The organism is Allohahella marinimesophila (assembly GCF_039538005.1).
GTDB lineage: Bacteria > Pseudomonadota > Gammaproteobacteria > Pseudomonadales > Oleiphilaceae > Allohahella > Allohahella marinimesophila.
Window position 1 is genome coordinate 230,685 of the sequence record NZ_BAABBO010000018.1, and the last position, 53,794, is coordinate 284,478.

A 53,794-nucleotide genomic window follows, 5' to 3' on the forward strand; every position below is an offset into this window, starting at 1 on the left:
GTCCCTTGTTGTCGCGCGTCAAGGGCGCATGGGCCGGCCAGCGTCATGGTCTGTCGACTTCACTGGTGCTCGAGCCAGGTGGAGTCTTTGTCGAAGCAGCAATGATCCAGCCAAAGGGCTACACCCCGTTCTTCACCCGGGCCTATGCAGGGCGCTGGACACTCGAACGCAATCTGCTCGTGTTCAAGGTCACCTTCGAGGACAAGGCTGCCCGGCGGCTGCCTCCGCCGGAATCGGCGATCGTGGCCAATGCTGGCAATGGCCGGCTCGAACTCATCTGGGACAGACGACAGGACCCGCACGTTTACACCAGAACCTACGGGGCCCGTCCCTCTGCGCCCGAGCCCTTGCGTTAGCCTTACGCGTTGGGCTCTCCCACTTTGAATCAACGGAAGCAGACACTATGAGTATTGGTCTTATCATTCGTATGGTCGTGTTCGGTGTCGTGCTGTTCGCGCTGGCGAAGTGCGCCGCGAATGTGGCCAGCCCTGTCGCGAAAGATCGCGCAGACGAAAAGGACATGATGCAGCGGATGGCAGACAGGGATGATCCCTACCAGGCAGTCGTGGCGCAGCTTGAAACGCTCAATCTGCTGGACCAGAAGTTGCGCGACTGCATTGTGGAGCAACTGCGCATGTACGAAGGCAAGATTATCGCCGGCAACATGTCGTCGCCCACTGAAATGACACGGCTGATCTGCTGGAATAAAGGCATTGTTTCTCTGGAAGGTCTGGAGCATTTCACGGCGCTGAAAACGGTCGATCTCAGTCGCAACAAGATTGTCGACATCAAACCACTAGGCAGGCTGCAGGCGCTGGAGACACTCAATCTGGGCCAGAACCGGATCGAATCGCTCTGGACCATGTTCCCCTTGCCCAAGCTGAAAAAGCTAGACCTTCGCGAGAATCCGATCAGGGACATCGATGCCCTGCATCAGAACCCCTCACTCGAAACGGTCGAGTATGTTTTCGGCGGAACTGAAGCATGCGCCAGTCTCGATCAATTTTTCGATGCCCGGAATGGTCGGAATTTTTTCCTGCGTCCGCCGCGCAACTGCGTCGATGCGCACGGAGACAAGGTCACTTACTAGACTTCAAGCACCCAGGCGCTCTTCTACGGCATCCAGAAATCCGGCCATATCGACGAGCTTTTCGTGCTCGGGTTTTGTTGTCTTACCTTTGAGATCGGCGGTAATAATACCGTCTGCCACGGTGGCTTCAAGGGCGACCTTGAGGCTTTTGGCATAGTCGGTCAGGGCTTCATTCTGCTCCCGGTCGCCGAGCGTTTCGAGGGCGTTTGCCAGCGCATACAGCAGCGCTGAAGAATTAAAATGGGCGACTTTGCCATCACTTTCCTTGTACTTCAGGAACAGATCGTGCGCCGTACCGTGAGGCGCTTCAAAGAGCATCGTGCCGTCCTTGCTCTCGATGATCGAGCTTGCGGTCGCCAGGCTGCCGCCCAGGGCTGCGGAGATATCGGAGAAAATATCGCCATCGAGGTTTTGAGCCGGGTACAGGGCGTTTCTAGGCGGATCAGTGATCATCTTGATCAGCTGGCTCGAGGGCCGCATGATCATGAAGGATGGCGGTGAGGTGCGATCCTTGGTCAGTTCCATGCGGACATCGTTGATGACCGTGCTGAATACATCGTCATAGTCCATATACTCGCGCTTCAGGCCGAAATAGACTTCCTTGCCCTTGCGCGAGGCATCGCGGAACACCTGCAGAATCCAGTCCTTGATCGCTTCGCGGTCGTTGGACATCAGCAGCATCGGATCGCCCTGCTTGACCCGGCGAGCATGTTTCTCGACACCATCCACCACGACCTTGAGAATGCCATCGTGCTGGGCAGGCATATTGAAGCTGCCGTACTGATCACCACCACCTGCGCTCATTCTCGATATGGAGACGTGGGATTCGCGCTTGGGAATGCCATAGCATTTCAGCTGCTCAACCAGCTTGTAGAGTTTGCGGCCGGTGGTGTTGTCTGGCACGCCCCAGAGCGCTCGCTCGGGTGGGTTGGCGACAATACGGGCGGCCTGGGCGTCGACGAGTTCGTAATGGTATTCAAGGCCAGCCGCGTCGAATTGTTCCTTGTACTCGGTCTTGAAGATTCCCTCTATTGCGGCACGCATCACGCCGTCATAACCGGCGATAACCGTGTCTTTCAAGCCAAGATATACGTCGCGCTTTTCATCCAGTGCACGTTGAAAAAACTGATGAGCCCAGGTCCGAACGTCTGCAATGTCATTGGTTGCTACCAACCAGGGATCACCCTTGTTCAGCTCGCGTCGGTGCAGTTCGACCGGGTCGCCGCTTTTGCCGACGAACAGCAATTTCAGCACACCGGTAGCCGGAGACAGTTCGTTATAACTGTCCTTGATGCCACCGTTCTCCATCGTATCGACCACGATGTCGCGATCGATCCATTTGGGCGCAATGACTCGAAGATTGCGGAACTGGATATCTTCCCTGGTGATATTCCCGCCGATGCCTTTGCGGATTGCACCGTTCGGGGACTTGGTGGCGAGTGGATCGAGCTTGTGCTTTTCGAGTTCAGGGTGCGCCTGCAGCATCTCCTCCAGCTGATCACGATTGACCGTCATCCCGGCATTCTTGACGCCGACGCCGTAGCGCTTGAGCGCATCAATGGCTTCAAAGATGACCTGTCCATTGGTCAACAGCCGGTTCTCGGCAGAGAGATCAATCTCAACGAGCTCGATTGCCAGGCGCGCATTCACAAATCTTTCCAGTATCTGTTCGAACGCCACTTGCGCCATCTCATCGCCGTGCAATACGACGAGCGGGGCTTTGACCTGGATCTTGTTGCTCATTGTTGTCTCCAATTGTAGCTGGGTGTCGGGGGCCGTTGTGCGGCTTATAGGGATACTCTACGTGTTTGAGCGGGCTTTCAGCTAGGCTTGTTCGCAGATCCAATCCCTGAACTGCTGATCCTCGAAATCCCAGACGCCCTGCTCGATTCTTGTGATGTACACGCCTCGCATACGATTGACCGCATTCTGGATACCGTATTTCGTGACATCCTCAAGCGGCAGGCCAAGGTAGTCTGCGATAAATACTCTGGCTTCATCACTGTAAAGCCCCCTACCTGTCGTGAGAAGCCGCACAAGGATGGCTCGATCAATGGGCTTCAAGGTGTCCCACGCCTCCTCATAGCCAGCAGTGTCTATGCTGTCGGATAGATATGATTCAGTCACTTTGGCGATATCAGAAATGCCTGCGCGAAGCATGATATCGATGATCTGGCGGAACTCGAATGGCACTTTCTTCACCGATCTGAACGCACTGAGGGCTTCGTTGAGTTGCACCTGTCTGCCCGATGCTTCTGTGAAAGCTGTCAGAATATGCTGCACGAAGCTTGCGCCCAACTCAGGAAGATCGATTTGTGAGGACGACTGAAACAGAGGGGCTTTCCTGCGACGAAACAATCTTTGCAGACCATCTCGTGAAGATCCGGTGTAAACGACTTTCAACTGTTCACGGTGACGATCAATGATCGTCCGGAGGAAGTACACGAGTGGTTCGAACGTGGTATCCGTCGCAAGATGCTGAACTTCATCCAGGCAGAGCAGAATCGGTTTGTTCACAGTCAGGAGCTGATTGAAAGAGTCGCGCAAGGCCGCTAACTGATTGTCGTCTGGCGTTTTCAACGTCGAGGCGCTGGGCAATTCTACTGAGGCACTCAGCCCCGCACCGGCCAGCTTAAAGTTTTTCGGCGAAAACTCGATCGTTCGTAACTTCTGCGCCCAGTTCAGATCTCGTTGCGCCTGTGAGAGGCCCGCCTGAAGACATCGCACTGGATCGTTCCGATGCTCCCAGAAGCTGACGTAGACCGGCAAAAACCCACGCTCGTTGGCCACCGGAATCAGGTCATAGAGAATGAATTCGGTCTTTCCCATCCGTCGTGGCGCAAACAGCGTAAGTGTGCTGGTGCTAGCTGCGGTAAAGGTGCTGAGAAAGACATCTGTGAGATCACTGCGTCGGTAGTGCCATTGAATTGCCATGAGTTTTTTTCGATTAGTAAAGAGTAGTAGAGAAAGCCACTACTGTAGTAGAATTTTCTACTACTTTCTACTACTTTGGTTTGGCTTGCCCGGAAATGTGCTCACCATCTGAACATCGGCAAGGGCTTGAGCGGGTGTTTTACAAAGTCGTGGGCAGAGAGTTGGGCGAGACGCTTGTGGAAACCGTGCGTCGGGAACACCTCGTACAGGGCGCGGATGGTAAGTCTGTCGATTCCGAAGCTCCGCATGCCCATAGTGACGTCTATCCAGTCGGCCTGACGAAACTTTTCGACGAGATCGGAGCCACTACTACTCGTCACTTTGTGATGCTCGCTGATCATCTGCGACACTTCATCCGACCAGCCCGGTTTTCCAATCTTTTCGAGGTAGGCCTGAGCCAGGTCCACTGAAGGATCGATATAGTCGAAGGTGTTATCGGTCCAAATGCCGAGGTCGTGAAAGGCGCAAGCAATTGAGAGCTTTTCGCCTGTGTCCGCTTGGGGATCGGTCATGAGCAACGCCAGGTTGAAAACTCGATAACAATGGTTCGTGTAGGCCCGCAGATCCGCTCCGAGCTGGCTGCTGTGCTCGGCGAGAAGCTGGTCGAGAAGCGCGTCCTGAGTAATGAAGTTCATGGCTTGCTGTTATCCTGCTGACAAGTTCCGCCGATTGGGCGGCACGGCGCAGCCTTCCGGCTTGAAGACCCGTTGAGTAGAGGCCGGGGATTTGTCGAGCTTCGCTGCTGGTCGCCGAGGCCGCTTAACTAGTTCGCCGCTGCAGTTTGGACATTTGCCAAGCAGCACATCGTCGCAGCAGTTCGCGCAGAAGGTGCACTCGAATGAGCAGATTCTGGCATCTTCCGTATCTGGTGGAAGATCTCTGTTGCAGCACTCGCAGTTTGGGCGGAGTTCCAGCATAGGCGTTGTCCTTTGAATTCTTCAGTACCGGGCGGCCGGTCAGTTGCAGCGTATTCCGGTGATGCCGCTCCTACCCTTTGCCCTGGCTCAATAGATAGAGTACACCCGCGGCGCCAAGAGCGACGACAGCCACAATGTCGGCAATGACCACCCGCCGCAATGCCTCATTGTACCCGCCTACAGACAATGCAATGGCTATGTAAGGGCCTCCCAGAAGGACGGCGACACAGAGACAGTATCGGTCGAATCATCGTTCTTAACGTGCAGATAAGTGGCGATGATGTCATTAGCGTGTAGAGCATCCACTAGACGGTCTCCTTGGCATGAGGTCGGCCCGTCCTCCGAATACCTGCCCTACTTCGCCAGAGGATCGCCAGAGTTCAGCACCCGGCTACGGTCGTGTGCGTATAGCCTAAGCGACCGTCTCAAACTTTCGCAAGCAATGTTGTGAGACTTAAGGGGCGTGATTCAACTCCAGGCAAGGGACGAACAAGCTATGAGCAGCAAAATTGCAATCGTCACCGGCGGCAGCCGCGGTCTTGGCCGCAACACAGTGCAACACCTCGCTCAACGCGGGGCAGATGTCATTCTCACGTACCACAGCGAGCAGAAAGAGGCCGATGAGGCAGTGGCGGAAGTGGAGAAACTCGGCGGCAAGGCGCTCGCTTTTCAGCTCGATACCGGTGATAGCAGTAGTTTCGAGGCATTCGCAGATCAGGTACGTCTGGCCTTGCAGCAACATTGGCAGCGGCACCACTTCGACTTTCTGGTCAACAACGCCGGCATGGGCATGAGCGCGAAATTTGTAGAGACCACTGAACAACAGGTCGACGCGCTCTTCAACGTCCACTTCAAAGGCGTCTTCTTTCTTACGCAGAAGCTGCTGCCATTAATGGTCGACGGTGGACGCATCATCAATCTCTCGAGTGGCCTCGCACGCTTTTCGCTGCCGGGGAATGCTGCCTATGGCGCCATGAAGGGCGCTATCGATGTGCTGACGAGATACATGGCGCTCGAACTGGGCCCTCGACGGATAACGGTAAATTCTGTCGCGCCTGGCGCTATCGAAACCGACTTCGGGGGTGGCAGGGTTCGAGACAACGCTGAGATCAATGAGCAAATTGCCAGCCAGACCGCCCTGGGTCGCGTGGGTATGCCCGACGATATCGGCGCGCTGATCGCTACGATGCTCGGTAATGAGCATGGCTGGATCAACGGTCAGCGTATAGAGGCGTCTGGTGGGATCATGCTCTGAGGCAAGTTACTCCAACAGAGACTCACCAGCCGAGAGCACCCAGCAGCGGTCGTTATGGGTATACCCAATGCGCCCGTAATAATCCTTCGCCAGCGGCGCTGCGAGCAGAATAATCGAGCAGCGCGGCCCCAGCTGCTGCTGTGTCAGTACCTGAAGCCGCTTGCCGATGCCGGAGGTTTGATAGTCCTCGTCGACAGCAAGATCGGACAGGTAACAGGCGTAGTGAAAGTCCGTGACGCTTCGGGCGATCCCGACAAGCCGGGGACCATCCCAGGCGCTGATCATCAGGTTTGAATGACTGATCATGCCATCGATGCAATCACGATCATCCAGCGGTCGGCGCACGCCAAGTGATGTTTTCTGCAGTAGATCGATGAAATGCTCAGCTGTTATCGGATGGTTGATTTTGTACTCGATGGTCATGGATATCTCCTGCCTCTTTGCGGCCCATTAAAGTCCGAGTTGCATTTTTATGGCTTCTTTCGCCGAGCTTCTAGGTCTATGATATTGAAAGCATTATGGATTTCCAATCAGCCAGGGAGGCAGTATGATAATCGAACAGCTAAAAGCGTTAGCCATTGCGGCACAAGGACGAAGCGGTCTGCCAGGGGCCGTATGTGACTATCCAGCCTACAGGGCCCTGCATATCACTGCGGGCAACTTCCTTGGAATAGAGCGCCTTGAACAGAATCTGGCTCACTTTCTTGAGCAGCGCGAGTCACGACTGGACCGCATCACGACCTTCGTTCGTGCTTGTGATCTCGATCCTGCACCAGCCCTGGCGGCAGGTCACGATCCACTACCGTTTCTGGAAGGCCTCGACAGCTGGGTGACCGAGCACTGGTCCACCGGGCGTATCCCAAAGCAGCGACTCTCTCGCCAGTTCTGGGCGGAGCATTGCGATGATGGCAGCACACCATTGTACGGCTTTCTGTCAGACCTTGGCCTGTTGATGGGCGAGATCCTGATTGCACAGCGGCCAGAGTGTCGGTGGAGCTTTGATGTGATGGCCAGGAACCGTGAGCATTCCAGCTTTGTGAATCGGCTGGTCGTGGCCGGACTAGCCGTGCCGGCGGATGTGACCCTACCAAGTTATTACGATCCAGGGTTGTCTGCCTTCTTTGCAATGAGGACCATTCGATACCACCCCGACCCCGGCCAACATGATCTTACCTGGAACATCAGGGCAAGGTTGTCGTACTATCCGGCGCTGGAAGTGGCTCCTTCCGCAGCGGACCCGGTTATCGAACGATCAACGCATGTCGAACCAGAGAGAACACTGGTAACAGAAGAATGATCAAACTGTATCAATTCCCAATCTCGCATTACTGTGAAAAGGCGCGATGGGCACTCGATTTCAAAGGCGTGCCCTACCAGGTCGTCAATCTGATCCCCGGCCTACACGTCCCCGTGATGAAGCGGCTGACTGGCCGGACCAGCGTCCCTGTCTTAGCCGATGGTGACACCCTCATTGCCGGATCGGACCGTATTCTCGACTATCTCGATCAGGCCTATCCACAGCCATCTCTGATGCCTGCCGACGCCGAGCAGCAGCAGGCCGTGCGCGAATGGGAGGCCTTTGCCGACAAGGACATTGGCCCACATGTCAGGCGCTACTGCTACCACACGCTGCTCAACCATCCCGACATCGTCAAGCCCTTCTTCACGACCGGTGGCCCCTGGTACGGTGGGCTGTTTCTGCGTGCGGCGTTTCCCGCACTGCGGATCGGCATGCGCAAGGCAATGAATATCAACGAGGCTGGCGCGAAGCGTTCGCTCGACAAAATCGTGACTGCCGTCGCCCTGCTCGCGCCGCTCTGCCGGCCAGAGGGTTACGGACTCGACTGGCCGGAAGAGCTTCCCGAGCCGCTGGCGAGCACGACCAGTCAGCTTGCACCGAAGCTGGCTTGGGTACTGCGGGTGTACGACACATACCGCCGGAACGACGAAGCAGAGCCCGGTGCAGATCTGGCCTATTCCTGATGCGTGTGCCGCTGAGCGAGCATTCAGAGATAGTCTTCTATCGGCAACAGTGAAATCATCCAGGCCTTTGTGCGCAGCCACCAGTCGGTGTCCGGTTCGCTGGACAGCGTCTGTGTTTGGCCCTGCCACTGCAGGTCACCATCCTCATCGAGTTCGACCTGCCAACTGTTCGCCCGTGTCATGCCTGTTTCGATGGATGCTGCCACTTCGGCGGCAAGCTCCGGACTGCGGATCAGGAGTACGGTTTCGCCATTCAGATACATGGCGCGCAAGTTGGCGTTAAAAGATCCGACATATAACACCTTGCGATCGAACACCGCCGTCTTTGAATGCAGGCCAATGTCACCGTCTGCGCAGAACTCTTCGTACGCGACCCAGACGGTGCAGGCTTCGGCGTCCGGACGTAATTCAAAGAGTTCGAAGCCGTGCTCCAGCACCTCGGGTCGCCACCGGGCGTAGCCCGCATGATTGGGCACCACATCGTTCGAAGCCAGTGAGTTGGTGAGCACTGCGATTCGTAGCGGGTCGGCATTCAGTTCCCGGATGTTCGCAAGCGCCGCCTCGTCCAGAATGAAGTAGGCCGACTCTATCAGGACCTCCGATTCAGATGCTCTAACGGCATCGGCGAGCGCCTTTGCGGCGGCGGTGAGCTCTTCAGGGAATTCATCAGGATCTGTAAAGGGCGGCTCAAATATGAAATCGGCCTCAGCCCAGACGAGCTTGTCGATTCTTTCGGCCAAAATTTCAAGCCCAGCGTCCTGACCCATTGGCAGAGCGAGCTTCAGGCCGGCTGTGTCTGAGGCTTGAGCGCGAGCTTCGGCTACTCGACTGGCATACTCGGCTTCGCTGGCAGCTTCCGAGGCCAGCTCGGCTACTGGTCGAGACCACTCGCTCTCCCAGAAGGCTTCGAAGTTTGCAGAGAAGCCGTCGACGATCGGGCCCACTGCCATGACATCACGATCGCGGAAATTCAGCGTGGCATGCTCATCGAAGTACTCATCGCCAATATTGCGCCCGCCGATGATGCCGATCGCGCCATCCACGATGAAGCTCTTGTTGTGCATGCGTCTGTTCAGGCGGTCGAAGTCGCCCAGAAATGACAGCCACTTGCCAAAGCCGTCTCGCACCGGCGCCGGGTTGTAGACCCTGATATCAATATTGGGATGCGCTGCGAAGAGTGCGAGCACATCGTCACGTCCGCCCAGATTGATATCGTCCAGTACGACGCGCACCTGCACGCCACGGTCAGCCGCCAGTAGCAGCCGGCGGGCCAGATAGACGCCAGAGGTGTCGCTGTTCCAGATGTAGTACTGGGCATCGATGGTCGACTGGGCCGCGTCTATCATGGCGGCTCGGTATAGGAAGGCCTCCTGGCCGGTGTCGAGAATGTGAAAGCCGGATTGGTCTGGGTGAGATTTGGCGGCTGTGCTGGCTGTGGTGGCTAGCTCGGCCGCTGCCGTGGCGGCGTATGCATTAGCGAGCAGGAAACAAAGCATAAAACGGGCAAGTAGATTGATCACGTTGTGGGCCGGTAGCAAGTGTTGTGTAGATCGTAGCAGAGAGGGACTTTCCTCGCTTCAATTGCACTTTTACATGCCCATGACTAAAACCTGCCCTGCAAAAAATCAATCAGCGCCGTGACCTTCGGCGCCACATGCTTCCTCGTTGGATACATCGCATAAATCCCAAGCTTTTCCGCGCGATACTCAGGCAGTAGCTCGATCAACCTACCCTCTGCAAGATCAGGCCCCACCAGAAAGTCCGGCTGCAAGGTAATGCCCTGCCCCGCCAGCGCCAGGGCTCGGCAGGTGTCGCCGTTGTTGGAGCTCATGGCTGGGCGGGTGGTCACGCTGACTGGTCCTTCGGGGCCGTCGAACCGCCAATCGTGGCCTTTGGCCGAATAGCTGTAAGCGATGATGCGGTGACTGGTGAGATCGGCTGGCGTGTGAGGTTCGCCGAAAGCTGCCAGATAGGCGGGTGAAGCGCAGAGCACGATACGGGTGCTGGCGAAGCGGCGGCTGATCAGGGTGGAATTGGACAGCGCGGCGATGCGGATGGCGAGGTCGTAACCCTCCTCCACGAGATCGACCATGCGGTCTGACAGGGTGATATCGATGCTGATCTTGGGGTTTTGCTCAAGGAAGTCGCCCCACAGCGGCGCGAGGTGGCTGATGCCGAAAGTCAGTGGTGCGTTCACCCTCAGGAGTCCGCTGGCCTCGGCTCGACGGCTGCTCAGTTCGGTCTCTGCGGCCTCCAGGCCTGCGAGCAGCTCGCGGCAGCGGTAGTAGAAGACGTCGCCCTCCTCGGTGAGCGACAGTCGTCGAGTAGTCCTGTGCAGAAGACGCAGACCCAGCCTGGTCTCGAGATCTGCGATGTAGCGCGAGACCGCCGCCTTCGACATGCCAAGGCTGTCAGCTGCGCCAACAAAGCTGCCGGCATCGACGACGGCGGTAAAGGTTTGCATCTCGAGGAACTTGTCCATCTGTGATTATCTCATTATCTGCAACAGTAAATGTCATTTAGGCATGTTTATCCCGATCATGCCAGTCTCTACAGTGAACATATCATTCACCAAGACAGGTAGATCGACATGAGCACACTTCAGAACAAGGTATTCGGCAGCAACGCAGGCTGGGGCGCACTGGCACTCCGCATCCCGGTCGGCATCATCTTCATGGCCCACGGCGCGCAGAAGCTCTTCGGCTGGTTCGGCGGCTACGGACTCGAAGCCACCGGGCAATGGATGGACTCGATCGGCATGAGCCCCGGATACCTGATGGCACTACTGGCGGGCTCGGCCGAGTTCTTCGGTGGATTGGCGCTGATCGTGGGTCTGCTGGTACGTCCGGCGGGTTTCGTACTGGCCATCACCATGCTGGTCGCCATCTTCAGCGTACACATCAGCCATGGACTGTTCATGAGTAACAACGGCTATGAATTCGCGCTGGCCTTGCTATCCGCTACAGTCGCGCTGGCAATTATGGGCGCAGGACGGGCATCGGTCGATACTGTCATCGCCAGGAGATAATCGTTATGAAAATGCCAAGTCTTTTCGTCTCGCACGGCTCCCCGACATTCGCACTTGAGCCGGGGGTAGCCGGCGCCAGGCTTCGAGAACTCGGCGAGCGGCTGCCTAGACCGAAGTCGATACTGGTGCTGTCACCGCACTGGCAAACTGTAGTGTCGAGAGTGACCACAGCCACCAGGCTTGCAACCATTCATGACTTCGGTGGCTTCCCGAAAGCGTTGTATGAAATGAGGTATGATCCGGCTGGCCATCCTGAACTGGCTCAGCGCGTGATCGACCTGCTCCGGTCGGATGGCTGGCAGGCCGAGGCGGACGCAGACCGTGGCCTGGATCATGGCGCATGGGTGCCGCTGATGCACCTGTATCCAGCGGCAGATATTCCGGTGGTTCAGGTGTCGATGCCGCGAACGCTGACACCGGAGTCAGCCCTCGCGATGGGAAGAGCGCTGGCATCGTTGGCAGATGACGGTGTGTTGATCATTGGCTCAGGCAGCCTTACGCACAACCTGGCTGATGTCCGGATGGGGCATGAGAAGCCGGATGAGCGTGCGGTGGCGTTTCGGGATCATATTCGGGAGGGCTTGGTGTCAGGGGACGAAGTGTGCTTGCTGACTGCGCTGGAGAAGGCGCCTTATGCGAGTTGGGCGCACCCTACGAGCGAACATTATTTGCCACTTTTGTTTGCGTTATGCGCTTCGTCTGGCAATGCGCAGCCGGAGTTGATCGAGGCTGGCGTAGTGCATGGGGTGTTGAGCATGGATTCGGTGATGTTTGCCTGAAATCCGTGTAGTGGCTCTGATCTTCTTTGCTTTTTGTAGCCGGCAAGTTATTCAGGCGCCACAGCCAACTATCGATATTTACGGAATGTACTCGCTTTACGATAGCTACTGGGCGTAACGCCTGTCCACTGTTTGAATGCCCGGGAAAAAGTGGCGGTTTCTGTGAAGCCAACCTTGAAACCTATTTCAGCAATGGTGAGGTTGCGCTGCTGAAGCAGGTTGATTGCCACGTCGCGCCGAGCATTGTCTTTCAATTGCTGGAAACGACTGCCTTCGCTGGTGAGTTTTCGCCGCAGCGTTCTGGAAGTGACATTCAGCCGTTCGGCCACTCGTTCAATATCGGAGTCTTCCTCCAGTAGCGCCATCACGTCCGCAGTCCACACGCCATGGAAGGACTGCTTCCGGAACCACTGCAATGGTATCTGCTGCAGGTAGTCTGCCAGCTCGTCAGCATTTCGCACCACAGGTAAATTCAACTCTTCTGCATTGAACAGCAGTGCATTGTGATGACTGTCGAACTCGCACGGGCTTGGAAACATCAGGCGATATTCCTGATGATGATCGGGCCTGGGGTATTGCAGGCACACCTTCACCAGAGGGATAACGTGGCCTGTCAGCCAGCTCAGAAAGCGGTGAAAAATGAGCAGCAGCAACTCGATCAAGAGGCTATGAGCCACCGAATTGTGCCCGGCCGATTTGAAGTCAGGCGTTATACTGCACGCGAGCACGTCGTCCGTACGATCCAATCGAACCCCTAATTGATCACCGGTCAGGCCATAAAATCTGACGATGTATCCGAGCACCTCTGCCAAGTCCTTGCAGGTAATGAGGTGTTCGGCTAACAGCCTGAACATGCCAAGGTTCATTTTCTGCCTGGTAAATCCCAGCAGTTCATCGCGACTGAAGCCCCAGCAGTTATTAACGATACCGGCCAGCTGAGTGGCCAGTATTCTCGCTTTCGGGTGGGCCAGCTGAGCCAGGGTCAGTCCGGTGTCACGCAGTATCTCTTCTTCTCGCGCCCCCATCGACAGGCCGTTCGCCAGGTGAGTTCTGGCAAAGTAGCTGGCAATGGTCAGCCGGTCAGACAGTCGATACTCAGCACTCATCTTCCACTTCTCAGACTCCCGACGATATTGTGTAAATCCGCTATTCTAAAGTATCCAGGCAACAGAAGAATCAACAGCAATGGTTCACAGTGCATTTCACCAGTCATGGGGCGGTTCATGAGTAGTATGGGCGATTTCATTCGCTGGACAGAACAATTCGCTGCCGTCGATCCAGAGCGCCCGCATACTCGCGACGTTCGTCGACATCCAGCACTAGCTTCGGTACTCATGGCCTTCATTGGTTACCATGTCCCGTACTCCTTGGCAGCCATTGCCATGATCATGGGCTTCAAACCTTTCGGGGTTGCGCCACTGGCTTATCTGTACCTGTTCATTGTGATTATCAATATTCTGGCTTACACCCTGATTCTTCGAGTCAGGCGAATCAGTCAGCGCTTCATTTACTGGCAAACAGTCTTTCAACTGGCCGCATGGCTGGTCATGTTTACACTCTACACACTATTGATGGCCGAGCATCGGGCGGTGGCGCTTGTATGTGCTCTGATGACCTGCGCCTTCGTCGCGCTCATCGGGAATTGGAAAGAGGGACTCATACTCTGTGTGAGTGCATCACTCAGCTACCTCCTTGCCATCGCAGTGGCTTACACCTGGTTCGACCAGCCCATCGATGTCGTGAGCGAAACCCTGTTTCTTGGCGCGTTTATCTTCGTGAGCCTATATCTCACCATGATGGGCAGTACGATGCGTCTAAGTCGGGACAAAGCCAGGCAAACCAAGCTCAGCCTGCAAAAGACCCAGGCCGAACTGAGCGAGGTGATGTCGCAACTGGAACGCCGAGCCCGCACAGACGAGCTGACAGGTCTACACAATCGACGACACGGTCGTGAGGTTCTCGGTGCTTTGCAGCTGGCCCTGGAGACACAATCTTCTGCAGCAACTGTCATGCTTCTGGACATCGACAATTTCAAAGCGATCAACGACAACTACGGTCACGACACTGGTGATGCCGTACTGAAGACGGTGGCGAAGACGCTGGCCACTTTGAAACGGGACGATGACCTACTGGCCCGGTGGGGCGGTGAAGAGTTCTTGATCGCCTGGCCACGTACGGCGCTTCCAGCGGCGGCAATCATTGCGGACCGATTGCGTCAAGCGGTCGAGGAACTGGCAATCGATGCTGACTCAGCTCGGATTCATATTACTTTCAGTGCAGGACTCGCCGAATTGAAGCCAGGGGCAAGTCTCAACGACATTATCAAAAAAGCTGACGACCGGCTGTATGAAGCCAAGAGAACTGGCCGGAATCGAGTGTGCTATCAGTCGTGAGGTCCGAAAGCTGAGCTGGCCGGATCAGCTTTCACGCGAGCCTCCGCAGCCATTCTCCGATCACTGCTTGGTATGTCCGCTTTCGCTAATAAGTTTTGAACAACGTCGATTGTAGCGAAAAAAACGCGGATAGCGCCGCTCAATATGTCCGAATATGCCTACTTATGACTGAATCCATCATTGTTTCAATTGCGCCATGACGCAATACTCCGACTCATTATTAGACTGATAGCGAGAAATGTATGACCGAATCCAGAAGTGTCGACTCCGAAGAAATCCAGATGTTCAGAGACATGGTGCTGCGCTTTCTGGAGCAGGAAGTACTGCCCCACTACGAGAGTTGGGAAAAGAACCATGAGATGCCCAGGGCCATGTGGAACACCATGGGCAACGCCGGCCTGTTACTGGTCGATTTTCCGGAACAGTACGGTGCAGCAGAAGCCAGTTTCGATGTGTGCCAGATGATTCAGGAAGAAATGTGCCGCCTGAACCTGCATGCCCTGGCCACTGGTTACAACATTCACGCCAATATCGTGGCCCCCTACATACTTCACATTGGCACCGAAGCCCAACGCGAGCGCTGGCTGCCACCCATGGTGACCGGCGAAGTCGTGACTGCGCTGGCCATGACTGAACCCGGCGCGGGTAGCGACCTGGCGGGCATGCGTACCATTGCCGTGAAAGACGGCGATCACTACATTCTCAACGGTTCGAAGACCTTCATAACGAACGGTAATATGGCCGACATGATCATTGTCTGCGCCAAGACAGATAGCAAAGCCGGTGCGAAGGGTATTTCGCTGTTCCTGGTCGATACCAGCCTCGAGGGCTTTTCGACGGGCAAGCCGATACACAAGATTGGCCAGCACTCCAGCGACACCGCCGAGCTGTTTTTCGAGGATATGGCTATTCCGGCAGATGCTTTGCTGGGCGAGGAAGGCAAAGGCTTTGCCTATCTAATGCAGGAGCTGCCAAGAGAGCGTCTGGGCTGCGCAGTACAGGCGATAGGCCATGCGCAAGGGGCTTTGGATATCACCTGCGAGTACGTCAAAGAGCGCAAAGCCTTTGGTGGCACGGTGGCGCAGTTTCAGAACACCCGGTTCAAGCTGGCAGAGTGTCAGACCGAGCTGGAAATGTGCCGGGCGCTGCTGGAGAAACACATGCTGAAATACCAGGCAGGTACCATGACGGTGCAGGATGCGGCCATGCTCAAGCTGGCCGCCACGGAAATGCAGGTGACCATGGTCAATGAATGCCTGCAGCTATTCGGCGGCTATGGCTATACCGACGAATACCCCATCTCGCGCTTTTACCGCGATGCCAGAGTCCAGACCATTTATGCAGGTTCATCAGAGATCATGAAAGAAGTGGTCGCTCGTGGCATTCTGGGCCGATGAGCGCTGTTGTCATTCGCCTGTTCTTACTTGTGAGATCGTTATGACTTTACCCGTTCAGTTCAAAGACCGATTACGGCTGCCTCTAATTGTATCCCCAATGTTCATAGCCAGTAACCCGGCGCTTGTGGTCGAATCCTGCAAAGCCGGCGCAGTGGGGACCTTCCCTGCGCTGAACCAGCGCACCAGCGAGGGCTTCGAAAACTGGGTCGTGGACATCAAGACACGTTTGTCGGACTGGGAAGCCGAAACCGGGAGAAAGTCAGCGCCGTTCGGTGTCAACCTGATTGTCCACAAGAGCAACCCCCGCTGGCAGGCGGATCTGGCGATTTGTGTGAAACACAAAGTCCCCCTGGTCATTACCTCGCTGGGCGCCGTCGCTGACCTTGTCGAAGCGGTGCATGGATACGGCGGCATCGTCTTTCATGATGTCGTCAACACGCGCCATGCCAGGAAAGCAGCCGACGCTGGCGTAGATGGCCTGATTGCCGTCTGCAACGGCGCCGGTGGACATGCTGGCACCACCAGCCCGTTTGCACTAATCGCCGAAATCAGACAGTTCTTTACGAAGACCCTGTTGCTGGCAGGCAGTCTCTCCAATGGTCGAGATATCGCAGCCGCCGAAATGATGGGCGCCGACCTGGCGTACATGGGGACCCGATTTCTGGCCACCACAGAAGCCAATGTCACAGACGACTACAAACAGATGCTGATCGACAGCCAGTCCGCAGACATTGTCTATACGCCGAAGATATCCGGGGTGAACGCCAACTTCATGCGTCAGAGCATTGAAGACGCGGGTATCGATCCGGCCGACCTCAGCCCCAAAGCCGAGCTGGATTTCGGCAGCGAGCTCGACATGGATACCAGCGAGAAAGGCGCAGAGAAGAAAGCCTGGCGTGATATCTGGTCCGCCGGCCAGGGCGTGGGCTCCATTGAACAGGTGCAAGGCGCTGGCGAGCTCGTCGATAAGCTGGTTGCGGAATATCATCAGGCGATCGACAAACAGCACAAACGCAGTGCCGAGCAGTTTCCACTGACCGAACGCCATAACAAATAAGAGGCTACGCCATGCAATACAAGACGCTGGAATACAAGGTAGAGGAAAAGATCCTGACGCTGAGCCTGAACCGCCCGGAGCAGATGAATGCCTTTACGGTAGACATGGCCGGTGAGCTGGTCGACGCCTTCAACCGGGCCAGTGATGACGATGACGTGAGCGTGATCGTTGTCACCGGCAAGGGACGCGCGTTCTGTGCCGGCATGGACCTGACACGCGAAGGCAATGTGTTTGGTCTTGACGAAAGCCAGCAGCCCAGCGTCGAAGACATGCAGAATACCTTCAACATTCCGGGCGTCAGCGACACTGGCGGCATGGTCAATCTGAGCATCTACGAGTGCAAGAAACCAGTTATTGCTGCGATTAATGGCGCCGCCGTCGGTGTGGGCGCCACCATGCTGGCCGCTATGGATATTCGCCTGGCCTCGCAGAAAGCCAGGATCGGCTTTGTGTTCGAGAAAATCGGTATCACGCCTGAGGCCTGTTCCAGCTGGTTTCTGCCTCGAATAGTTGGTCTCAGCCAGGCTCTGGAATGGGTGTATACAGGCGACATCATCGATGCTGATACGGCCAAGGAAGCTGGTTTCGTGCGCTCCGTGCACGCCCCTGAAGATCTACTCGAAGCGGCCTACGAACTGGCGCGAAAAATCACCGGGAAGTCCCAGGTCGCCATTACGCTCGCCAGACAGATGATGCTGAGACTGTCGGCTGCGCCACACCCGCGAGATGCCCATAATGTCGACTCACTGGCCATTTTCTACACCAGCCAGGTGGATGGTAAGGAAGGCGTGAAGTCGTTTCTTGAAAAGCGGGATCCGGAGTTCACATCGAAGTCCTCCACGGATATGCCGAGCTTCTATCCCTGGTGGAAATAAGGCGTTAACGCCACCAGCCCGTACTCATTGCTGAAGGTGACTTCGCCGTCCTGGATGGTCACCTGAAAATTCATGGCGCGCTGGGCAAGACCGGCTAGCTGCTCAGTAGACTCCGGATCCAGGTTGACGCAGCTCAGGTTCTTGAAGCGGGCGAGCTTTGCCTTGTTTTTTTCCCACCAGAGCGACACGCCGCGAGCGCCGTAAGTGTACAGGACGACCTGTCTCGAGCGGCTGCACGCTTTGCGTAGGCGGCTCTCCTCAGGCAGCCCCAGTTCTATCCAGAGTTCTATCTCGTCACTCAGGCTTTTCTGCCACAGATCGGGCTCGTCACTGCTGCTCAGGCCTCTGGTGAATTCCAGCTGCTCGCTGGCGTTCAGGGCAAATGCCAGCACCCGCACCATCATGCGTTCATCTTTTTCAGACGGATGCCGTGCCAGTGTCAGCTGATGATCGGCATAGTAGTGGCGATCCATGTCGGCGATGTTGAGGGTGACTTTGAAGATCGTCGCTTTGAGGGCCATGTGGTTCCTGTTGTGAGAGCTGGGCTTAGTGCCAGGAATCTGGGTTTCTGGGCAGCCTGCCCTCATCATCGATGACCACCACCTGGCTCGGACGGCTATCGGACCACTGCCACAGAATGAGGTTCCTATCCTGTGGCCCAGCCCCAACTGCAAAACTCGGCGCGATGATCCCGCGCGTTCTATTGGCATTACACAGCCGGGCAAGCTCCCAGGTCGGGACAGGCAATCTGTCATCGTGAAGGCTACGCCATGCACACGCCAGGTCATCCTGCGAAATTGACAGCCGACCGCATGTCGTCGGGTCCGTGAGGTCGAGGATGTTTTCGATATCGACCTGGTATGTGCAGATGGTGAGCGGCTGTGACTTCAGAGGGAAGCCTTGTTGGGCCTCCAGCCATGCTGTCTCGAATCGCAATGATGTGTAGAGGGCCGGGGTGCCCGGCGGATTGAAGCGTCCGCCGAAGAGTGCCGCGCCGGCACCAGAAGTCGGCTCGTAGGACCATCGTGGATTGATAGCCCTGTATACCCGCCCGCTGAAATGAATCCAGAGGTCCTTCAGGCGTAGCCACCCACATTGATTGCACTGATATATTCGCGCAGCGCTTCGCTCTTACCCGCCTTGATCACATCCTCCGGCGTCATGCCACCAAAAGCTGGAATGCCATAAGACCGATACCACGCAAAGGCCATCGCAAGACTGCCAGCCCAGGGCGTCACGCGATTAATGACATCAGTCATTTCGCGAAGACGGGTCTGAACCTTCTGACTTTCGGAGCGATTCTTCCTGTACAGCGTCTCCTTCGCAAGGCCAACAGAGCAGGCAAGTTCTTCCTTGGTGATGCGAAGACAACTGGCCAGCTTGTCGGGTGACACCATATCAGAGGCGTAAAAGTCAGCGTTCATGCAACACCAGAATGTCATAGATTAGTGACATATTATATGTCAACTCAGTAGAGCTCGGCAAGAGCCACGGCACCCACCGGCTCTACCCGCTCATCACTAACAGGGAACTGATCGACAGTGAACTGGTTAACAGATTCCGAAAGCTGGCGCGTGAAGACAATATTTAGGCCCTCAAAGACAAATTCGCGTCTCCTCCCGCAAATAGAATGCCCGTCATGACTAACACCTGACTTCATACACCATGTTGAAGTTAACCAGAACAAGGCAATCGTCATGACTAAATTTCAAACGCTCAATGAGAGGAGAGCCAGCGCCTCCATCAGCGGAGTTTCGACAGCAATTTTTCTGGGTTTGAGTGGTTTCGCGGCAGCAGAAGTGGAATCGACGTCAGCATCTCAGCCGGTCGTATTCGATCGGGTCACTGTGCAACAGGCGGACAATAATAGCTGGAGAACCGTTCGATTTGATGCTGCCTTCAGAACCCCGCCAGTCATCCTGATGGGGCCTCCTTCAGCAAATGACCCGGAGCCGTTGAGTGTACGAGTGCGCAACGTGACCGAGGATGGTTTCGAGTTTCTACTGAAGGAATGGGATTATCAGGATGGTATCCACGGGACGGAGACTATCTCATACCTGGCCATGGAACCTGGCACTCACAACTGGGGTGGACTAGAGGTGACCGCTGGTCGGATTGAAGATCTGAATCATCGCTGGAAGAGTGTGAATCTGGTGGGTGAATTTGATAGCCCACCCATCGTGTTCGTTCAGCAGACGAGTGATGAAGGGGTGGCAGCGACCGCAGTCCGCCTTCGCGATATTCAGGTCAATAGCTTCGACGTGAGATTGCAGGAAGAAGAAGCCAATCAACAACGAAATCTTGGTGACGGCCGCCATCTGGAAGAGACGGCGAGTTACGTGGCGTTCGCGCAAGGCAGTGGCTCTATTGATGGCTATAGCCTCAACACTGGACTGACACAAAGCGAAAAGGGCACTGACTGGCAGGACATCGAGTTTGACAAAGCCATGGTCGATCCAGATTTTTTCGCCAGCATACAAACCTTTGCGGGCCCCGATACAGCGACACTGCGATATCAGGATCTGGCGTCCGGAAAGGTCCGCGTCAAGGTCGAAGAAGAACAATCCCAAGACAGCGAAACTATTCATGCGTCCGAACAGCTGGGATGGTTGAGCGTGTCGAATAGTGGCCTGGACATCGAATTCAATGTTGATGCTGATGAGATTCAAGTGGGTCAGGCCGTCAAGTTGTCCTGGCAGGTACCGACCCTTGCGTCGGCCTCACTGCAGTCTTTGACCATTACCCCCGGCATTGGTCCGGTTGCGCCATCTGGTGAGTTGACGCTTCATCCTACCGAAAGCACCGATTATGTCATCAACGCCAGTCTTCTTGATGCCGAAGGTCTGATGACTACCGTATCGCACACGATTCACGTTCAGGTCTCTGACGGCTCTGATGTGACAGGCGGTATTGGCAATACCCTACCCCCGAAGCGCCCGCGAACAGGGACCTATAAGGTGGGCCTCAACATGTCGTGCAAAGGTGAATCAGGCTCGCAAGACAGAGGGCGCGGCGAGAAGATGGTGAGCGCTGCAGCTGAATATTGGATGCGCAATTCAAGAGGTCGGTTAAACGTTATCTATACCGGGCACGGTCGTGTAGCGAATGATTATGTGTTCAATGTGAATACAAACCGAGTAAATACCAGCATGGGCTGTCTTGGCTCATTTCAACACGACGTCGCTGCCCACGAAATGGGACACGCCCTGGGGCTGGGACATTCCACCTGGAAGTGGGAAACCATCACGATGCACGTTGGTAAGGGTGAAAGGCAGCGGAAAATTACACTGAGTAGGCCGGACATTGGTACCGTCATGAACAATAGAGGTCACGGTTCGCCTTACCTGTCTGCGCCGAATTACTACCTGAAAGACTGGCTCCCGGAAAATGAAGTTGCTCTTTTCGACGGCCAGACAACACGGTTTGAGTTGAAGAGAATCAGTGATTTCGACGGCAATGGTTTGTCGACCATCATCATTAATTCCTCCATGTGGGATCCCGATAACCCAGAGGATGGTGGCCCTGTTTTTATTTCGTATCCACATGACAAAAATGATCCACTGACCAAACGTTTTGCGATGCATATGCTGAGCGGGAGAAACGGTACAGGCACGGTGTTGCTTGCTCAGAAAGAAGCTAGTTACGTAGAGTCAAGACTGACGGGGATTCGCGTTGAAATGCTGGAAAACAGCGATCCAGACAAGATTACCGTGGTCATCACAACTGGGCTTAAAGAGTAGGCGCTATCGGGGAAACCGGGACCAGCTATGGTTCCGGTGCGTTTGCGCCATGCCCCTTCGCGCGCCTGAGGTCCGCGGAGCGTTCTACAACATACTCGCAAACCTTACATCATCTGTGGTGCGGAACCGGCAGTCGCACTCTCCCCTAAATCACTCTTAGCACACCGATTGGCGAGCAGTGCCCTACTCCTGGCGCAGTACTTGCTGCGAGTCCTTGTAACTTTCGGGCGAATCCGGAGGACATGAACACTCAGCGAGGATCACACAATGAAACTCCATATACTCAAACCCATACTGGTCAGCAGTCTACTGTCCCTCAGCATTGGTGCAGCTGTGGCTGAAGAGCTCGAGTCCGATTCGGTTGGCAACGACCTCGGCAGCAGCCTTGACGACGACTTCGGCAATGACGAGCTGCAGAGTGACGAAGTTGCCCAGTCAGCTGAATTGGGACCGGAGGGCGCCTTCGTGGCCAGGAAAGGTCGGGTAGAGAGTATTTCAGGGAGAGAATTCGTTGTCGTCGCTGATGGCACAACCATCCATGTTGATACGTCTGAAATGGAGTACAACCCCATGGACAACGACAGGGCGGCAGATGATGTCGAGATCGGCGACCGCGTCTACGTGCGTGGCGAGATCGAGGACGTGTTCATAGAAGGTAAAAAGCTCTCTGCCAACATGGTCGTTCTCTTGGAGGACGTCAGTGATCGTGATGAGTAGACACGATCCTTCATCCTGACGTCACCAATCCGGTGAGTTCATGTCATGTCCCCAGCCGGCCTGCCAGCGCCTGCTCGATAAAGTCAGGCGGTACGGTTGTCCGAGGCACGGCATTGTACGTAGAGCCCCTTGACGAATCCTTGCCACGTCGTGATCCGCGCCGGGTTCCATGTCGTGGCTTCTCGCGCTGCGGGAGAACCTCTGCAAACCACGTACGCACATCTTCATCCAGGCCGATGCCATACATGTAGTTGTAGAGTGCCTTGTTCAGCGCCTGACCCAGGACATCGTGATCAACCCCTGTGGGATCAATAAAACCAACATCATTCTTGGCAAAGGTGCCGGGCGGCAGTGACTTGAGCTGGATGCCGTAGTCGTCTGGCGACAGACCAACTGGTGAATGCACCGTACAGGTAAAGCGATGGAAGAAGCCCGACTGTATGCAGCCATTGGCAAACAACTGGCGCACATATTCCAGTGCATCGACCGTTTCCTGCAGTGTCTGAGTCGGAAAACCATACATCAGGTAGGCATGGACCAGAATGCCTGCATCCGTGAAGGCACTCGTGACCCTGGCCACCTGAGCGACTGACACGCCCTTTTGCATCAACTGCAGCAAGCGATCCGAAGCCACTTCCAGTCCACCCGAGATGGCTATGCAGCCACTATCGGCCAGCAGTTGGCACAGGTCCGGGGTAAACGATTTCTCGAATCGGACATTGCCCCACCAGGAAATGGTGCGCTGGCGCTGCAGTAATTCCTTCGACAAGGCACGCAAAGTCTTCGGCGGCGCGGCCTCATCCACAAAGTGAAAGCCGGTCTCGCCAGTTTCAGCCACTATGGCGTCGATGCGATCGGCCAGTGTGCTTGCCGCTGCGGTCTCGTAGCGCCCGATATAGTCGAGGCTGACATCACAAAAGCTGCACTTCTTCCAGTAGCAGCCATGCGCCAGTGTCAGCTTGTTCCAACGCCCGTCCGACCACAGCCGGTGCATCGGATTGAGCATATCGAGCAGCGACAGATATTTATCGGTCGGCAAGCCATCCCACGTGGGCGTCCCCACATGGGCAAAGGGGACGTCGGGATCGCCTGCGTTGATGAACTGAACTGTCCCCTCCTCACGCAAATAGGTCCGTTGCAGTCCTCCACGCGGGCGTGAGCCGAAGCGGTGCTCTACCAAGGAAAGGAGTGGCTGCTCGCCATCGTCCAGCGTGACATAGTCAAAGTAATCGAATACACGGGGCTCTGCGAGTTCGCGCAGCTCCGTATTCACATAGCCGCCGCCAAGCACAGTGATTGCATTGGGCGCTACACGCTTGACGGACTGGGCGATACGAAATGCAGCGTAGACGGATCCGGGAAATGGTACGGAGAGGAGAACAACCAGCGCCTGGTCTTCAGCTGCATGGCGAGCGAGCAGCTTAACAACCAGCTCATCAAGGTATTCATCGAGCAAGTTGAAGGGCGCAGCCAGGGCCTTGGCCAAGGGCTCAAAGCTCGCCTGACTCTGGGCCAGAGACTCGGCATAGCGTACGAATTCAAAGCGCGGATCAACCGCGTCCCTGACGACGTCCGCCAGATCATTGAGATACAGCGTAGCGAAATGCCGTGCGCGATCCTGCACGCCCAGCGCACCAAATGCCCAGCCCAGCGGATCACCACCATCTGGGTCGAAATAGACGTCCAGTGAATCAAAGCGAGGGCCTTCTGGCAGATAGCGGCGGCTGACAATACGGTGCGCCAGGGTTGTATCATGGCCCTGTAAAAACGCGATGACAGGTTCGATGGTGGCCCGATACTGATCGAATTGCTCGCTGAAGGACTCCAGGATCGGCGAGGCCACGGAGGCCGTCACTGCCGTCACTGCCTTGTGCAACTCCCTGATCCCCTCTGCGCTGAACATGCGCAGAACGAGCGCCAGGGCCAGATCATCCTGTACCGCATCGATCCCGCGTGAACGCAAAAAGCCAGTGATATACGCCGTTGATGGATAAGGCGTATTGAGCTGCGTCATCGGAGGAATGATGCTGAGCACCTTCGGTCGCGCGTCGAGCTTGAGGCGAGGTGTCTGATCTTCCGAAGACACCATCGGAATAATCCGGCTATCAGGCGTCTGTTGGGCAGATGGGCTGGGATTTATCAATTGAGACATCTCGTACTCGTGAGAAGAACAGGCAGTTTTCAACCGTTTGTACGAGGCAGTATACCACCGGAAGCAAAGCCGAATAATGCCATCAGGCCAGAATTCGACCTCCCATAAGGGTCGAGTCAGCCTGTACTCCGTAGCTAGGCGGGAAGCGGCAGCGTCCCATCCACCAGAAAATCTTCCAGCTGAAAATGTATGACTTCCCGTTCGGCGAGCTGCTTGAAAGACACCGCATAGGCACTGACTTCACAGAACCACTGCTGCATCGAATCGGGCTTCCTGCATTCGAAAGCTGCTGGTGTGAACAGCGCAACGCATAAGCCATGAGAAGGATCGCGAGCCGAGCAGTACTCAAAGGCCTCCACACCTGCCTCACGCATTTGCGAACCCAAGGTCTGGGTTTGGCTGTAATTTGAAGGGTGCGTGAGCGCGGTCATATATTCATCAAATGGCGGACGCTGAATCTGCACACCGCGCTGAGTGCTGTAGGGTGCCGAAAATAATGTGTGACTCGTGCGAATACTATCTTTGATCGGCGCAGCCGACATCGAAAACCAGAAGACAAAACGGTAATAGGCGGACTCAGCAAGTGTGACGTCGATGTCACCACCGCCGTAAAATATCCCCTGTTCGTGAGTTCTACCGAAGCGCGAACCCCATTTTAGCGGCGGATAGCGGAATGGTGTAAGCAACAGATAATGAAGCGAACCAGGATCTTCTGCCTGCTCCTCGACTTCAGCGAAACGATGGGCCGGTTTCGCTGTTTCAAGCAGCTCTTCGAGCAAAGCCTGTTCTTCCAGAGTATCCACATAGCCCAGCGTAGCGATCTGTTCCTGACTTTCCACCAATCGATACAACTTGCCGTTCAGAGGCCGTATTTGCCTGGCACCCTGCGAGCTATCCCAGATATCAGCAGCGTTGTTCGTCAAACTTTCCCCCTGATCGCGTCGACGAACTGCAGCACAGTGAGCAAGCCCTGAATGCTTTCGATTTGTTGAACCGGTACCCCGCCCGTCACCGAGTTTGGCGTGCTCATGAAATGCTGCATCCACGCCTTGTCTCCCCCGGTCAAGGCAAAAAGAGCCCGGGCAAGCCGGATCAACAGCAAGGCCAGCTCGCCCTGCTTCGATTGCGGGGAAAGCGAAGCTGTTTGCTTGAGCCTGCTGACTGCCGTGCGATGCATACCGAGCACTGCCGCCAGCTGAGTCTGTTTGAGACCAAGTTGATCTGCTGCGCGCAGTACCGCCTTGGCCAGAACGGCTTCCGGCGTAGGGGTTGGTTGAGTAAGTGCAGACATCTGGACGCTCCTGTCTTGTATAGGAACAGTCTAGCCGAATCGTGCAATGCGCACAAACAGGTTTAAAATGTGCATTTAGCACTCGATTTGAGCAGGATGACCAGCGCCAGGTGTCCAACTGTATTGAGCGATCGGGTTGATGCAAAGGGAAAAAAAGGTGGCTACTGTTTGGCGGCCAAATTGCCATTGCTGTCAAACATGGATTGCTTCACGTTCGACATAAGGTCGCAGCTCCGGCCTCAATGCTTTGGTTGTCACGAGGTCGACGATGCAGCCGAATAGATCTTCCAGATAAAACTGAACGCCGAAATAGCGGCTAGAGCTAGCAGCTCCGTCAAAATCTACCAGCACGTCAATATCGCTCGACTCCGTTGCGGCGTTCCGCGCGACCGAGCCAAAAAGTGCGATGGCTTTAACTCCGAATCTCGAAGCAAGGATCTGCTTGTGATCGACGAGCAGCTGCAATACGGCTTGCCTGTCGCGATTGCGTTCAGCGGGCATCTGATTCAAAACGCTTCGGGAGCCTCGTTGAAAATCTAGTTTGATTGTCAGCGTTCTGCCCGGAAACTGCAACGTTCAGCACCCCTCAGCAGTTGAGCGCTAATCTTCCTGAAGGCCAGGCACTGACGGTTGATCGTCGACATCTTCCCCGTCGGAGGTCTCCGGTTGATCAAATAACACTTCAGCCTCGCCCACTGGTTCCTGGCGTTCCAGTTCCGGTTCCAGCTCTGGCTCTGGCTCCAGCTCCGGCTCCGGCTTCAGCTCCAGCTCCATTTCCGGCTCCGGCTCCAGTTCCGGTTGGGGTTCCGGTTTTGGTTTTGGTTTTGGCTTCGGTTTCAGCTCCGGTTCCGGCTCCGCTTCCGCTTCCAGTTCCGGTTCCGGTTCCGGTTTCAGCTCCCCTTCTGGTTCCGGTTCCGGTGTATGTTGCCTGCCTTCCACTACAGTAAAGCGCGTCAGGCCAATAAGCTGCCCTGATTCGGTGGTCACCCGCACCTGCCAACGTCCCACCACGTCGGCAGGAAAGCTCAGCTTGTGGGTCCAGGCGCGATAGCCGCTCTTGCGCCCACCCTTGATGTCGAGGGTGATGCTATCCACTACGACACCGTCGTGCATCCAGACATGGCTGATTTTTTCGCGCAGCCCACGAGGTGCACTCACTGCGCTCCAGGCATACAGCCCATCCCGTTTGAGGGTAGCGGCATCGATCTGTCCAAGGCTGGCACCGGGTTTGCGCTGTTCACGATCAAGCGTCTGTGAAAGGGTCATATCAGTCAGCCGCAGTGCGGCCGGCGGTACCCAGCTGCGTGCCTGCCAGAGACCAGCGGCCAGTGCCACCAGCATCAGGATAAGCAGCGGCAATCGCCACCAGCGCTCAGTCGATAGCAGTTTGTCCAGACTGGGCAGACTGAACAGCAGCGCGACCACCAATGCCAACTGCAGGCTTTGTGCGGTCGTGAGCTGCAGAATCAGAGGTAAGACCACCAGCAACACTGCAAACAGCGCGAATGCGTGGAAGACGACAAACAGTGATCGGCGCGGCGCAAGCAAGCGGTAGTAGATGGGGTCAATGAGAGAGATCAGCGCGCAAATCACCAGCAGCCCGGTGAACACGGCCTGACCATGATCCCAACTGGTGACCACGAGAAAAAAGGGCAGCGCGAAAAACAGGCTTTCCTGATGCACCATCTGAGTGGCGTAGCGTATGCCGCCGGGCGGTATGTCGATACCGAATCGCCTGGCGATACCAGCGCGCAGCCTGTTTTCCAGAATCAACCAGATCCAGCTGACCAGCATCAGGGCAGCGAACAGCTGCGCGAAAGCCGCCCGTCCTTCTACCAGGAAATAGCTGGCGACACCGGACGCGAAGCCGAATATGGCCATCAGGCCAGGATAACGCTTGAGCAGCTCGATCAAGCCGACTACGAAGGATTTAAGCTTGCTCACTGCCGTGTCACTGAGGGGTCATCTCTAAGGATACTCGTTGTTGCCCTCTGGCGGGAGCACGATACTGCCCGGGAAGTATCGTACCCCACGTCGGATGACGCCACTTTAGCTGCTCGTAGTTAGCGGGCATTCTGATGCACTTGCACAACATATTGCACACGTTATACTTGTTCAATATTTTGCACATGTTGAGGCATAGCATGAGAGTGGTGAATTTTTCTGACGCAAGAAACCAGTTGAAGCGGGTCTTGGATCAAGTTGTCGATGATGCGGACTATACCATCATCACTCGACGAGACGCAGACGACGCAGTAGTCATGTCTCTGGACCAATTCAATGGTTTGATGGAAACAGTCCATCTCCTGAAGAGCCCGGCGAACGCGGCTCACCTGAGTAAGTCTATCGAGCAATACCGTTCTGGGCGCACGGAGGCGCATCGTTTAACCGATGATTGAAGTACTGACATCAACGAAGGAAGCCTGGTCGGACTACGTTTACTGGCAGGGACAAGATAAAAAGAAGCTGAAGCGAATCAACAAATTGATTAACGACGCCCAGCGCAATCCGTTCGAAGGTATCGGTAAACCCGAGCCGCTGAAGGAGAACCTGGCGGGCTTTTGGTCACGACGGATAGATGAGACCAACAGACTCGTTTATGCCGTGGATGACAGCACGCTGACCGTGGTTTCTTGCCGCTACCGTTATCAAAAATGATCAGAGAGCTTCTAGCTATCTCTGACTGGCGTTATGGACGTGAGTGGCAGAAACAAGCGCTGATCTCCAGCAGTCACGCATTTACTGGTGACGCGCTGATCATGCTCCTCAAAAGCGGCCATCAGTTTCTGGTTGAAGCGAACCGGATTGACCAAGGCTTCAAAAAAGGCTTCGGAGTCGTGCTGGTCCAGACTCATGACTTCGTTCTCCTGTCCAGGGTCTGTGGCGTCACTCATGGGGATACCTTATGTCGGTTTTGATACCAGTACTGTTGCTCGTCTAGATCCAGTTATCCGTTCTCAAGCCGTCCACGCGCTCAAACTCGCCCAGGTTATTAGTCACCATAACCAGACCTTCGCTACGACAATGCGCAGCAATATGCAGGTCGTTCACGCCGATTGGTGTCCCTTTGCGTTCCAGTACAGTTCGGATGTTACCGTAGTGCCCTGCTGCTCTGGCGCCGTAATCAAGCACATCCAGCCTCGAAACGAAGTCCTCGACGACTGCCAAATTCTGTTCAGGACGGGCGCTTTTTTCGGCGCCATGCAGCAGCTCCGCCAGCGTAATCGAGCTGATGCAGAGATGTCCGGCGTGCTTATTGAAGGTATCCATCACCTCGATAGGCCTGCGCTTGATCACATAGATGACGATATTCGTGTCCAGCATGAACTTGAGCACTAGAACGGCTCCCGCTCACTCTGCGTTTGCGATGGACGCTCGGCCATAAAATCTTCCGAGACCGACGGTGTGCTCGTGAAAAAGCTGTCCCAGGTATTTTCTACGGGAGAAATGATTCTATCTTTACCGACCACTCGCACGCTGACCTTCTTCACGTCAGGTGGGAATCGGGTGTCGGCAGGCAAACGCACAGCCTGTGTACGGTTATTTTCGAAAACGCTTCCAGTAGGCATCACTGGCTCCTATCGCTGCTATATGGCAAGTATATATGGCAGCAATACAAAGCGCTAGTTGGGTTGGGCACTCGGACCTAGCAGTCCAGATCGGGCAGAATATACGCCGACCATTGAATCAGCGGGCTTCAGGAACTAATCCATCGCCGATCATCTCATTGAAGGCGGTCTACGGAATTCTTCCCTACCCAGTCCAGTACCGCTCGCTCCACCCGGTCTGGCGGAATGAACTCCTGCTCCAGTCTCCCGCGGCCGCTAGCCAGCAAGGTCTGGTAAAGCAGTGCCTCGTCCTGTGATAGCTGCATATCAGATTGAAATGGCATGGTTGTAGGCTCAACCACCGCGTATCGTTCAGCTAGCGAATCGAATAGTTCCTCTGTCATCAGCAGAGCGGTCAAGCGTGGCTGGTATTGGCGAGCCGTCGCCAACATCGAGAGCCCCCATGTGTCGACATCACCCCAGTAGGCCACGTGCCGATCCGAAAGCCAGGATGCCTGCATCCACTTCAGGTTGAGACCTGCACCAAGAATTGCGATCGTGCCAGGAGCCCGCGGCAAGGCATGAAGACACTGCTCATTCTCCACAATCAGAATATGATCTGCAGGCAAGGGTGCCGTCATGAGCGATCGCGCGGGCACTCGGCACTGCGCAAAAGGCAGGAGCGCCCCTGAGAGGTCCGCGAGCATGAGCCAATGATCATCGCTGCTGGATGCATCGAGGAAGGCCTCCAGACCTCGCGAGCTCACCTCACCATTGTGTAGGACGTCGAGCATGGCTACCAGCAGACTGCGATGACGCTCGATGAACTTGCTATCGACACCCGGATGCCCCAATGCTCGCAGTGGTCGTCCGCCGGCGGCGCCCGGCCGCAGCGCCAATGCAAGCCTACCTACGCTGGCAACTTCGTCAGCGCTGCGTTCGAGGACCCACGAAAGCCGTCTGACAAGCAGCGCATGAAAGCGCTCGTCGCATTCAGCCACCACGCTTTCGAGATGTCGAAACTGTAGCTGAATCGCTCGGTCCGACGCCGCCGCAACCCACTCACTCGGTCGATGCAGCTGCCATAGGATCGGCACAGTGACTAGATCACTGACACCTCGATAGCGCTTCTCTTCCCAGCGCACCTCGCCGATTCTAACGCTCCGCCATGCGGCAACATGATCGCGCACGCTATTCAGATCCGTCAGGATTGAGCTGCTGACAGGTGCGCCAATTTGCAGCGATACTGGCCACTGATCCGGTCGCAACAGGCGTAGCTCACGTACAGCCGGATTTTCCCACTGACGGGCCAGGCGCGCCGCCAGCTCGCCAGGTGACTTCATGACACGGCAATCGCCTCGCCACCCCGGCGAGCCTCGGCATGTGCCTCAAGTACTTCCCAACTCATCGAGGTCAGCGTCGATTGCAGGTTTCTGCGGTGAACCAGTATGGCAGACCGGGTGTGCGTGCGAAGTAACTGCATCTCCTTGTTGGGCGTGACGAACAGGGGATGCAAGCCAAACTCGCGCAAGGCTGACACGATTCGACCAGCGACGGCGTGTGAGCTTTTCGAGAATGCCTCATCGAGTACGATGCTACCGAATAGCGGTCGGTTGGCACCATCCGGGCAAAGCGCGTAGCTGAGTGAGGCGATCAGGATGTAGCTCGCGAAGATCTCCTTTTCGCCACCACTGCCACCCTGCGAGCCCTGCTGCGAGCTGAGTACTTCGTCGCTGTGACGATCGATGACCGACACCGAGAACTGCAGCCGGTAGCGTGGATCGAGCAGTGCTCTTGCCCCCACGGTTCGCCTGTTTTCACTGGCATCCCTTAGCAGGCGCACAAGATTTTCCAGGGCCTTGAAGTGGCTTTCACCCTGATCATCCTTCAAAGCATCGGCACGAAGCTGACGTTGCGCGCGCTCGAGGGTTCGCAGGCTCTCATGGGTGACCCGCAGCGGCACCAGCCGAAGGTATCGCCCGGTCTGAAAGTCTACTCTTCGCAGCGTCTCGTTCAGGTCGGCGATGCGCTCCTCGATAATCGAGACCTCGTTCATGATGCTGCTCAGTAACTGGGTCACCCCCTGGTCGGAGGACTGGTTCAAATAGGCGAGAAAACGAGCAAGCTTTTCTGGCAAGGCTTCTTCGGTCAACAGGCGAAGACGTTCCAGATAGGCCGGCACATCCTGCAAGGCAGTACCCGCTTCGGCCAGCGCGCCGGTATCGACCGCCTGCGCCCTGCCCATCATCTGCGTGAGATTGAGTTCGAACCCCTGGACCTGGCGGCGCAACCTGTCGATCGCTTCGCTCAGACGGGTCTGCTCGGTTCGCTCCAGATCCTCGAGATGCTCAAGATGCTGCGCTGCCAGCGCTTTGAAGTTGGTCTTACCCAATGTCTGCTGCTCTGCAGACAGGCTTTGCCCCAGACGAGACCTGAGGCTCGAGCAGCGCTGCTGTGCACGATCGAGTTGCGACTCGAGCACAGCCACTTCGTTGCTCTCTTTGGCGCTCGCTTCACGGGTAACTTTCAGCATATCTGCCACTCGCTGGTACTCATGCCGAGCTGTTTCAAGATCAGAGTCCGGGGCGGTCAATGCAGCGAGGCGTGACTCGAGCTGCGCCAGCTCCGACTGGGCACCCGGAAGGTCGATGCCCTCGAATGTCAACGCGTTCAGATCCTCGAGCATCTGCATACGATGTTGTAGCGTGTGCTCCCGGGCTTTGGCTGCGTCGAGCGCCTGACCGGTCTGTTGCTCGCGACCATGCAGCTCCTTCAGTTCAGCCGCCAGCGCCTGCAATCGGTCCCGATTATCGAAACCGGTCATCCAGCCCCTGTCGAGAGCCTGGTCGTCGCGCTTCTCGAAATGGCCACTGCGACCGGACATCAGCCCCTCGCGCGTCATGCCGTGCCGGATCTGGCGAAGACGTTCAGGCGAGTCGACACAATGTCTGTCGATTCCAGCCAACAGCGCCTTGAGCGCTTCCCGGTGGTGGTGCGCCTTGAAATTGAGCTTATGCGTGAAACCATCATCCAGAAATCGCGGCTGAGATGCTGGGGCGGTCGCTTCGAGCAGCCGGATGTGTAGACGGTTATTCCGTGCATTGACCCAGCCGAGTGCTGTCTTCATGGCTGCAGACGGCACGAGGATACGCAGGCGGTGACTACCGATTGCACGCTCGATAGCGCCCCGCCAGTCACTATCCTCGGGCCTCACCTCCACCAGCTCGGCCACGAACGGCAACTCGTCGTCATCCATGTTGAGCTCAGCGGCGAGTTCGCTCCGGAAATCCTGGAAACGGCCGTCGATGTTCGAGCCTGGACGGGCTTTGATGCGCTCGATCTCTTCGGTAAGGCTGGTTCTCGCACGCTGGTTTTCGTGATGAGCGACGGCACAATGCAACAGGGCGTCTTTTGCTTCGCTGGCCTGCTCTACGAGCGCTTGTAGCTGCGCCCGACTCTCTGCCTGGTTCGCTGACAGGCTCTCGGCATCCAGCGTTTCCGACAGCCCCAGGTTCCTGACAAGGCGCTGGTAGTCTTTGGCGAAGCGAGCCCGCTCGTCCACCCAACGACCCTGCTGACCGATCTGACTACGCAGTTGCTCGATATTGGCCCCACCAGCCTGGAGGTAGACGTCCTTCAGTGCGTCCGCCTCTTCCTGCTGCCGGTCTATGTCCAGCGCTATCTGCTGAATCCGGGCCTCACCGGTCGAGACAGCCTGTACCAGCCGGTCGACCTCTGCTTCCCAGAGCCCGAGCCCCTGGGCGGCAAACCAGCGCGGCAGGATCTGTGCAAGCGTCTGCTTGCCTTCCATTTCAGCGGCGACCGCCTGATGCTTTTTGTGTAGATCGGCAACTGGCTGCAAGGCCTGTTGCTGCCGCCGTGCCGTATCGAGTTCTGAATGTATGCCGCTGAGATCATCGAACTCGTTGGCCACTTCTGCGGCACGGGCAAATGCGGAGCGATCGTCAAGGACCAGCTCGCGAAAAATCTCGTCGATGCTGTTGAGCTGCTTCAGGCCAGCCGCTCGATTCAGCAGGTCGAAGGCGTTATCACTGACCTCGAAGAAGCGCCTCAATTGAGCCAGGTAAGCCTTCTTGCTGTCGTTGACCTGCAGGCCTGGCGTTTCGCGGGCATGCTGCTTCAGCGCGCGACTGCCACCTTCATGATGCATGGCCAGCCAGTCGGTGAGCGAAGGTTCGTTCGTGCCTGCCTCGTACTGAGCGAATAGCCACAGTCGTTTGAGATCCGACGCCGCGGCTGCCGTGCTGTCCAGCCAGAACAGCCCCGCCACACGAACGCATTGGGACTCCTTCTGAAAACGTGCGCTGATGGCGGTCGTGGTTCGTCCAGTCCGCGCAATATGATCTTCATTACCTCGACCATTTCCAGCACCTGACACGCCGCGGACATAGGAAATCAGGTCGCGGTCGCTCTCATGTCCGCCGGTCGAAGCCAGGTTGTAGCGTGGTGACTGCGTGATCAAGGTCATGAGGGCATCGACCAGCGTAGTCTTACCGCTGCCAGTCGGGCCGATGAGCGCCGTACCACGAGGGTCGACTTCAGCGCTATGCCAGTTTCCGAAAGAGCCCCAGTTGAACAGATCGACATGGGTCAGCAGAAAGCTTTTGCCGTCATCGATTGGTAAATCAAGACTCGCCTGGGTGGATGGCATGGTCATTCGAGGGGTGCTCCCTGCTCGCCCGTTCCAGGTTCGTCCCCTGGACTCGTGCGCTCAGTATTATTTCGACGTCGAAAGTGGCGAAGGAGACTCTGCAGGTTCTCGGGGTTCGCGAGGTGAGTGATTATCGGCCGGATAGTCACCTGGTCGCCACTGCTGATTTCAGAGACGATACCGTGGCCCTTGAGGTGCTCCAGCAGATTCCTCATGCGCTTCTGATCCCTGTCATCGCTGCCGGTTTCGCCCAGGTAAAGATTGATTTGTGGCAGCAACTCACCAAGCTCGACTACAGCCTCCGATGCGCCGATGCCGACATCCTGTTCATGCGCGAGAAACTGCTGGCGGAGAATAGCGAGCATCAGCGACTGCTCCAGCGTCAGACGCTGGCGTCGCACCAGCGGATGGCTCCATTCGTCGCCCTCTGTTTCGCCGATAGCGCTTTCGGCTACGATCAGGATGGCCAGACCACGGATATCATCCACCTGCATTCGCAGATCGAAAGGCTCGAGCACACGGTCGACCTCCTGTGGCTGCTGCAGCAAGGTCTGGTAGAGCTTAGGTTTGCGCTCAGCTTCGATCAGGCCGAACTTCAGCAGTTCCTGAACGGCAGCCTTCAGCTTCACCGGCGTGTAGGCAACGCCGTGCTCGTCAACATTCGAATCGCCGACCGATACGGCCGGCGCGTTATCAGACCGCTCGTCGCGGCTCGGTCCTTCAGTAGTGGCTGACCCAGCCGCCTCGGCATCCGGACGTTGGGTCATACGATCAAAAAGGCTGGTCATTAGAGGTCCCAATCGATAGGTGCGAGGGCAGCATGTGTCAATGCCACTTTGGGCACACTGAAACGCAATCCGCCGCCGGCAGGATCGATAACTTCGATGGACTCCAGTGCCTCATCGACCTCGACCCCCGCTTCGCGGGCCATGCTCAGCCAGAGCGCCAGGGTTTCGAGGTCATGTGATGGCGGAAGATGAGAGGCCAGGTCAGCCAGGCTCATAGGTGCCCCGGTTACTTTCAGCACCTCGAGGGTTCCCCTGAATAATGCCTCTCGATCGAGTCCATCGAAAGCCTGCCAGAAATCGTCTTCGATATCGTTGAGATTCATGTCCTGCAATTGCAGATCCAGCGACTGTTCGGCGGTATCGTCAATTTCCTTGAAGCGAAGACGCTCCAACAGTGGGAGCGCACCGACGGCGACCGGGATTGGTGGCAGAGGTGCGGGGCTTCGGCGCACCGATTGACTGCTCCAGTCAATGCTCAGCGCTTCGCCCAGCAGATCGTTGAGCAAACGGCCGACTCTGTGATGCTCGGCAGCGAGTCCTGTTTCAAGAAAGCCTTTCACATCACGCTCGCTCCGTGCGCGGGCCTGAATAACCCGTTCTGAGTCTTTCACGAGTCTATATAGCAGCCAGCGCAACTCGCTGGCCTGAGGCAGGGTCAGCGCCTTTTGAGTAGCCGGGTTGCGCAAGATCTTTCGCAGACGAAGCTTCATGGCATCCAGCTCAACCGAGCGCCCGAGCTGCTGATGGAACGAGTGGAAAACCTGACCCTCAGACGTTTGCAGGAGATGATCGTGACTGTCCAGCAGCTTGTCGACGATCTCCCCACGATGATGCTCATCGCTGATGATCGAATGCCGTAGAGCCTTGTCTGCCTCACGATAGGAATCTTCGACTCTCCGAAAATCCGAAAGAAGACTGGTTGCGAGGCTATAGACTTCACGGATGCCCTCCTGCGCACGAGGCCCCTCGAGCACTTCAAAATCGCCCTGTGCAATGGCGGTCAGCTCGCGTTCCAGTCGTTGAATCTGTTGCCTGATATGTGCCGCCCGACTTGCGGGATCAGGATCGAGACGCGATTCGAGATTCTCGATTTCGCGCTGGACCGTCGACAGCCTTGAAGCCGTCGATGTCATAAGACGGTTATCGAGACTGCTGGCGAAAGTCAGCGCCTTTTCAAGCGCATCCGTTGCCATGATCAAGCCGTCGCGCTCGATGATCAGCCCCTTGCGAACCCAGGCCCGAAGCTCTTTCTGTGCTTCGCTGCTGTAGTCAGATGAGTTGATCGCCATCGCTTCATCATTCGCATGCTCAGAAAGAATACTGGCCAGCGCCTCGCGAGCATCTTCGATAGGAATTTCCCCACTGCCCTCAGTGAAAAGGCTTTGCAGACAGCTCAGCAGCAAAGGTGCGCGAGGTGACGCCAGCAGCAGCCAGGCAGGATGCTGCCTGCGGGCCAAAAGATAGGATTCGGTTCTGAGACGGGCAGCGTCGGACATCTGGGCCCCTGAGGGAAAAAGTGCGGGCATTATCCAGTGCTGACCGGAGGGGCGTCAAATAGCGCCTGAGCATATTGGCGCGAGGGCCGTCCCCGTACTCAGGCTCGACTCAGCAGCGCTTACTTCGCAGGATGATCTGCAGCCTTCCAGAACGAATGTTTCCTGCCATGAGCAGTCTGCAACTTGCGGATATATGTCTGAGCATCAACAAGCCCTTCGTAATCGGCGATGGCCTTATCCAGCGCCAGCAGCTGTTTAAAATATCGAGCGCCGTGCCGGTAGGCCCTGGTGTAGCCACGATTGAGGAGATCATCGAGCAGTGCGCGATAGCACACGACCTCGGCGAGCAGATTGTCATTTCTGGAGAACAGTTCGATCCACGCGGTTAATGCGCCGAAGTAGACATTTTCAAGCTGAGCGGCATGTCGTACCAGCAGTCTCGCAGCCTCATCAATGCTCTCTAGCAGAATGAGCATCTGCACCCGCTGGTAGAGTTTGTCTGGTGGCTCAGGGAGCGCTTCGACCGCCTGTCGCAGCTCGAGCACAGCCGGGCCGTTCATATAATGTAAGCACTCTTCGAGATTCCAAAGGGTTGGGTGTGATCGAAACAGCTCCCGCATTTCGTTCTCAAGCTGCACAGCCTGCCCTGTCTTTTGTAGCCACTGATTGCGCAGGCTACGATGCTTGCCAGGATCGGCTTTCCATAATGGTCGGCCCAGCCAGTATTCCACACGCTCCAGTGCGTCGATCGAAAGCGCAAAGCGAACGATATCTTCGACCTGAAGCGTATTCGGTTCAGGACTTCGCAGCAGAACGCTGGCTTCATACATCTGGATATCTGCCAGCGCCACGGCGACAGCCCTCAGCCCCAGGGCTGCCTTGATGCCAGCATAGCTGTCGTCGGACGAACTGCCGTCGCGGAGCCTCCGAGCCAATTCCTGTTCGAATGTCGAGGCCAGCTGCCGCAACTCCTGTGGCGTCAGGAGACCACCGCTAGCCGAAATCAGGTCGTCGAACACACCATAGCCGTCATTATGGACATAGCTCAGAATCTTGCTGAGCCAGGGTGCGCCGTCTGCATCTCCGGCACGAACCTGCTCTGCGAACTTCAGCCACAACTGCATTGCAAATTTGAAAACGTCCCCGAGATTTCCGTCAGAATCATCAACTCGCTGGAATAACGCATTGGGCAGGCTCAGGAAAAGTTGGATGACCGTCAGCGCCGCGTCAGGATCACTGCTACCGAGTTCTTCCGCCTCGCCAAGCAGACTTTCGAGCTGAGCAGCAAATGCCGAGCTGGCGCCGTAGCTAATGAAGTGGGCGTCGTCTCGAAGACTGTCGATCTGAGCGATTAGCGCATCATTACTCTGGCGCGATCCCGGATTTATGGCCTTGTAGATGTGGCGGTCTATAAGGTTGTCGATATGCGCATCGAGACCATAGATCGAAGTTAGCACGCGAATAAGCTCTGACTTCTTCAGCGTTCCGAGCTGTTTTTCCAAGGCAGCATTATTTCTAAACAAGGGTGAGGCCTGCGGGAGACTAGGGTTGATGGAGATTCCAGGATCGGCTAATCAAGGTTCACGAGCCATTTTACTACAACATCTAGCTATCAATACCAAACGCCGTCAGCAGGTCGATGATCAGAACAGCACCAGTCAAGCAACGGTCAAGCACATCCTGCCTAACCCGCTACTACGAACAAATTAGCTGGTTTGAGTCCAGCAGTCTGGGTGCAGGTTACTGGCTTCTACAGCTAGTGAGTCAGGCGAATCCGAGCGTATTTATGCTCGCCGAGCGTATTTATGCTCGGTCATAAGCCGCCCCTTTATGCTCACCGACTTGCTTGATTTGCCCAGCTGCTTTCAGTTTGGTCAACAAGCGGTAAGCCTGGTTCCGATCGAGACGACAAAGGTCCATCACATCCGCTCGTTTAATGGTGCCGTGGGTATCGATAAAGTTCAGCACCATTTGTTCCTGCTGAATCGCATCGAATCCTGCCTGACGTAAATAGGCTGCCTTCTCGCCAGCCCCTTGATAGACCTTTGCGCTCAGAGTATAGGTGCGACCTTTACCGATACCATGGGCCTCGACCATATCAGCCTCGACCAGCTTTTCCAGAGCACCTCGGACCATGGTTTCAGGCTTTTGTACGGACCTGGCCAAGTCCGCTGTTCTTAACCGCCGCTCGTTGCGCAGCCGGGAGAGAATAATCAGGCTGTCAATAGGCATGGCGACACCAGTTTGCTCCTCACGCTGGACAATCATGCGCAGGAACTCGGCGTCTGCATCTGCCGCGCTCATGCGCACGGCGACAGTGTAGGAAGAAGACATGGAATAATCTGGAGCGGCACGTCCATAGCGCAACATGCCCTCAAAAATCCGATCGATGCCCCGACCGGTGCGTTCGGCGAGACCAACGCGTTTGATAATATCGGCTAACAGGGGGTTACGGGAGCGAGGGGCGGCCACGAGCAGGTTATCCAGATTAACCCCCTCCACGAAACCGCCCGGATTGCTAATGCCAAGACCGTCATCATCGAGTTTCACATGCACGGCTCCCAGAGCACTGTAGTCACGGTGAACGAGCGCGTTCACGAAAGCTTCGCGAAAAGCACGACGGTCAAAGTTTGGGATAGGCACTCGGAACATGCCTACCTGAATTTCTTCTTCCTCCACCCTTGCACGGAACAGCAACTCAATTTCCTCAAAGGTCTCCAGCAGTGGCTTGCGGTAGAATTCGTTGACCAGAACGTCGGTACCGCGCAGCACCTGAAACGCCACCTCGTGGGAAGGTAAATATTGCCGGAGCTGAGCTTCCTTCCCCAGCAAAAGCAAGCCCGCGACGGTAGGGTGGAGCCGGCCGTTCACGCTCACCGTCAAACCCAGCGCGCCGTCCAACTCATCATCGGCGAGAGGTATCAGGCTCTGGTCGCCGCCATACTTCTTGATCGCGTTGCGGATGCGAATGCGCTGAATCGGATCCATATCCTCAACATCGAGATTGTCCAGAGGCAGAGCAGAGGGGTCGGCCACTCCGAGGCTGGACTGTCGCTGGATAAACTCATGGGGATAGAAAGGCACCGCCTCTGGAGTGTTATCTATTTTCAGGCGTCGGCGTTGAAGCAGACCGTCAGAGGTAGAGACCAACTGGCGAGACTTTGGAACCTTGATTCTGGCAATGGGTTGCCCCTCAAGCTCCAGACCTTCAACGTACACAGCTAAAGAAGGATTCGTTTTATTGGCAATCAACGCAGGCAGAGCGGTAAGATTTCGATGGTTCGCATGCAGGCCAGTCAACCTGCCGTCGTCTTCCACACCCAGGAATAAGTCACCCCCTTCTGTATTGGCGAGCGCCATGACGGCAGCCACCAGATCCCGATCGGGTAGGCTCTTGACGTCGCTCTTGAACTCGACAGTGAGGCTTTCACCACCGCGGATAATTTCATGCACATCTCGCTCTGTCATTCTCATCGCCCAAGCCTACCGGAAGTACAGAAGTTGAGACGCCTGGCTAGTACCGTTCTGGATTGACACTTCTGTTTGAGATCGCGACCGTACACTCTAAACTCCCATGAGCGCCCCACGCTGAGGCCAGTATCCGTTTTTAAAGTGCTGCGGCTTCTTAAAGCGGCACCGGCGCCGTCCTGCATTACCTTTCTGACAGCAAAATACTAAACGGCACCACGATCAACGTTCCGCTGACTAGCAGGCGTAGCCAGCAGTTCAAGCAGCGCAACCCTGCCATCGCTGGGCTTATTCTAGTGGGACGATAGACTAGCGCGGCTAAGGCCCACAGAACCCAGTTCAAGTAGGCTACTGCAGCAAAGGCTATAACAACAACTGTGGTTCCAAAGAAAACGAACCAGGCAGAGAGTTCATCTTGTGCCACTTCCCAGCCTGCTATCTCAACCCATGCTTGGCCAAACATTATACCGAAGCTCAGCAGTCCAATGTCCACGGTGACTAACAGTAGCCGGTTTGCTGCTTTTGCCGTCCATCGTTGCACAGCGTCTTGTCGTACAAAGAGAATACTTGCGCTGACCATCAGAAATGCAAAACAGCCGACGACATTCCACAGGAGGTCACCCACTCCCTGATCTCTTGCTCGCGTAAGATATTCGACGCTTCGATAATCACTCAATAACGCGACACACCAGACGTAAGCAATAGCTGGCAGTACCCACCAGACCGCGTGCCTTAGAAATTCTTTAAAAGCGGGGAGGGCAAAATCTATACCATCTAATGGCTTGATAAGCTGATGGGCGCGAATAAGAACAGGTTCAATCCTACGGAGCAGAATGTCCAGTTGGCAAAAGGGTTCTGCCGAGCTCATTCGGTATTGAAACAAATGCTTTCGGAACAGAAGCCTGGCCCGATAGTTTTTATATCGTGCGTCTACGTCGTCACGGGAAGCAACATTGGTGTCTCTGGCTTTTTCCCACAAAACCTTATCAGTATTTCCGCTCGCCAGCTCGGTAGCCACCTGCTTATACGATTGCAGCTCAAACTGCCTGCACAAGTTCCTACGCTCTTGATTTGTCATAATTCGCTCGCCGTCTGCGATTCGCCGAAATGCTGATGAAACACCGAGATAGCAGATTAACAACAATCGTTGGTGTGAGCGATAAATTACTAAAAATCAATTACATATATGTCGACTGGGGTTCTTGTTCTAGGCGAAGAGCTGATATAGCCTCAAGCGGCACGCCCAAACGCCCCCTGCAAAAAATCATTCCAGGCTCAGCGTCGTATTTCGGGGTATCGCAGCACTGCGAATATCGCGCTGCGGACGGGGATCTTTGGTGTCACACATGGGAATACCTGCCTTTGGTTTTGATGAAAATGTTTATGGACGCTCCGCCATGAAATCCTCCGAGACCGGCGGTGTGCTCGTGAAAAAGCTGTCCCAGGTGTTCTCTACCGGAGAAATGATCCTCTCCTTACCGACCACTCGGACACTGACCTTTTTTACGCCAGCTGGAAATCGGGTATCGGCAGGCAGGCGCACAGCCTGCGTGCGATGGTCCTCAAAAACTGTTCCAGTACGCATCATTCAAACCCCCTCCCCCAACAACACCCCCGGATCCCGCAACACCCGCTCAAAATCCTCCGCAGACAACGCGGGCCGAAACAAAAACCCCTGAAAACAATGACACCCCATTTCCCTCAGCATCTCCATCTGCGCCTTCGTCTCCACCCCCTCTGCAATGACATCCAGTCCCATGGCATCGGCCAGGGTCGGAATGGTCTGTGCGATGGCTGCATCATTGGCATCCGTGAGAATGTCACGAACGAATGAGCGGTCGATTTTGAAGGTCGACAGCGGGAGGCGTTTCAGATAACTCAGTGAGGAGTAACCGGTGCCGAAATCGTCCAATACCAGTTGCAGGCCGCTGAGCTGCATCTGCTTCATGTTTTCCAGGGTATCTTCGGTATTTTCCAGCAGGACGGACTCGGTCAGTTCGAGTTTCAGACTTGACGCCTCCACATGCCAGGTCTTCATACTCTTGCGCATTTTTGCCAGACAGCCGCTCTGGTGGAACTGACGGGCACTCAGATTGACTGAGATCTTGACTGGCAGATGCTCACTGGACCATTTCGCCAGCTGAGCACAGGTCTGGTTGAAGACCCAGTCGCCGAGCTCTTCGATCAGGCCGCAGTCCTCGGCGATCGGGATGAATTCTTGGGGCGGTATGGAACCCAGGCGGGGATGCTGCCAACGCAACAGCGCTTCAGCGCCCACAATGGCCATGGTCTCGAATACCTGTGGCTGATAAAAGATCTGCAGTTGACCGCCGCAATCGAGGGCAGCCCTCAAGCCCTTCTCCAAGGTGCGCCGACGCCTGGCCTCGGCCTGCAGCTGCGCGTCGTAGAAATGGCTGGTATTGCGCCCCTTCCCTTTCGCCTTGTACATGGCCAGATCCGCCTGAACCAGCAGTGTCTCGGCGCTGCTGATCCCGCCATCGATCAGGGTGATCCCCACACTCCCCGATATCTTGACCCGGGACCTGGCCAGCGTGATTGGATGCTGCACCGCCGCATTGATCTTGCCAGCGAGCAGGCTGGCCTGTTTGGCGGCAGTGGCGTGATCAGGAGAGAGTTCCGGCGTGAGCAGAATGAATTCGTCGCCGCCGATCCTGCATAGCGTGTCCTCATCGCGCATATCATGTTTGAGGCGCGCAGCTATCACCCTCAGCAGCTCATCACCGGCACTATGCCCGCCGGTGTCGTTGACGCGTTTGAAGTGGTCCAGGTCGATATAGAACAGGGCGCCATAACTGCGCCCGCGCTGACTGATCTTGATGGCCTGTCTCAGACGATCCATGAACAGCACGCGGTTCGGCAGGCCGGTAAGCGGATCCTGGAACGCCATCTCCAGCATCTGCGCTTCCGCCTGGCGGAGATCGGTGATATCCAGACAGATACCCGTCAGATGATTCCTGAACCCCGCCCGATCCCAGGACACCTGGGCCTTGATGAGCACGTGACGAATCTCGCCACTCGGCCGAAGGATACGAAACTCGCTGTCCAGCGGCTGATGCGTCGACAAGGTGCGTGCCAGGTCCGTTTCCAGCCGGCTCCGGTCATCCTCGTGCAGGCTTCTGAGCCAGAGCGCTTTCTCGCCATCGAACACACCCGGAGATAGGCCATAGATCCTGTACATCCAGTGGTCCCAGTTGAGCTTGTGGGTTTCGAGATCATACTCCCAGATGCCGATCTGACCGGCGTCTGCCGCCAGGGCCAGGCGCTCCTTGGCCTGACGCAGTTCGCTCTCACTCATGAAGCGGTCGTGATAGAGGGCCACCAGCCCCTGTCCGACCTCCGGAAGCGGCATTGCTCTCAGCAGGAACCAGCGGCGCTCTTCAGGACTGTGGCAGGGATACTCGAGCGTAAAGTCATCGCACTTTCCTTCGATGACGGCCCTGATGCCATGCAGGGCCAGCGCGGCGGAGGTGTCGCCAGAGTCTATCGATCGCTGGCAGACGTCGAAATAGTTCTGATTGGTCCAGTCATCAACCGGCCCCCTATTCTCCCGTGAGAACCGGATCCACGCCGCATTGACGTAGCGAATACGGCCAGTTTCATCTATGACGACCACATGCGAAGCGGAATGCTCCACAAGGGCCTGCGACAATTCGAGTACTGCTTCCATTCGTCTCCCCCATTCTGGTCTTGCCGGCTAAAGTGCTGTTATTTCAGCTCGACAAATGAGAGACCTCTACATGCGCCTGGATTGGTGTTGGATCCGGGACCGAGACCTTTGAATTTACTATACTCTTTTGGGGGTGGAGGGGGTAGTGAGGGTGGTTCTCATTGAAGCCAGAACCTCCTAGGTTCTGAATGAAAGAGATTTAACTCCCACTCCCGCTCAGATGCTGTCATAAATCCAGGGGTTAGCTCGACCAGTAGTAGTACCGAGGAGACGTTCGACTCGACATCTCCTACGGCGCGTTAGTCAGGATAATTTTGCTGGCTATTTGGACCCTATAAATAAGGCCACAACGTCGCCATCGGTGCCAGCCAGCTCAAGCTCGAGAAGGTCGGGATCATAAGCCCCCAACGCCTGATATTCTCCATCTCTAAGAGCACCGGAAGCTCCACCGGGAATATCACCACAATTAGCGGCCGAAAAGACCGTTTCGAATACGTTATAACGCGGATCAGGGATGGTTACACTGCCATTGAAGGTGCAGCCACTGTCGTCTTGGCCCGTGATTGCGCCGTCTGACGTTATCGTGACCGTCGTTGAAGTAGTATCGACCATCACGTAGGTTCCTGAGATGGCTTCAAGCGTCACGCCAAGATCACTGTATGTATTTTCGCGAACGAATGAGGATCCGGAGGTAAAGCCGGGGCTAGTAGCCGTAGCGGTGAGGCTCTCTGAGCTGATCACTCTACCTTCCAGAGAGCCATTAACTGACTCCCACACCTCATCCAGAAAAACGGAAGATCCGACTCCCGTAAAAGTGTTGTTGCTGCGAAATGTGAGCGTGCCGAAGGTTCCATCAATTTCACTCACTATTGTCACAAACTTGCCGGTAGGGCTCAGCAGCGTAATGGCTTCATCAACACCTCCCGACTCATAACGTATCTCCGTTACAAAAGCGCCCGGTTTTACAGTCGTCGCGACAGCCACTGGCTCGCCCCCGCCGCCGGAGGAGCCACCGCCCCCGCCACAAGCGGCCATGGCAAGCGCCGCAACAACTGGGGAAACGCGAAGTGCAGTGTTCTTTAACAGCTCAAACATCTGTCTTTCCTTACATCATCGGCTAGGTCAGCGCTTCTTACCCAAGGCGAGTCCTCTCGGGTTCGTCGGGATCAGGGGAAATGATCGGTCCACTAGATGAAGCACACAAAGGTCACGGATTTTTATCGATCCGCAACCTAACCATAGTGGTAGGTTTCCCACAGCACAAACTAGCGCACCTAAATAAGCGTCATTCTTTGACCAAAAGCTCTCTGCAAGAAATCAGTCAACGGTGTCACTTCTGCGCCACAGTCTTCCTCGTGGCATTCATCGCAGTAATACCGAGCTTCCGCGTGCGGTACTCAGAGAGCAACTCGACCAACCTACCCTCCCCGAGAGGCTGCCCAACCAGAATGTCTGGCTGCAGTTTCACGCTGTGCCAGAAAGAAGCGGAGCGTGACACTTGTCGTTCGTGATAAAGCGGATGTATGGGCGGGTGCTGGCAAAGCGGCTCGATCGATAATGCTACTGATTACCGACCCCTTCTTGATGTTGCCGCTAAAGTCTACTGGGCGTGATTTTTTTCTGGAAATGCACCGATTACGCAGCGCTAAGAAACTTGATGACCTGATCCCCAAGCTGCCGCGTGTTATACGGATTACCGTTGCCATTCAGCATCTGAATGCCGAGCTTTTTCGCGAGTGTTCGAAGGGCGGGTGCGGTTGGACTGAGGAGCTCACCGGATCGTTCTACCTCGATCGAACCATTTTCAATTTCTCGCACGGTGTAATCTTCGAAGCTCACTTGTCGGAGACATTTGAGCTCGCTTTTCGGCCGGTGAAACTTGACGAGTTTGCTGAATGACAGGATATATTTTCCGTTCGCTTCAGAGAACAGTTCTGCGACCTCAGCGACAGGCGCATTCAATAGCGTTTCGATCTGCATTTCTTCGGTATTGACACGAAGCACAACGATTCGGTCCACCAGACTCAAAGAGTTGGCATTGAAAGAAACATGTCCGCTCGAACCCATCATGGCTGTCGTCTTGACTGAGATCCGCTCCCCTTCGCTACTCACCACGTCGTAGCCGTGCTGATTTACCTGGGTCGCCATCTGGCCGTTGGTAATAAGTGCCGTATACAGTTCGCCAATGCGTCCGCACAGATGTCTTAGTTCCGTTGGCGGAACGCCCCAATTCAATTCTCGCTCGAACCAGGCCATGGACTCCCCTAGAGACTGGATCAACTGCATCTGGGTTAGCGCCATTCACCCTCCTCTCCACGGATAGACCGGTGGTTCATAGCGGGAGCCAGAGCCTTACCCGCAGCAGCCCGTGACTCATGCGCCTCACGCCGATTGCAGCCTGGACGGGTAAAGGCCCAGCAGTGTTCATAGTCGACACCGAGACGTCGAAGTCGATCTCTCGCTTTGCCTCCAGCGGCGAGGATTAATGCGTTGGGAAATAGTCGGAGGAGTTCCCGGAGATAAGTATTGGAGAAATACTCGATTAAAGGCTTTGGGACGCTTTTCGTCGTGGAGCCATGCGGAAGCGACATCCAGAAGGTGCAGCTGCCGGCAAGATGCTTCTCCATCATCTGCTCAGTATTTTCAGGCCACACATAGCTACATAACGTCTTGAGGTTGAGCCGCCAATAATGCTCTTGCAGGTTGAGATTACGATCTCGCAGAAAGGAGTCATGATTGATTGCCGGCAACAGTTTCTTCGCTTCGGTAGGCGTAATCGGTCCAAGTTCAGCCATGAGAAAAAGCAGCTCTACATCTTTGGGCGCAGGGCCGCCATACCACCGGGGCTCATAGCCCTCCGCCGGGCTCCAAGGTAAGCCGTGTGCGAGGCAGAGACTTTTAAAGTGTTGATCGTCAAGCATGGCTCTCTGCAGATCCAAGAGCTCGCGGTGGGTGGTTTCTAGCTGAGGCACTCAATGACTCGCGTTTGGTAGACGGATTGTCTGCTAAGTATAGGTCAGGGCTATCTCAGTGCTAGGGGCGGGAATTGGACTTATCTCCCCTTGGTCGCCGGGGCGCTCGGCGTAGGAAACCAATACAACACCTGGCTCGGCGCCGATAGGTTGAAAAGAATCGCATCCGATCGTGAAGCGGCAAGCGCGCTTCACGAAAATGATCGGGAAAAACAAACCGCCTTGCCGTTGTCTCGGTGAGTCCATAACAGGAAATGCCCCTAAAACCCCGACGCTATGACTACTAGAATTTCTGACATCTTCGAAAACGAATACCCCCACCCAGCGCTTCAGGGGATGCCCGTTTATGGCATCATTCGAGATAGCATTATGAATCACGATTGCAGGCGGTCCTACGCAATACAGGCGCAGCCGGAGAAAGGGAAACCATGCATGATGGGAAACCTACAACTGGCCGCAGTAGCAGAGCCTGCCACCGTCGCAGATCGTGCGGCTCTTAGCGACAAGGGTGTCTACCGGGCTTCCGCGTCCTCGTTCTGTCGGGCACTGAAACGACATCGGCAGTTGAGTTAATCCCAGCAGGCATAAGAACTGAAGGTACCCAAAAGCATTGCGGGATTTTTTAGGATATAACCGCCGCCGCTCTCATGGCCCAAATACCAACAGAGCATGCCCTTATGAAAGTGACAAACTAACTCTGCAGTCACAGAGTGACAGCTTGTCCATCGAGCGGAAACCATCACCGCCAGTTCCGAAGACCTAGCGCAACTGATGCCTTGCGACGCGTGAATGATAAAGCCTCAGCCGGAAGACCCCCACGGCACCAAGGGCTGACTGTCATTGGCCGCCCTCAATCGTTGTACCACTGGATGATTGTTACCTATTCGCGAACTGCTTGCGTTCTGCCATGGGGAATGGAGAGATCGCTGCCCTCTCCGATCAACCACTCCGATATACTGTCAATCACTCTGTTCAAGTGATCTTCACCCATACCTTTTATTTCGCATTCCCAAAGCATACATACCCGCCAGTTCAATCCGTGGAGCTCAGACATTTTCTGTCTGTCCCGGCGAATATTACCCTCGATTTTAGTCCTCCAGAAATCAGGCCGCGTTCTGGGCCATTTAAATAACCGACAATGATGCCCGTGCCAGAAACATCCATTTATCAGGATTGCTGCTTGATACTTAGGCAACACAATATCGGGGGAGCCAGGTAAATCTCTGCGATGTAGCCTAAAGCGAAATCCTCGCTCGTGAAGTCTCTGCCTGACCACGACCTCTGGCTTAGTATTCTTTCCCTTGATGCCAGACATCATTCTTGAGCGAGTTCTTGCATCAACTATATCGGTCATACTGTAATTTGGACCTGGAAAAAAGAGTGTTACCTGGTATCCTAGCTGCCAAAGTGATCTTGGCGAAGCATCAATGACTGACACCATTAAAATAATTGACCTTTTTGCCGGCCCTGGTGGCCTTGGGGAGGGGTTCTCCGCTTTTCAAACGGATAACGGCTCGCTCCCTTTCAAAATCGTCGCCTCCATCGAAAAGGAGGAAAGCGCACACAAAACGCTCACACTCAGAGCCTTCTACCGGCAGTTTCTGGACAAGAAGCAAATTCCAGATGCGTACTACGCATATTTGAGCTCCGACGGCAAAGTCAGTGCTGAAGATTTTTTTTCCGAGAAATACGCAGAAGATTGGGCGACAGCAAAGCAAGAAACGTTAGGAGGCCCGAAGGCATTAGGTAGTGAAGACCACGACCAGATATTCTCTGAAATTGAACGCTCACTTGAGGGACACCGCGGACCCAAACTAGTAATTGGCGGGCCACCATGTCAGGCTTATTCGCTCGTTGGCCGTGCCCGAAACAGAGGGATCAAGGGCTATACCGCGGAAAAAGATGATCGCCATTTCCTCTATCAGGAGTACCTGAAGGTTCTAAACCTGGTGCAGCCAGATATTTTTGTAATGGAAAACGTCAAAGGACTCCTGACGGCCAAGGTCAACGGCGAGTCGATCTTTGAGAAAATACGCAAAGATTTGCAGTGCCCTGCACGCGCGCTGAACAGCGATCGCGAAGAAATAGAATATGAACTGCTTCCGCTGGCTTGTCCCTTGGAAGACTTGGGTGGGCCGGGGCATTTCCGCAACAAAGATTTTGTCATTCGTGCTGAGGAGTTTGGCATTCCTCAAGCTCGTCACCGGGTAATTCTGCTCGGGGTTCGCAAGAGTTATAGAAAAAACAGTAACGACGGGGAGCTGCTTGCGAAGTGGAGAACCGATAGTCAGGTAACACCGGGACAGATTCTGGCGGATTTACCAAAGCTTCGAAGCGGATTGACAAAGTGCAAACCGAATGACTTCAAGTCATGGCGCGATAACCTATACCACGGATTTTCGAAGGTATACAACGCTCTGTCGTTTTCTGAAGTTGCTCAAGACAATGCTCAACGCGCCTATGAATCTGCATCTAAAGACCAAGGACAAGGAGGAAGATTTATCCCTCTCTCGGGCAATCGGCCGACAAAAATGCCTGACCGGCTAAAAGCCTGGTACGAAGATGAAGCTATGACGGGAGTTATAAACCATCAAGCTAGAAACCATATGGCTGAAGATCTTCATCGGTACCTTTTCGCAAGTTGCCATGCATCGGTCAATGAAGGTTCATCACCACGTTCAGCAGACTACCCCGAAGAGCTCGCACCTGCTCATAAAAATTGGAAAAGCGGCAATTTTGTGGATAGGTTCAAGGTTCAAGCTGAGAACCGCGTTGCTAGTACCGTGACCAGCCATATCTCGAAGGACGGACATTACTTCATTCACTACGATCCTTCGCAGTGCAGAAGCTTAACTGTGCGCGAAGCGGCCAGAATTCAGACATTCCCTGACAATTACTTTTTTGAGGGGAGCCGCACGCAGCAGTATGTTCAGGTGGGCAACGCAGTTCCTCCATTGCTGGCAAAATACATCGCACAAGTTGTTTACGAAATCATTCGGAAATCAGAATCTGATGGGGTGGCCCAATGGAAATCGAACCAGTGCGAAGACCTAATCCAGATTAGCAATGCAGATTGCCAATGATTAGTCAGCTTCAGTCCTAAAGATGCTGCTGCTCGCCTGAATAGGTTATTTGGTCTGCGGGTTCTCAGCAGCAACGCCATCCCGGAAGCCTCTGAGCTTCCCCACCTCGGCGACCCAGGTGCGGTCCAGCCCCCGATTTTTCAATTCTTTCCGTACCGATAGCCAGGCTTCGCACCGTCAGTCTCGGCCATCTAACGGCACTCAAGTCCTGTCGGATCTTGAACGGTGCATTTAGGCCCGGAGGAGCATTCTTGGCCACCGGGAGACCAGATTGGCACATCTTCACACTGTTCACAGAACCCTGTTTTAGTTGCACAGCGCATTGAGCTCTCCGCGCGTTCATGTTTCTCCAGTAACCGACATCTTGCCCTATTCTGTCATCTTCTCGGGCGCAAATATTTTTCACCAGATATGTTAGTACATTTGACATATATACTGTCTTATGTACTAATGTATTATCTTTAAAAAACGGAGACGGTCTGCATGGGTCAAAAGCAGGATAGGGAAAAATTTGTAAAGCTTGCTGAAGCGCGTGTGAGCAAGGCTTTAAAAGACATAAAGCTGATAGGAAACTTATCTAACCGCAGCAATTACGAGTACACGCCTGAAGACGTAAAAAAGATACATTCAACGCTAAAAAAGGCCCTCGAAGACATGAAAGCACGGTTCGACAGAGACGGTAGGGAAGAGGAAGAGGTCTTCCGTCTCGATGTGTAGCTATCGCATCTGGAACCAAACACTTATTCAACGTTCAGGCAGAGGGTCGAAATGAAACTACACACAAGTCGCGCAGCAGAAACTGAAGATGTGGGCCTCGCCGACAATGATATCGACGGCTTTCTGAAAAACCTTGCGCAGAGCGTATCTCGGGAGAGCACACAGAACTCAAATGACGAGGCGCTCGCCCGACCGGTGAAGGTCTCATTCGACCTCGTGTCGGTTCCGACATCAGAAATTCCAAATGTTGATAACTACCGCGACGTCCTCCGAAGCTGTCTGGCTGAAGCACAAAATAACAACGACAAAAAAGCAAACGAGTTCTTCATCAATGCATTGAAGGTAATTGCTAAGCCCGAAGTGCCCATTTTTCTGATTAGCGATTCCGGAACTAAAGGGGCTGGCGGAACGTTCGGTAAAGGCCAGAAGTTCTATACGCTCGCCATATCGAAAGGCAGAACAGACAAGGACAACGTCTACTCTGCTGGTTCATTCGGAATCGGTAAGAACGCAGCCTTTGCAGGCAGTGAGATGCGACTTGTTTTTTACTCCACCGTTTATGGAGATGACCCTGCCAATCACTTTTACTGTATGGGGAAAAGTATTTTAACCTCGTGGCGAGACAGCGAGGATAATAATATGAGCCACAAAGTCTTGTTCCTCGATGGCTCTGGTGAATTCACGCCTCACACGTCCCAAAGTGAGCTGCCCTCTTGGCTTCAAAAGTCTGAACGAGGCCTTCAGGTTGCGATAGTCGCTCCTCGAATCGAAATCCGCGAGCACTGGCAAGCAAGCTTCATAGCCAATGCTCTTTCTAATTTTTTTGCAGCGATTTACACGGAAGACATTGAATTCGAACTCGGGGGTGGCAGCGACATAATCAATAACAGCACAATGCTTGAATACTTCTCGCGAGACGACGTCAAGCGGGCGGCAGATGAGTCTGGGCTGACCGAACAATTCGAACGGGCGGAAATGTGCACTAGAGCATTCGCGGCTGGCAGTTTTGTCTCTGAGGACTTTTCAGTGGAGGGTCTTGGAGATTTTGAAGCCTTGATTCACGTCGATGAGGGCCTTCCAAAAAAAGTGTGCATCGTTCGGAACGGAATGTATATAACAGATAGTTTGAAGAACTTCGGGCGCCCCCTGAAAAGTTTTCCCAATTCGAAGGACTTTATCATGCTAGTTCGCCCAAAGAGCGTTGAGGACAGTTCGAGTGAACGGCTAAAGAGAATGGAAAATCCGGAACACAACGAGCTTACCACCGGTTACATAGCTGACGAGAGTGAAGTGAGAAAACTCCAAAAAGCTGTTGAAAAACTTGAAACAGGGGTCCGCGCCATCGTCAAAAAATACGCAAAACTGGAGGTCACCAGTACAAAAAACATCGATGAGCTAAAAGATTACTTTGCCTCTCCCGGGAAAGAAGAGGGTGACGGAACTAATGAAGATGATCCAACGAAAACTACGGCCAAAAAGTTCCCAACAAAGCAACCATCTCCCAATGCGCAGCAGCCGGGTAGTGGAGGCGGAGGGAAAGGAAAAAAGAACAACACCAACAAGAAAACCCACACAAAACGAGCCGGGCCGGGCGGTGGAGCCTCAGGACTGTACAAACCGCTACCTGCAAGAACTTATGCAGCACGGTCATCCGCAACGACTTGGAGAATAGAAATTGCGACCCCGCCTCCCTCAGCGCAAGAGTGCGAGATCTGGCCTCAGGCTACATCGCGCGGAAAGGATACAAAGCCGCTCAAAGTGAAAAGCTGCAACTTACCTGGCGCGATCGTTTCGCCGGATGGCCTCAGTGTAAAATTACCTTTAGCCGGCGCCGGAGTCTCTTTTGATCTAGACCTAGAAAATGACGCTGACGTGGTCGATCTACGACCGCTAGTGAAAAGCTAAGGAGAATCAAGTGAGATTCAGCCGACAGACAGCCGCATATCCTTGTCCAGTGCTAAAAGAGGACCTGAGAGAATGTGCTTACTTGAATGGTAAGTTTGCATTCACATTAGATATTGATACGAGCAGAAGCCCGAACACGCTTGAAATCAAGTCAGAACTGCAGCAACCTGAGATAGAAAGTCTTATTAAAGATCGGGCTGCCAATCTGGCCCTTGGAGTCCACTGCGATAAGACTTACTACTATGACTTGGTGGACCTCTCCAATAAGCCCAGGCACAGTATTACTCTCGACGAACAACTCGTTTTTGGAAAGGTATATTTCTTCCTAGTTGTCAAAGCCAAGAGAGCGATAAGCAATTTCTCGCCTAGTGGGCTGGACGCAGTTTTTAATGGAATGCGCTTCGACGTTCGATGCGGAGATCTGTTGGCAATATCAAACGAGCTTGTTTTCAATTACGGGTTTCCTCCCTTACCTGTTGGCGAATCGATCTTCGAACTCGTGCTTCAGCAAGACCGAGATCCAAGCGAGTTCACAGTTGATCTGGGCAAAGAAAAGATTGAAGTTGCTGTTGGTGAACGACTTAATCGACTCCTACAGCTAAACAGCGTCCATTCGATGGGCAGAAAAAAGAACATATCCTCGGTTTACCTATCGGCGCTCGTAGACGTTTTGTATCGCATCACAGAAGAACGGCAACAGCATGAGGGCAAGCCCTGGTTTGAAGCAATTAGGGCGTCTATGGAATCGCTTGGCTACGATGTGATGAAGGATAACTGGGAGCCTTTAACGGTCTCACAGCAGCTACTTCATCACCCCTACATCGCCCTATTTGAGGATGATTCAAAATGACTACAGTCGGAACGGATTTATGGTGGATGAGCTCTTCCAAGGTTAGAGAGCTGAATGAGTCAATCTTTCATAATCTCGATCGATATCGAAACGGAGACTTTTCCGATTTAGCGACTGATGAGGGGTGGTCCCAGAAGTCAATCCTGCGGTATGACCCGTCGTCACTTGCTTCGCTCACAGGTAAGTCCTCAGGCGAACTTGCAGATTCTGTTCTGCTGTTTGAAACCCTCGCCTCACTGGAGCCTAGGCTCGCTACCTCGATGAACGTTTGGGTCCCACTGCTTCACACTCAACTACTCGATTTTGCTAGAAAGAGGTGGTTTAAAACGGACGGCACCGATGAAGACTTAGTTCAGTCGATAAAGGACCATGTTTTCAAAGGTGGTCTGACGGGCTACAGGGACGACAATGCCGCCGCAAGGCTTTGGTGGACTGGCTACATCGGGAGCCGAATCGCGCGGAGCAAGAACTCCGCAGATATCGGAAAGGTACTGACGCCTTTCATGCATAGTACTGATACCCGCTCAAACGTTTTCGAAAGGCCGGGAATCTTCATGGAAAGAGGGCTTGCAAAGCATATCTCCGACTACCTGACCGCCGGCAAGCTGCCGAATCATACTCAAGAGCGAGTGTTTCGCGACTTTTTGATTAATATAAACCTTAAGTCTAATGGTCGTCACTTTGGGGATATGAAAGATACTGACGTGTTCGCTTTTCTCGACGGCTGTAGATAGCAAGGTAATCCTTCGGGAAAACCAAGGGATCGAAAGTCCAACGCCCCGTACAGCTTTAAAAGTGGCAGTGAACTGATCTGATAGATTTCGTATTTTAGTCCGTGATCTTTCCAAAAACTGAAGACCTAGTGGTTTGGTGGTAATTTACCACCTTTATTGGTGTCCGAGATCATTAGGCCATTTCACTCTCAGGCCAAACGTGTGCTGTTCGTCGCGCTCCGGGAAGAGATCCTGCATCAGGCGGCGGCGACCTTTGTGCGCATTG

General features: G+C 54.9%; 53 protein-coding genes (1 of these 53 running past the window's edge). 21 read left to right on the forward strand and 32 right to left on the reverse strand.

What is annotated here, in order from left to right:
• Together ABD735_RS17570 and ABD735_RS17575 are read left to right on the forward strand one after the other, a co-directional pair.
• On the forward strand, window positions 1–356 hold the 3' portion of the coding sequence (locus tag ABD735_RS17570) for a DUF4124 domain-containing protein (protein WP_344808889.1). Its footprint begins 190 nt before the window's first position; 356 of the gene's 546 nt are visible here — the last part of the coding sequence; its start codon lies off the left edge, out of view; its stop codon occupies window positions 354–356.
• 47 nt (window positions 357–403) lie between these two features.
• Complete coding sequence (locus tag ABD735_RS17575; protein WP_344808891.1) at window positions 404–1,090, forward strand: leucine-rich repeat domain-containing protein; 687 nt, start codon at window positions 404–406, stop codon at window positions 1,088–1,090.
• A 3-nt stretch (window positions 1,091–1,093) separates the two neighbouring features.
• Here ABD735_RS17575 and ABD735_RS17580 read toward each other — a convergent pair whose 3' ends face one another.
• The 4 genes from ABD735_RS17580 to ABD735_RS17595 form a co-directional block, all read right to left on the reverse strand.
• Window positions 1,094–2,833: an isocitrate/isopropylmalate family dehydrogenase gene (locus tag ABD735_RS17580; RefSeq protein WP_344808893.1), complete on the reverse strand. Its 1,740-nt coding sequence runs from the start codon at window positions 2,831–2,833 to the stop codon at window positions 1,094–1,096.
• An 81-nt stretch (window positions 2,834–2,914) separates the two neighbouring features.
• Entirely contained in the window at window positions 2,915–4,024 is a 1,110-nt protein-coding gene (locus ABD735_RS17585) for an ATP-binding protein (RefSeq protein WP_344808895.1), read from the reverse strand.
• 101 nt (window positions 4,025–4,125) lie between these two features.
• Window positions 4,126–4,659, reverse strand: a complete 534-nt coding sequence (locus ABD735_RS17590) for an HD domain-containing protein (protein WP_344808897.1) — start codon at window positions 4,657–4,659, stop codon at window positions 4,126–4,128.
• 9 nt (window positions 4,660–4,668) lie between these two features.
• Complete coding sequence (locus tag ABD735_RS17595; protein WP_344808899.1) at window positions 4,669–4,941, reverse strand: DUF1272 domain-containing protein; 273 nt, start codon at window positions 4,939–4,941, stop codon at window positions 4,669–4,671.
• A 496-nt stretch (window positions 4,942–5,437) separates the two neighbouring features.
• Between ABD735_RS17595 and ABD735_RS17600 the strand changes: the two genes are divergently transcribed.
• Window positions 5,438–6,196 carry an SDR family NAD(P)-dependent oxidoreductase gene (locus tag ABD735_RS17600; RefSeq protein WP_344808901.1) on the forward strand — a complete coding sequence of 253 codons (759 nt, stop codon included), beginning with the start codon at window positions 5,438–5,440 and terminating at the stop codon, window positions 6,194–6,196.
• A gap of 6 nt (window positions 6,197–6,202) precedes the next feature.
• Here the strand turns inward: ABD735_RS17600 and ABD735_RS17605 are convergent, their stop codons facing one another.
• Complete coding sequence (locus ABD735_RS17605; protein ID WP_344808903.1) at window positions 6,203–6,619, reverse strand: GNAT family N-acetyltransferase; 417 nt, start codon at window positions 6,617–6,619, stop codon at window positions 6,203–6,205.
• Window positions 6,620–6,743: 124 nt separating this feature from the next.
• Between ABD735_RS17605 and ABD735_RS17610 the strand changes: the two genes are divergently transcribed.
• Together ABD735_RS17610 and ABD735_RS17615 are read left to right on the forward strand one after the other, a co-directional pair.
• Window positions 6,744–7,493 carry a hypothetical protein gene (locus ABD735_RS17610; protein WP_344808905.1) on the forward strand — a complete coding sequence of 250 codons (750 nt, stop codon included), beginning with the start codon at window positions 6,744–6,746 and terminating at the stop codon, window positions 7,491–7,493.
• Window positions 7,490–8,179, forward strand: a complete 690-nt coding sequence (locus tag ABD735_RS17615) for a glutathione S-transferase family protein (protein WP_344808907.1) — start codon at window positions 7,490–7,492, stop codon at window positions 8,177–8,179. Before ABD735_RS17610 ends, ABD735_RS17615 begins: the two co-directional genes overlap by 4 nt.
• A 23-nt stretch (window positions 8,180–8,202) precedes the next feature.
• Here ABD735_RS17615 and ABD735_RS17620 read toward each other — a convergent pair whose 3' ends face one another.
• Together ABD735_RS17620 and ABD735_RS17625 are read right to left on the reverse strand one after the other, a co-directional pair.
• Complete coding sequence (locus ABD735_RS17620; RefSeq protein ID WP_344808909.1) at window positions 8,203–9,699, reverse strand: phospholipase D family protein; 1,497 nt, start codon at window positions 9,697–9,699, stop codon at window positions 8,203–8,205.
• An 83-nt stretch (window positions 9,700–9,782) separates the two neighbouring features.
• Entirely contained in the window at window positions 9,783–10,661 is an 879-nt protein-coding gene (locus tag ABD735_RS17625) for a LysR family transcriptional regulator (RefSeq protein ID WP_344808911.1), read from the reverse strand.
• 108 nt (window positions 10,662–10,769) lie between these two features.
• Between ABD735_RS17625 and ABD735_RS17630 the strand changes: the two genes are divergently transcribed.
• On the forward strand, window positions 10,770–11,207 hold the full coding sequence (locus tag ABD735_RS17630) for a DoxX family protein (protein ID WP_344808913.1): 438 nt from the start codon (window positions 10,770–10,772) through the stop codon (window positions 11,205–11,207).
• A 5-nt stretch (window positions 11,208–11,212) separates the two neighbouring features.
• Entirely contained in the window at window positions 11,213–11,986 is a 774-nt protein-coding gene (locus ABD735_RS17635) for a DODA-type extradiol aromatic ring-opening family dioxygenase (RefSeq protein ID WP_344808915.1), read from the forward strand.
• 68 nt (window positions 11,987–12,054) lie between these two features.
• On the opposite strand, the gene ABD735_RS17640 is transcribed toward ABD735_RS17635, so the two are convergent.
• Window positions 12,055–13,092 (reverse strand): AraC family transcriptional regulator, encoded by a 1,038-nt coding sequence (locus ABD735_RS17640; RefSeq protein ID WP_344808916.1) that lies wholly within the window; start codon window positions 13,090–13,092, stop codon window positions 12,055–12,057.
• 117 nt (window positions 13,093–13,209) lie between these two features.
• On the opposite strand from ABD735_RS17640, the gene ABD735_RS17645 reads away from it, so the two are divergent.
• The 4 genes from ABD735_RS17645 (at window position 13,210) to ABD735_RS17660 (ending at window position 17,708) form a co-directional block, all read left to right on the forward strand.
• Window positions 13,210–14,379 (forward strand): GGDEF domain-containing protein, encoded by a 1,170-nt coding sequence (locus tag ABD735_RS17645; protein ID WP_344808918.1) that lies wholly within the window; start codon window positions 13,210–13,212, stop codon window positions 14,377–14,379.
• Window positions 14,380–14,621: 242 nt separating this feature from the next.
• The gene (locus ABD735_RS17650; protein WP_344808920.1) at window positions 14,622–15,776 is read left to right on the forward strand and encodes an acyl-CoA dehydrogenase family protein; all 1,155 of its coding nucleotides are present in this window, start codon (window positions 14,622–14,624) and stop codon (window positions 15,774–15,776) included.
• Window positions 15,777–15,873: 97 nt separating this feature from the next.
• Entirely contained in the window at window positions 15,874–16,833 is a 960-nt protein-coding gene (locus ABD735_RS17655) for an NAD(P)H-dependent flavin oxidoreductase (protein ID WP_344808922.1), read from the forward strand.
• A gap of 11 nt (window positions 16,834–16,844) precedes the next feature.
• Window positions 16,845–17,708, forward strand: a complete 864-nt coding sequence (locus tag ABD735_RS17660; RefSeq protein WP_344808924.1) for a crotonase/enoyl-CoA hydratase family protein — start codon at window positions 16,845–16,847, stop codon at window positions 17,706–17,708.
• Here ABD735_RS17660 and ABD735_RS17665 read toward each other — a convergent pair.
• The 3 genes from ABD735_RS17665 to ABD735_RS17670 are packed head-to-tail and all read right to left on the reverse strand — an operon-like array spanning window position 17,690 to window position 19,132.
• Window positions 17,690–18,229, reverse strand: a complete 540-nt coding sequence (locus ABD735_RS17665; RefSeq protein ID WP_344808926.1) for a YaeQ family protein — start codon at window positions 18,227–18,229, stop codon at window positions 17,690–17,692. The two genes, ABD735_RS17660 and ABD735_RS17665, sit on opposite strands and share 19 nt — an antisense overlap.
• A 25-nt stretch (window positions 18,230–18,254) precedes the next feature.
• On the reverse strand, window positions 18,255–18,821 hold the full coding sequence (locus ABD735_RS20200) for an RES family NAD+ phosphorylase (RefSeq protein ID WP_425548627.1): 567 nt from the start codon (window positions 18,819–18,821) through the stop codon (window positions 18,255–18,257).
• On the reverse strand, window positions 18,785–19,132 hold the full coding sequence (locus ABD735_RS17670; RefSeq protein ID WP_344808928.1) for a hypothetical protein: 348 nt from the start codon (window positions 19,130–19,132) through the stop codon (window positions 18,785–18,787). Before ABD735_RS17670 ends, ABD735_RS20200 begins: the two co-directional genes overlap by 37 nt.
• A gap of 720 nt (window positions 19,133–19,852) precedes the next feature.
• Between ABD735_RS17670 and ABD735_RS17675 the strand changes: the two genes are divergently transcribed.
• Both ABD735_RS17675 and ABD735_RS17680 read left to right on the forward strand, forming a co-directional pair.
• Window positions 19,853–21,448, forward strand: coding sequence for a matrixin family metalloprotease (locus tag ABD735_RS17675; protein WP_344808930.1), 1,596 nt, complete (start codon window positions 19,853–19,855; stop codon window positions 21,446–21,448).
• Between the two features lie 267 nt (window positions 21,449–21,715).
• The gene (locus ABD735_RS17680; protein WP_344808932.1) at window positions 21,716–22,165 is read left to right on the forward strand and encodes a hypothetical protein; all 450 of its coding nucleotides are present in this window, start codon (window positions 21,716–21,718) and stop codon (window positions 22,163–22,165) included.
• A gap of 43 nt (window positions 22,166–22,208) precedes the next feature.
• Here the strand turns inward: ABD735_RS17680 and ABD735_RS17685 are convergent, their stop codons facing one another.
• The 5 genes from ABD735_RS17685 to ABD735_RS17705 form a co-directional block, all read right to left on the reverse strand.
• On the reverse strand, window positions 22,209–24,317 hold the full coding sequence (locus ABD735_RS17685; RefSeq protein ID WP_344808934.1) for a B12-binding domain-containing radical SAM protein: 2,109 nt from the start codon (window positions 24,315–24,317) through the stop codon (window positions 22,209–22,211).
• A 134-nt stretch (window positions 24,318–24,451) separates the two neighbouring features.
• Window positions 24,452–25,240, reverse strand: a complete 789-nt coding sequence (locus ABD735_RS17690; RefSeq protein ID WP_344808936.1) for an RES family NAD+ phosphorylase — start codon at window positions 25,238–25,240, stop codon at window positions 24,452–24,454.
• Complete coding sequence (locus ABD735_RS17695) at window positions 25,237–25,608, reverse strand: MbcA/ParS/Xre antitoxin family protein (RefSeq protein WP_344808938.1); 372 nt, start codon at window positions 25,606–25,608, stop codon at window positions 25,237–25,239. Before ABD735_RS17695 ends, ABD735_RS17690 begins: the two co-directional genes overlap by 4 nt.
• Before the next feature lie 192 nt (window positions 25,609–25,800).
• Window positions 25,801–26,181 (reverse strand): nucleotidyltransferase family protein, encoded by a 381-nt coding sequence (locus ABD735_RS17700; RefSeq protein WP_344808940.1) that lies wholly within the window; start codon window positions 26,179–26,181, stop codon window positions 25,801–25,803.
• 27 nt (window positions 26,182–26,208) lie between these two features.
• On the reverse strand, window positions 26,209–27,552 hold the full coding sequence (locus tag ABD735_RS17705; RefSeq protein WP_344808942.1) for a DUF5924 family protein: 1,344 nt from the start codon (window positions 27,550–27,552) through the stop codon (window positions 26,209–26,211).
• Between the two features lie 200 nt (window positions 27,553–27,752).
• On the opposite strand from ABD735_RS17705, the gene ABD735_RS17710 reads away from it, so the two are divergent.
• Window positions 27,753–28,007, forward strand: a complete 255-nt coding sequence (locus ABD735_RS17710) for a type II toxin-antitoxin system Phd/YefM family antitoxin (RefSeq protein ID WP_344808944.1) — start codon at window positions 27,753–27,755, stop codon at window positions 28,005–28,007.
• Window positions 28,000–28,266 (forward strand): Txe/YoeB family addiction module toxin, encoded by a 267-nt coding sequence (locus tag ABD735_RS17715; RefSeq protein WP_344808946.1) that lies wholly within the window; start codon window positions 28,000–28,002, stop codon window positions 28,264–28,266. Before ABD735_RS17710 ends, ABD735_RS17715 begins: the two co-directional genes overlap by 8 nt.
• Before the next feature lie 11 nt (window positions 28,267–28,277).
• Here the strand turns inward: ABD735_RS17715 and ABD735_RS17720 are convergent, their stop codons facing one another.
• From ABD735_RS17720 to ABD735_RS17790, 15 genes are all read right to left on the reverse strand, one after another.
• Window positions 28,278–28,502, reverse strand: a complete 225-nt coding sequence (locus ABD735_RS17720; RefSeq protein ID WP_344808948.1) for a type II toxin -antitoxin system TacA 1-like antitoxin — start codon at window positions 28,500–28,502, stop codon at window positions 28,278–28,280.
• A gap of 43 nt (window positions 28,503–28,545) precedes the next feature.
• A complete protein-coding gene (vapC, locus tag ABD735_RS17725; RefSeq protein WP_344808950.1) occupies window positions 28,546–28,944 on the reverse strand; it encodes a type II toxin-antitoxin system tRNA(fMet)-specific endonuclease VapC in 399 nt (132 codons plus the stop codon).
• The gene (vapB, locus tag ABD735_RS17730) at window positions 28,944–29,177 is read right to left on the reverse strand and encodes a type II toxin-antitoxin system VapB family antitoxin (RefSeq protein WP_344808952.1); all 234 of its coding nucleotides are present in this window, start codon (window positions 29,175–29,177) and stop codon (window positions 28,944–28,946) included. The genes vapC and vapB (ABD735_RS17730) overlap by 1 nt, the downstream gene beginning before the upstream one ends.
• A gap of 155 nt (window positions 29,178–29,332) precedes the next feature.
• Window positions 29,333–30,499 carry a Wadjet anti-phage system protein JetD domain-containing protein gene (locus ABD735_RS17735; protein ID WP_344808954.1) on the reverse strand — a complete coding sequence of 389 codons (1,167 nt, stop codon included), beginning with the start codon at window positions 30,497–30,499 and terminating at the stop codon, window positions 29,333–29,335.
• Window positions 30,496–33,834, reverse strand: coding sequence for an ATP-binding protein (locus ABD735_RS17740; RefSeq protein ID WP_344808956.1), 3,339 nt, complete (start codon window positions 33,832–33,834; stop codon window positions 30,496–30,498). The genes ABD735_RS17735 and ABD735_RS17740 overlap by 4 nt, the downstream gene beginning before the upstream one ends.
• Window positions 33,831–34,616 (reverse strand): DUF4194 domain-containing protein, encoded by a 786-nt coding sequence (locus ABD735_RS17745; protein WP_344808958.1) that lies wholly within the window; start codon window positions 34,614–34,616, stop codon window positions 33,831–33,833. The genes ABD735_RS17740 and ABD735_RS17745 overlap by 4 nt, the downstream gene beginning before the upstream one ends.
• On the reverse strand, window positions 34,616–36,112 hold the full coding sequence (locus ABD735_RS17750) for a DUF3375 domain-containing protein (protein WP_344808960.1): 1,497 nt from the start codon (window positions 36,110–36,112) through the stop codon (window positions 34,616–34,618). Before ABD735_RS17750 ends, ABD735_RS17745 begins: the two co-directional genes overlap by 1 nt.
• Window positions 36,113–36,231: 119 nt before the next feature.
• Window positions 36,232–37,635, reverse strand: coding sequence for a DUF6880 family protein (locus tag ABD735_RS17755; protein WP_344808962.1), 1,404 nt, complete (start codon window positions 37,633–37,635; stop codon window positions 36,232–36,234).
• A 280-nt stretch (window positions 37,636–37,915) separates the two neighbouring features.
• Entirely contained in the window at window positions 37,916–39,580 is a 1,665-nt protein-coding gene (locus ABD735_RS17760; protein WP_344808964.1) for an ATP-binding protein, read from the reverse strand.
• Between the two features lie 184 nt (window positions 39,581–39,764).
• On the reverse strand, window positions 39,765–40,658 hold the full coding sequence (locus tag ABD735_RS17765) for a hypothetical protein (protein WP_344808966.1): 894 nt from the start codon (window positions 40,656–40,658) through the stop codon (window positions 39,765–39,767).
• 303 nt (window positions 40,659–40,961) lie between these two features.
• Window positions 40,962–41,168, reverse strand: coding sequence for a type II toxin-antitoxin system VapB family antitoxin (gene vapB / locus ABD735_RS17770; RefSeq protein ID WP_344808968.1), 207 nt, complete (start codon window positions 41,166–41,168; stop codon window positions 40,962–40,964).
• On the reverse strand, window positions 41,169–43,268 hold the full coding sequence (locus tag ABD735_RS17775; RefSeq protein ID WP_344808970.1) for a putative bifunctional diguanylate cyclase/phosphodiesterase: 2,100 nt from the start codon (window positions 43,266–43,268) through the stop codon (window positions 41,169–41,171). It abuts the gene before it with no gap.
• Between the two features lie 321 nt (window positions 43,269–43,589).
• Window positions 43,590–44,363 carry a hypothetical protein gene (locus tag ABD735_RS17780; RefSeq protein WP_344808972.1) on the reverse strand — a complete coding sequence of 258 codons (774 nt, stop codon included), beginning with the start codon at window positions 44,361–44,363 and terminating at the stop codon, window positions 43,590–43,592.
• 540 nt (window positions 44,364–44,903) lie between these two features.
• Window positions 44,904–45,569 carry a DUF6998 domain-containing protein gene (locus tag ABD735_RS17785; RefSeq protein ID WP_344808974.1) on the reverse strand — a complete coding sequence of 222 codons (666 nt, stop codon included), beginning with the start codon at window positions 45,567–45,569 and terminating at the stop codon, window positions 44,904–44,906.
• On the reverse strand, window positions 45,560–46,063 hold the full coding sequence (locus ABD735_RS17790) for a hypothetical protein (protein ID WP_344808975.1): 504 nt from the start codon (window positions 46,061–46,063) through the stop codon (window positions 45,560–45,562). Before ABD735_RS17790 ends, ABD735_RS17785 begins: the two co-directional genes overlap by 10 nt.
• Window positions 46,064–46,672: 609 nt before the next feature.
• Here ABD735_RS17790 and ABD735_RS17795 point away from each other — a divergent pair.
• Window positions 46,673–46,813, forward strand: coding sequence for a hypothetical protein (locus ABD735_RS17795; RefSeq protein WP_344808977.1), 141 nt, complete (start codon window positions 46,673–46,675; stop codon window positions 46,811–46,813).
• Between the two features lie 307 nt (window positions 46,814–47,120).
• Here ABD735_RS17795 and ABD735_RS17800 read toward each other — a convergent pair whose 3' ends face one another.
• Entirely contained in the window at window positions 47,121–47,681 is a 561-nt protein-coding gene (locus ABD735_RS17800; protein ID WP_344808979.1) for a very short patch repair endonuclease, read from the reverse strand.
• Here ABD735_RS17800 and ABD735_RS17805 point away from each other — a divergent pair.
• From ABD735_RS17805 to ABD735_RS17830, 5 genes are all read left to right on the forward strand, one after another.
• Window positions 47,668–49,323, forward strand: a complete 1,656-nt coding sequence (locus tag ABD735_RS17805) for a DNA cytosine methyltransferase (protein ID WP_344808981.1) — start codon at window positions 47,668–47,670, stop codon at window positions 49,321–49,323. The two genes, ABD735_RS17800 and ABD735_RS17805, sit on opposite strands and share 14 nt — an antisense overlap.
• 483 nt (window positions 49,324–49,806) lie before the next feature.
• Window positions 49,807–50,040, forward strand: a complete 234-nt coding sequence (locus ABD735_RS17815) for a hypothetical protein (RefSeq protein WP_344808983.1) — start codon at window positions 49,807–49,809, stop codon at window positions 50,038–50,040.
• Between the two features lie 51 nt (window positions 50,041–50,091).
• Entirely contained in the window at window positions 50,092–51,945 is a 1,854-nt protein-coding gene (locus ABD735_RS17820) for a hypothetical protein (RefSeq protein ID WP_344808985.1), read from the forward strand.
• Window positions 51,946–51,955: 10 nt separating this feature from the next.
• Window positions 51,956–52,795 carry a hypothetical protein gene (locus ABD735_RS17825; protein ID WP_344808987.1) on the forward strand — a complete coding sequence of 280 codons (840 nt, stop codon included), beginning with the start codon at window positions 51,956–51,958 and terminating at the stop codon, window positions 52,793–52,795.
• A complete protein-coding gene (locus ABD735_RS17830) occupies window positions 52,792–53,529 on the forward strand; it encodes a DUF6339 family protein (protein WP_344808988.1) in 738 nt (245 codons plus the stop codon). The genes ABD735_RS17825 and ABD735_RS17830 overlap by 4 nt, the downstream gene beginning before the upstream one ends.
• Window positions 53,530–53,794 lie beyond the last annotated feature (265 nt).

What these genes read in the sequence shown, in the direction of transcription:
- ABD735_RS17575 (WP_344808891.1), top strand. Translation starts at nt 404, where the DNA reads ATGAGTATTGGTCTTATCATTCGTATGGTCGTGTTCGGTGTCGTGCTG.
- ABD735_RS17580 (WP_344808893.1), bottom strand. Translation starts at nt 2,833, where the DNA reads ATGAGCAACAAGATCCAGGTCAAAGCCCCGCTCGTCGTATTGCACGGC.
- ABD735_RS17585 (WP_344808895.1), bottom strand. Translation starts at nt 4,024, where the DNA reads ATGGCAATTCAATGGCACTACCGACGCAGTGATCTCACAGATGTCTTT.
- ABD735_RS17590 (WP_344808897.1), bottom strand. Translation starts at nt 4,659, where the DNA reads ATGAACTTCATTACTCAGGACGCGCTTCTCGACCAGCTTCTCGCCGAG.
- ABD735_RS17595 (WP_344808899.1), bottom strand. Translation starts at nt 4,941, where the DNA reads ATGCTGGAACTCCGCCCAAACTGCGAGTGCTGCAACAGAGATCTTCCA.
- ABD735_RS17600 (WP_344808901.1), top strand. Translation starts at nt 5,438, where the DNA reads ATGAGCAGCAAAATTGCAATCGTCACCGGCGGCAGCCGCGGTCTTGGC.
- ABD735_RS17605 (WP_344808903.1), bottom strand. Translation starts at nt 6,619, where the DNA reads ATGACCATCGAGTACAAAATCAACCATCCGATAACAGCTGAGCATTTC.
- ABD735_RS17610 (WP_344808905.1), top strand. Translation starts at nt 6,744, where the DNA reads ATGATAATCGAACAGCTAAAAGCGTTAGCCATTGCGGCACAAGGACGA.
- ABD735_RS17615 (WP_344808907.1), top strand. Translation starts at nt 7,490, where the DNA reads ATGATCAAACTGTATCAATTCCCAATCTCGCATTACTGTGAAAAGGCG.
- ABD735_RS17625 (WP_344808911.1), bottom strand. Translation starts at nt 10,661, where the DNA reads ATGGACAAGTTCCTCGAGATGCAAACCTTTACCGCCGTCGTCGATGCC.
- ABD735_RS17630 (WP_344808913.1), top strand. Translation starts at nt 10,770, where the DNA reads ATGAGCACACTTCAGAACAAGGTATTCGGCAGCAACGCAGGCTGGGGC.
- ABD735_RS17635 (WP_344808915.1), top strand. Translation starts at nt 11,213, where the DNA reads ATGAAAATGCCAAGTCTTTTCGTCTCGCACGGCTCCCCGACATTCGCA.
- ABD735_RS17640 (WP_344808916.1), bottom strand. Translation starts at nt 13,092, where the DNA reads ATGAGTGCTGAGTATCGACTGTCTGACCGGCTGACCATTGCCAGCTAC.
- ABD735_RS17645 (WP_344808918.1), top strand. Translation starts at nt 13,210, where the DNA reads ATGAGTAGTATGGGCGATTTCATTCGCTGGACAGAACAATTCGCTGCC.
- ABD735_RS17650 (WP_344808920.1), top strand. Translation starts at nt 14,622, where the DNA reads ATGACCGAATCCAGAAGTGTCGACTCCGAAGAAATCCAGATGTTCAGA.
- ABD735_RS17655 (WP_344808922.1), top strand. Translation starts at nt 15,874, where the DNA reads ATGTTCATAGCCAGTAACCCGGCGCTTGTGGTCGAATCCTGCAAAGCC.
- ABD735_RS17660 (WP_344808924.1), top strand. Translation starts at nt 16,845, where the DNA reads ATGCAATACAAGACGCTGGAATACAAGGTAGAGGAAAAGATCCTGACG.
- ABD735_RS17665 (WP_344808926.1), bottom strand. Translation starts at nt 18,229, where the DNA reads ATGGCCCTCAAAGCGACGATCTTCAAAGTCACCCTCAACATCGCCGAC.
- ABD735_RS17670 (WP_344808928.1), bottom strand. Translation starts at nt 19,132, where the DNA reads ATGAACGCTGACTTTTACGCCTCTGATATGGTGTCACCCGACAAGCTG.
- ABD735_RS17680 (WP_344808932.1), top strand. Translation starts at nt 21,716, where the DNA reads ATGAAACTCCATATACTCAAACCCATACTGGTCAGCAGTCTACTGTCC.
- ABD735_RS17685 (WP_344808934.1), bottom strand. Translation starts at nt 24,317, where the DNA reads ATGTCTCAATTGATAAATCCCAGCCCATCTGCCCAACAGACGCCTGAT.
- ABD735_RS17695 (WP_344808938.1), bottom strand. Translation starts at nt 25,608, where the DNA reads ATGTCTGCACTTACTCAACCAACCCCTACGCCGGAAGCCGTTCTGGCC.
- ABD735_RS17710 (WP_344808944.1), top strand. Translation starts at nt 27,753, where the DNA reads ATGAGAGTGGTGAATTTTTCTGACGCAAGAAACCAGTTGAAGCGGGTC.
- ABD735_RS17715 (WP_344808946.1), top strand. Translation starts at nt 28,000, where the DNA reads ATGATTGAAGTACTGACATCAACGAAGGAAGCCTGGTCGGACTACGTT.
- ABD735_RS17720 (WP_344808948.1), bottom strand. Translation starts at nt 28,502, where the DNA reads ATGAGTGACGCCACAGACCCTGGACAGGAGAACGAAGTCATGAGTCTG.
- vapB (WP_344808952.1), bottom strand. Translation starts at nt 29,177, where the DNA reads ATGCCTACTGGAAGCGTTTTCGAAAATAACCGTACACAGGCTGTGCGT.
- ABD735_RS17735 (WP_344808954.1), bottom strand. Translation starts at nt 30,499, where the DNA reads ATGAAGTCACCTGGCGAGCTGGCGGCGCGCCTGGCCCGTCAGTGGGAA.
- ABD735_RS17740 (WP_344808956.1), bottom strand. Translation starts at nt 33,834, where the DNA reads ATGACCATGCCATCCACCCAGGCGAGTCTTGATTTACCAATCGATGAC.
- ABD735_RS17745 (WP_344808958.1), bottom strand. Translation starts at nt 34,616, where the DNA reads ATGACCAGCCTTTTTGATCGTATGACCCAACGTCCGGATGCCGAGGCG.
- ABD735_RS17750 (WP_344808960.1), bottom strand. Translation starts at nt 36,112, where the DNA reads ATGTCCGACGCTGCCCGTCTCAGAACCGAATCCTATCTTTTGGCCCGC.
- ABD735_RS17760 (WP_344808964.1), bottom strand. Translation starts at nt 39,580, where the DNA reads ATGACAGAGCGAGATGTGCATGAAATTATCCGCGGTGGTGAAAGCCTC.
- ABD735_RS17765 (WP_344808966.1), bottom strand. Translation starts at nt 40,658, where the DNA reads ATGACAAATCAAGAGCGTAGGAACTTGTGCAGGCAGTTTGAGCTGCAA.
- vapB (WP_344808968.1), bottom strand. Translation starts at nt 41,168, where the DNA reads ATGATGCGTACTGGAACAGTTTTTGAGGACCATCGCACGCAGGCTGTG.
- ABD735_RS17775 (WP_344808970.1), bottom strand. Translation starts at nt 43,268, where the DNA reads ATGGAAGCAGTACTCGAATTGTCGCAGGCCCTTGTGGAGCATTCCGCT.
- ABD735_RS17780 (WP_344808972.1), bottom strand. Translation starts at nt 44,363, where the DNA reads ATGTTTGAGCTGTTAAAGAACACTGCACTTCGCGTTTCCCCAGTTGTT.
- ABD735_RS17785 (WP_344808974.1), bottom strand. Translation starts at nt 45,569, where the DNA reads ATGGCGCTAACCCAGATGCAGTTGATCCAGTCTCTAGGGGAGTCCATG.
- ABD735_RS17790 (WP_344808975.1), bottom strand. Translation starts at nt 46,063, where the DNA reads ATGGCTGAACTTGGACCGATTACGCCTACCGAAGCGAAGAAACTGTTG.
- ABD735_RS17795 (WP_344808977.1), top strand. Translation starts at nt 46,673, where the DNA reads ATGATGGGAAACCTACAACTGGCCGCAGTAGCAGAGCCTGCCACCGTC.
- ABD735_RS17805 (WP_344808981.1), top strand. Translation starts at nt 47,668, where the DNA reads ATGACTGACACCATTAAAATAATTGACCTTTTTGCCGGCCCTGGTGGC.
- ABD735_RS17800 (WP_344808979.1), bottom strand. Translation starts at nt 47,681, where the DNA reads ATGGTGTCAGTCATTGATGCTTCGCCAAGATCACTTTGGCAGCTAGGA.
- ABD735_RS17815 (WP_344808983.1), top strand. Translation starts at nt 49,807, where the DNA reads ATGGGTCAAAAGCAGGATAGGGAAAAATTTGTAAAGCTTGCTGAAGCG.
- ABD735_RS17820 (WP_344808985.1), top strand. Translation starts at nt 50,092, where the DNA reads ATGAAACTACACACAAGTCGCGCAGCAGAAACTGAAGATGTGGGCCTC.
- ABD735_RS17830 (WP_344808988.1), top strand. Translation starts at nt 52,792, where the DNA reads ATGACTACAGTCGGAACGGATTTATGGTGGATGAGCTCTTCCAAGGTT.